Origin of the sequence: Litorilinea aerophila, from assembly GCF_006569185.2 — a bacterium.
In the GTDB taxonomy this organism is placed as follows: Bacteria; Chloroflexota; Anaerolineae; order Caldilineales; family Caldilineaceae; genus Litorilinea; species Litorilinea aerophila.
In genome coordinates, this window is record NZ_VIGC02000014.1 from 1 (window position 1) to 57671 (window position 57671).

Below are 57671 nucleotides of genomic sequence, written 5' to 3' on the forward strand. Positions count from 1 at the left end.
ACGACAGAAACCCTCTACCTTTGCGTTTTATTTTCAGCGACAACGGGCGGGTCACGGACCCCACTATCTTTGCACTGTATTTTCAGCCACAGATCTCACGGATTACACCGCATCTGAGGATGCTCACTCCGCCACTGGCCAACCATTGCGACGCGGGGTCGGCATCCTCAGATGCCGACCCCGTCGCTGTGCAGCCGTTGCCGTCCCTGCACCTGTCCGGATTGGGTGCAACACGTGCGTAGGGCGGATCTCTGGCCCGCCGTGGGTGGCTGGTTCGACAGCGGGCGGGCACGGGGGCCCGCCCCTACGGAAACGGGCACCAGGTCGTAGGCGGTAGGGCGAATCATGATTCGCCCCTACATATGGCGCAGCCGTCGTTATCCTTTCATCCGCCTGGGTTGTGTGGATCGGATCTGCAAAGATAGTGCCATTGATGACTCCCCTGCAAAAAGGGCATTTTTGAACGCAAAGGCGCATCTTCAGATGCGGTGTAATCCGTGGAACCTGTGGCGGAAAACTAAAGTGCCAAGATAGTGACAATTGAGACCGCAATGAAAATAAAGAAGAGGGGGGGACGCTCCAGAGCGTCCCCCCCTCCTGCTTGAACCTTTGGATTGACCGTCGGTTACAGGCTGGTCAGGTCCGAGGAAGTCTCAGGCTGGTAGTTGCTGCCCTCCGGGCTGGGCGTGCCCTGTTGCGGGGCAGAGCCCGGGGCAGACCAGCCCCGCCGGCCATCCCGCTGGAAGCCCCGGGGGCCGAAGTCCCCCCGGCCGCCCCGGCCGAAGCCATAGGGTCCGAAGCCATCCTGCCCGAAGCCGTCACGGGCGCCTCGGCCAAAGCCGAAGCCCGGCCCGGGCTGGCTCAAGATCTGGTCGGCCTGCTCCTGGGTGATGACCCCTTCTTCCACCGCCTGCTGGATGGTCTCCTCGTAGACGGCCCGCAGGCGTTCCTGCAGGTTGCTCTCATCCAGGTAGCGGCGCAGCGCATGGCGGGCCTGGATCTGGTCGGCCTGCTCCTGAGTCAGGAGGCCGTCCTCCACCGCCTGGGCCAGCAGGCTGGCGAAGGCCTCATCCTGGGCCGTCTGCAGCTCGTCCACGGTGATGCCCAGTTGCTCCGCCAGCAGGGCCTGGAAGTCGATGGTGCTCACGTCTACCCCCAGCCGGGCCAGGGCAGCGCCCACACCCCGGAAATCCCGCAGGCCTGGCGAATCCCCGGTGATCTGGGCCAGGATGCGGTCGGCCTGGGCCTGGGTGATGAGCCCGTCATCCACTGCCTGCTGGACGGCTGCCTCCTGGGCCTGGGTGACCGCGGCCTGGAGCTCCTCCAGGGTGACGCCCAGGGCGTCGGCCAGGGCCTGGGCGTGGTCCGCACGCTGGATGCCGAAGGGGACTCCGGCGCCCTGCTGGCCCATGGGCCCCATGCCCCTGTGGCCGCGACCGGAGCGGCCAAAGTCGAGCTGCTGGACCGACTGGGCGGTGGCGGTGTCCTGGGCCTGGGCGAAGGCCACGCCCTCGCTGGCGCTGATGCCTGCCAGGGCACCGGCTGTCAGGGTGAGGGCGGCGGCTCCGCCCATCAGCAGTTGCTTCCATCGTTTGTGGGTCATTGTGACGCTCCTTTGCTACAGTACCGTTACAGTACCAATTGTAAGTGACTTCATTTTGAGAAACTGGCGGGTCTCCAGGACCGGCCTGGGCCCGTTTCTCCGCTCCCCGATTGGGAACACTTCCAGTATAGCCAGGGAATTTTTAGAACTTGTGAAGAGGATCTTCGAAAAAAATGAGGGATTGACAGGGGTGGGGAAATGGCCTATAATGGCGGCAACGAAAACGTTTCCGATAACGTTCCCAGCTACCCATCATGCATAAATCCACCATTACCATTCGTGATGTCGCCAAAGCGGCTGGCGTCTCTGTCTCTACGGTTTCGCGCGTCCTCAACGACCGGGACGGCGTCTCTCCGACCACCTACCAGCGGGTTCGCCAGGTGATCGAGGAGCTCAACTACGCCTCCAACCTGGCCGCCCGCAGCATGCGTCTCCAGCAGACGGGGGTGATCGGCGTGGTGGCGCCGGATCTGCGCAGCGCGTTCACCCTCCAGGTCATTCGGAGTGTCAGCGCCGCGGTGGAGGAGCGGGGCTATGAGCTGCTGGTCTTCACCAGCAGCCGGGTCGATGGGGAGGAAGATCAGGCCCTGCGGGAGCAGCGCCACGTTCACCTGCTCAACAGCGGCCTGACCGACGGCACCATCGTGCTCACGCCCCACGCCACCACCTTTCCTTCAGAGCGGCCGGTGGTGGTCATCGACCCCAACCGTCACGGCGTGGAGGTGCCGGCGGTCCTCTCCACCAACTACGCCGGCGCCCGGGCTGCCATGGCCTATCTGTTCGAGCTGGGCCACCGGCGCATCGGCTTTGTGGGAGGGCGGCCGGATCTCCAGAGCGCCGTGCGCCGTTGGGAGGGGTACCGGGACAGCCTGATGGAACAGGGAATATCCCTGGATCCGACCCTGGTCTGTCGGGGAGATTTTACTCGGGAGGGGGGCTATGCCTGTGGCCAGCGGCTGTTGAGCCTGGCGCAGCCGCCGACCGCCATCTTCGCCGCCAACGATGAGTCGGCCATCGGCGTCCTGAAGGCGGCTCGGGATCTGGGCGTCCCGGTGCCCCAGGCCCTGTCGGTGGTGGGTTTCGACAACATCACCGAGTCGGCCTGGACCACGCCGCCGTTGACCACGGTGGATCAGGCGTTGGAGGGCATGGGGCAGGCCGCGGTGGATCTGCTCTTTGAGTCCATGGCCGGAAAGCCGGTGGCGGCGGTGCACAAGGTGGCCACCGAACTGGTGATCCGGGAATCGTGCGGGCCGCCCGCTCGGTGAGGGGGACCCGGTCTGTGGATGGCCGGCCACCTCCCTGTTGGCTCCCCGTCTGCCCTGCCCGGCCGGCTTCGCGTGGCCGTTTGTTCACCTGGGTAAATCCCGGCAGCCCTTCGTCGACGCTCTCCTGTCTTCCTGGGTCGTCCTGGGCTGTCGTGTATTTACATCGTGGCGTGCAGTTTGGTGTTGACTCTGCTGTTCCACGTTCCCTCAATCGTTCTCGTAGGATATTGAAAAGGAGGTTTCCATGTCTACCCCAAATGCCAAGTTGAGCCGGCGTCGCTTCATGCAGATGGCCGGCATGGTGGCCGGTGGCACCGTATTGGCCGCCTGTGCGCCTTCCGCCCCTGCTCCTGCGGCGGGCGGTGAGGAAGGCGGCGCTCCGGCAGCCGAGGCCATCAACCTGACCTTCTGGGGCTTTGCCACCAACCGCAACAAGTGGTATCAGGCCCTGGCCGAACGTTACAAGGAGGAACACCCAGAGGTCTCCATCGATATTCAGGAGATCGCCTACGAGGAAATGCACAACAAGGTGGCCACCACCCTGGTCGCCGGCACCGGCGCCCCCGACATCGCCGACATCGAGATTTCCCGCTTCGGCCAGTATGTGAAGGGTGAGCGGGTCGGCTTCGTGGCCCTGAACGACCAGATCGCGGAGATCGAGGACAATCTCTACCTGCGCTCGGCCCTGAGCCCGTGGAGCTGGCAGGGCAAGTACTACGGCATCGGCAATGAGCTCAACGCCTGCCTGCTCTTCTATCGCCACGACTTGCTGGAGGCCGCCGGGATCGAATATCCCTTTGACACCTGGGAAGGGCTGACCCAGGCCGGCCAGCAATATGTGGAGGCCACGGGCAAGAAGTTTGTCTCCCTGGCCATCGATTCCTGGGACTACTGGTGGATCATTGCCCAGGCGTTCAACGGATTCTTCGACTCCGACGGCAACCCCTCCTTCGACAACGAGGGCGGCGTCCGGGTCATGCAGATGCTGGCCAACTGGCGCTGGGAGGATGAGATCGCGGTCCAGCGGGCCCAGGATCAGGCCTTCTACGGCCAGATGATGGCCGACGAATTTGCCATCCACATGGGCGCTCCCTGGATGCAGGGCTTCATGAAGGACAATGCAGCCGAGTTGGAGGGCAAGTGGGAGATGCAGCTCCTGCCCCTCTTCGAAGATGGCAGCGGCGCCCGTAGCGGTACCCACGGCGGCACCGGCACCTGCATCACCGAGCAGAGCCAGCACCCAGACGTGGCCTGGGACTTCATCCGCTTCTGCAACCTGACCAATGACGGCGTGTTGCTGGGCTTCGAGATGCAGAACCTCTTCCCCACCTGGAAGCCGGCGTGGGAAGATGAACGTCTGCAGTTCCAGGATCCCTACTTCAACAACCAGCGGCCAGCCGATTTCATCACCGAAGCTGCCCCCCACATGCCGCCCCTGAACAATTCCCCCTGGTGGCCGGAAGTGACCGATGCTTTCGAGCGCCTGGTCATCACGCCAGTCCTGTCGGAAGAAACCAAGATGCCCGTGGAAGAGGCCATGGCCAACTGCCGGGCCGAGGTCGACAAGTTGATCGGCGCATAGCAGGCTGCAATAGCTTATAGATCGCGGGGTACCAGCAGGAAGGGCCCTGGCCTACTGGTGCCCCGCCCCCCTCGGCTCGAATGCCATCTCAACCCACAGGGTGGAAGGGTGCCCGATTCTCAGAGCTGGAGATGCAACCTGATGGCCAGGGGAGGCAGCCCGGTGGAACGGGGCCCGTTTGGGGGGAGGTAAATTTTTAGACGATGAGGAGGTATTGCGAATGGCGGTCCAGGCACAGGTGAAACCGGTCCGCTGGGGCGAGTGGTGGTACCGGCGCCAGCGACAGATTGCCCCGTACGTTTTTGTGGCGCCCTTCTTCATACTCTTCGCCGCGTTCTTTCTGTATCCCGTGATCTATTCCTTTCTGCTCAGTTTCCAGGAGCAGACGGGCCTGAGTTCGCCCAAGTGGGTAGGGCTCCAGAACTATCAAACCCTGTTGCAGGATGAACGTTTCCTGCGTTCCATCTGGAACACCACCTACTTTGCGCTGGGTAGCGTCTTCATCCAGTTGCCGCTGGCCTATTTGCTGGCCCTGGCATTCAACTCCCGCTACGCCCGGCACCTGACCCACCTCTATCGGGTGGGGTTCTTCTTCCCGGTCTTGACTTCCGCGGTGGTGATTTCCCTGATCTTCGTGCTGGTGCTGGACAAGGACTACGGGATGCTCAACGCTGCGCTCCAGAGTATCGGCCTGCCTGCCATTCCCTGGCTCTCCTCCACCCGCTGGGCCATGCCGGCTGTGATCATCCTGGGCGTGTGGACGTGGACAGGCTTCAATGCCTTCTACTTTTTGGCCGGGCTTCAGGGCATCTCCGACGAGGTGATCGAGGCGGCTATGATGGATGGCGCCAATGCCGTCCAGATTCAGACCCGCATTGTGATCCCCTTGATGCGACCCATCATCATGTTCGTGGTGATCCAGTCCATCATTGGCTCCTACAGCCTCTTCACCCAGCCCTTCCTCCTCACCAACGGCGGCCCGTCGGATGCCACCCTGACCATGGTGATGTACCTCTATTTCACGGGCTTTCGCTTTTTCAAGCTAGGCTATGCCTCGGCCATCGGCTACAGCCTGGTGGTCATCATCCTGGCCCTGTCGTTGATCAACCTCTATTTCTTCCGCGGCTTTCGGGAGGACTGACCCATGGAGACTATTGACGTAACACCCATGGTGGAGACGCCAGCCCGCCGCCGGTTTCAGATGGGGATGCGGACATCCAACCTGTTGGGGATGATCGTGGTCAACGCCATCCTGCTCTTTGGCATCTTCCTGACCGCCGCACCCTATTTCTACATGATCGTCTCTACCTTCAAGCCCAACACGGAGATCTGGAGCTGGCCCCTGACCTTCTACCCCAAGAGCCTGGTGGATCCAACCCTCTACCCGGACAAGGTGACCAACGTCCTGGGGCTCAACCTCTACCTGGAAAATTATCGCTACCTCTTTGCCGAACTGCCCTACGTCCGCTGGATGATCAACTCCCTGGTGCTGGCCACCGGCCGGTCGGTGCTGGCCATCTTTCTGTCCTCCCTGGCGGGCTTTGCCTTTGCCAAATATGATTTCCGTTTTAAGCATGTGGGCTTTCTGCTGGTGTTGGTCAGCATCATGTTGCCCCTGGAAGTGTTGCTGGTGCCCCTGTTCATCGAGATGGCCACGTTAAAGTGGCTGAACACCTACTGGGCCATCATTGTGCCCTTTGCGGTGGTTCCCTTCTACATCTTCCTCATGCGCCAGTTCATGATCCAGGTGCCCAACGAGTTGATGGACGCGGCCCGCATCGACGGCTGCACCGAGTTTGGCATCTTCTGGCGGGTAGTGGCACCCGTCTCCAAGCCGGCTTTTGGCGTGCTGGCCATCCTGGCCTTCAACGCCGCCTGGAACGACTACCTGTGGCCCCTCATTGTGCTGCAGGACAAGATGCTCTACACGGTCAACCTGGGCATCGCCGTGCTCTATGGCCCCTATCAGACGCCCTTCGGCTCCATCCTGGCCGGTTCCTTTTTGGGGACCTTGCCCATCGTGGCCGTCTTCCTGCTCATGCAACGCCAGTTCATCGCCGGCCTGACCGCGGGCGCCTTGAAGGGCTTGTAATCCACAGGATATCGGACAACCATGACCGACCACACCACTGCCACACCCATCTATCGGAACCCTGCCCGCTCTCCCCAGGAACGGGCCCGGGATCTTCTCTCCCACATGACCCTGGAGGAGAAGGTCGCCCAACTGACCAGCGTCTGGGTCTACGAAGTCCTGGATGACCTGGCCTTCTCCCCCCAGAAGGCGGCGGCCAAACTGGGCGACGGCATCGGCCAGATCACCCGGGTGGCCGGCGCCAGCAACGCCGCACCACGGCAAACTGCCGAACTGGCCAATACCATCCAGCGCTACCTGGTGGAGCAGACCCGGCTGGGTATCCCCGCCCTGATCCACGAGGAATGCTGCAGCGGCTTCATGGGCCGGGGCGCCACCTGCTTTCCCCAGATCATCGGCGTGGCCAGCACCTGGGAACCGGAGCTGGTGGCCCAGATGGCCGCGGTGATCCGCACCCAGATGCGGGCCGTGGGCGCCCACCAGGGCCTGTCGCCTGTGCTGGACATCGCCCGGGATCCCCGTTGGGGACGGCTGGAGGAGACCTTCGGCGAGGATCCCTACCTCACGGCCCGCATGGGCGTGGCCTATGTCCAGGCCCTGCAGACCGACGACCTGCGCCAGGGGATCGTGGCCACAGGCAAGCACTTCCTGGGCTACAGCTTCACCCTGGGCGGCCTCAACTGGGCCCCGGCCTTCATCCCGCCCCGGGAGCTGTGGGAAGTCTTCATGTTCCCCTTCGAGGCCGCCATCCAGGAGGCGGGCCTGGCTTCCATGATGAACGCCTACCACGAGCTGGACGGCATTCCCTGCGGCGCTTCCCGGGAGCTGTTGACCGAGATCCTGCGGAATCAGCTGGGCTTTGACGGGCTCGTCGTCTCCGACTACATGGCCATCAACCAGTTGGTGGACTACCACCATTACGCCCGGGACAAGACCCACGCCGCCCACCTGGCCCTGCAGGCCGGCATCGATGTGGAGCTGCCCAGCCGGGACTGCTACAGCGACGCGCTGGTGGAGGGCGTCCGCACCGGCGCGGTGGATCCGGCCCTGGTGGACCAGTCGGTGATCCGGGTGCTGGAGATGAAGTTTGCCCTGGGCCTCTTCGAACATCCCTACGTGGACGAGGAAGCGGCCCCCCAGGTCTTTGAAACGCCGGAACAGCGCCAGCTGGCCCGCACCATTGCCCAGAAGTCCATCATCCTGCTCAAGAACGAGGGGGATCTGCTCCCCCTGGACCGGCAGCCGGGCACCATCGCGGTCATCGGCCCCAACGGGGACAGCATCCGCAACATGCTGGGCGACTATAGCTACCCGGCCCACATCGAGTTGCTGGCCCACCTGCAGGAGCGGGGCGGCATGGACACGCCTATCCCCGAGTCGTTGACCCTGGAGGACATCTACCCGGCCATGAAGAGCGTGCTCCAGGCCATCCGGGAGAAGGTGGGCGAGGGCAGCGAGGTGCTCTACGCGCCCGGCTGCGGGGTGAACGATTCCGACACCTCCGGCTTCGACGAGGCAGTGGCGGTAGCTCGCCGGGCCGACGTGGCCATCGTGGTGGTGGGCGACAAATCCGGCCTGACGCCCGACTGCACCTGCGGCGAGTTTCGGGATCGGGCCACCCTGCACCTGCCCGGCGTGCAGGAAGAGCTGGTGCGGGCGGTGGTGGAGACGGGCACACCCACGGTGGTGGTGTTCATCAACGGCCGCCCGGTCTCCAGCCCCTGGATCGCAGCGCACGTGCCGGCCATCGTAGAGGCCTGGTTCCCCGGCGAAGAGGGCGGCCCCGCGGTCGCCGATGTGCTCTTCGGGGATGTCAACCCGGGGGGCAAACTGCCGGTGACAGTGGCTCGCTCCGTGGGCCAGGTGCCTATCTTCTATGCCCACCGGCCTTCGGGCAGCCATTCGTTCCTCTATGGCGACTACGTGGACGAGACGGTGGCGCCCCTGTTCCCCTTCGGCCATGGGCTCAGCTACACCCGATTTGAATACAGCGACCTGGAGATCACCCCCGAGCCGGTCTCGACCGACGGCACTCTGCAGGTGCGCTTTACCCTGGCCAACGTGGGCGAGCGTCTGGGCGACGAGGTGGTCCAGCTCTACATCCGCCTGCGGGGGGCCAGCGTCACCCGGCCGGTGAAGGAGCTGAAGGGCTTCCGGCGGGTGACCCTGGAGCCGGGCCGGCGGGTGGCCGTCACCTTCGACCTGCCCATCCCCGCGCTTTCGTACCTGGATCCGGCCATGGAGCGGGTGGTGGAGCCGGGCGAGCTGGAGGTGATGGTGGGCAGTTCGTCGGCGGACATCCGCCTGACGGGCCGGGTCCAGATGGTGGGCGAGAAGATCTGCCTGGGCCGGAAGCGTCCCTTCTTCAGCACGGCCAGGGTGTCATCGCTGGACGCGTAGCGCGCAACGGCGCAAATAGGCCCATGTGGTGTGGTACGTAGCCGTGCACAGGTCACGCATCCTTGCGGGACAGGGGTGCAGAAAATGTGCTTGCACCCCTGTCCGGCCGGGAGGCCGAACCTGCGGTGGGGCGCGTGAACCCGCCTGCTGTGCCCCTCGGATGGTGGGACCCCATTCAACCGTGGGACATCCATTCGCCCGAGGACGAGGCATGGAAATGCCTCGCTGGGGCAGGAAATCCCTTGAAAACGGATTCAAGCCGGGGGGCATTCGCCCCGTTGAGTGCGTTTCAACGCACTGGGGGTGTGCCGGCCGATGATTTCAATCATCGGCCCAAGGCTGCACCGGTTAAGGGAGGCAGGATGAAGATCGTCGATCTGAAGACCTTTGTGGTGGGTAATCCCTGGAAGAACTGGGTCTTCGTCAAGCTCTACACCGATGAGGGGCTCACCGGCCTGGGGGAAGCCACCGGCGGCCTGGCCACCAAACCGTCCCTGGGGGATGTGGAAGAGCTGCGCCGACACGTCATCGGCGAGGATCCCCGCCATCCGGAGCGCGTCTGGTACAAGCTGCACAAAGCCCGTTTCCTGGGCACCTCCAAGGGGATGAGCGCTATCGAGCAGGCCTGTTGGGATATCCTGGGCAAGAGCCTGGGGGTGCCCTGCTGGCAGCTCTTTGGCGGCAAGCACCACCAGCGGCTGCGGGTGTATGCCAACGGCTGGTACCGGGGCCCACGCACGCCGGAATCCTTCGCGGAGCGGGCAGCCCAGATGGTGGAGAAGGGCTACACAGCCCTGAAGTTCGATCCTTTCGGCGGCGCCTACCAGCAGATCGACCCGGAGAGCGAGGACCTGGCCATCGCCATCGTGGCGGCCGTGCGGGAGGCGGTGGGGCCCCGAGTGGACATCCTCATCGAGGGGCACGACCGCTTTACCGTGGGCACGGCCATTCGGGTGGGACGCCGGCTGGAGGAGTTTCGCCCCATGTGGTTTGAGACGCCGGTACGCTCCTACGACCTGGCCGGCCATGTGGAGGTGGCCCGCTCCATCCGGGTGCCGGTGGTGCTGGGCGAGGCCTTCCACGAGCTGCGTCAGTTCGCGGACCTGCTGGCCTACCGGGTGATCGACATCATCCAGCCGGAGCCCTAGACCCTGGGGCCGTCCCGGGCCCGCAAGGCCTTCGCCATCGCCCAGGCCTACGACGCGCTGGTGGCCTGTCACCAGGCCCAGAGTCCCTTCTGCACCGCCATGAACGCCCACCTCCATGCCTCCATCCCCAATTTTCTCATCCAGGAAAACTTCGACGATTCCCTGGAGCCATGGACCTGGGAGTTGCTCAGCGGCGTGCCCCGGGTGCAGGATGGCTACCTGACCGTGCCCGACACCCCAGGCTGGGGCGTGGAGCTGAACGAGGAGGAGGCCCAGAAGCACCCGTACAGCGACACCTATTTCCTGCGCCTTTTTGAGGAGGGATGGGAGACCCGGCGCCCGCCGGGTGAGTAGGGCGTATGGGTGGGGCGGGCTGGTGCAGTGGCCTGTTTGCATCCGAGGCAGGCGATGGACGCGAAACGGCGGGAGGGGTCAACACCTCCCGCCGCTTTTATCGTGCGTGCTGCAAACCCGGGTGGGCGGCCGGTTATTCGGCCACCGGGCGCAGGCCCAGGTAGACCTGGCTGCCGCCCAGGGTGCGCAGGATCCGTTCCGGCGGTAGCCAGGGCAGCAACTGATGCAGCTCGTTGGGCGAAAGGGGCGTGTTGTTGTTGGCCAGGAAGACCCGGAAGCAGGCCGAGGCCAGGGGCAGCCGTTCGTTGATATAGTCCGGGTCGTTGGCGCAGCGGGTGCGCAGACATTCCCGCAGGGCGTCCGTTTGATGGACCTCGCCCGTGTCCGGATCTACCCAGTCCACATTTTCGGTGTTGTGGTGATCGGCGAAGCGCTCCCGGCATTCGTCACAGAGCTGATCCCGCAGATACAGCCGGAAGTCGCGGCCGCTCTCTTCCCACCATTCGTAATCGATGTGGAACTTGGTGTCCACCGTGGGCCGAAACCGTGTGAGCGATCGCAGGGCTAATTTTTGACTCATGCTTCTCTCCCGTAGGTTGGCTCAGGCCAGGCTAAAGAAACCGCCGCCCATGTCCTGGAACTTGCGATTGGCGATCAACTGGTAGAAGATGGGGCCGGGGGGACAACGGCGCAGGATGTTGACCGCGCTGTAGACGGTTTTGGCGTGCACCGTCCCTTGGGGGCTGAGCTTGGTCAGTTCCGGCACAATCTGATCCACGATGGTGGCCAGGTCCACATTGGCCTGGTGAAGTTGTTGCCGCAGCGCGTCGATGGCTTCGGGATCCTGTTCTGCCACGATCAGGTACTCGTCGTACTCGCAGGCCACCGGCACCTTGTTCATCTCGAAGACCAGCCGTTGGGTCTCGGGGTCCACGCTGGCGATGCGGGCCCACTCCCGCTTGGAGCGACGGGTGCGGTAGTCCACCACGATTTCGTCGGGATTGCTGGTGCGTTCCAGCGTGATGAAGGCGCCCACTGGCAGCGCGTGGTCGTCCATCCACTTGGCCAGGCCGGCCACATAGCGCCCGTTGTGGACCACCCAGCCCGTGTAGTGGGTGCCCCAGCGGCCGTCGATGAGGGTGACCAGCGAGCGCCCCTCGTTGCCGGCCGGGAAGAAGCTGCGGGTGCGCCCGTTGAGGGGCAGGGTGCCGCAGCGCCGGTGGGGGTAGGTCAGGGTCAGGGTGGTGTTGGGGACGATGCTGGGCAGCTCGCTGCTCAGGCTGCTCTCGCCCCATTCGTCGTCCAGCTCCCATTCCAGCTGCAGCAGCTCCACGCTGAGCAGGGCCCGGTTGTAACGGACGGACGTGGGCTGCAGCACCAGGGGGATCTGCACCACCTCCGGCGGTTCCAGGCGCTTGAGGAACCAGAGGCGCTGATCTCCCCGGCGCACCGGGTCGAAGCGTTCGTCCTTGGACAGCGCGTGTTCCAGGCTGATGATCTGCATGGCGTGGCTGACGTTGTCGTCCAGCTCGATCTCCGCCAGCAGCTGCTCCGCAGAGAGGGGCTCTCCCTGGACCTCGATCATGGCTTCGGCGATGTTGAGGTGGCCGATGTGGACTTCGGCCAGCATGTCGGCCAGCAGCCAGTTGCCGTCCACCTCCACAAACTCGTCGCTCCGTTCCCCCTCCTCCAGCGCGTAGAGGATGCTGTCCTCGATGTCCTCCTGGTAGAGGGCGTAGATCTCCTCGGGCGAGAGCAGCGTCTCCTGGCTGAGGAGCTGGTCGCCGTTGGATTGGTTGAGGCGATGGGGGGTCTTGAGGCTGGCCGCAAACTCCCGGGTGGTGCCGTTATCGGGGAAGCGTACCTTGATGACCTCGAACTCCCCGTGTTCCGGGTTCTGGCCGGTGCGGATGTCTACCACCTCGCCCAGGGCAAAGTCCAGGGCCGGGAAGACCAGACGCTGGCCGACTTCGTAGTGTTCACGCGGCAGGTAAACCGTACCTTTGGACAGCTCCGACTCGATCCTGGCATTTTCTCGACGGAGATATTCCTGGATGAGGGCAATGGCCAGCTCTTTGAGCGTTTTGGGCGATTGGGCATCCAGGAGTAAATTGTAGAGAAAGTCCAAATCGTCTGAGGTGACCTCAAACTGGTCGCGCCAGAAAGCTGCTGTTTGGGTTTGGCGTTGCAGCACGCTTTCCTCCTATATGGTCGATGGATATCTGAATCCGATTGTCTGGATCAACTGAATTAAACGCCTGTATGTGAGCGCTCCTGCCTGTGTGTCGTCCCAGGATTGTATCACAGCCATCTGGCTTTGCATGCCACGGCAGGGCGTCCGAAACCGTCTAAAACCGCAACCTGCAATTATAGCAGTGCCCAGAGGGTAATTCAAAAAACAATGTTGCCAGGCTGAATCAATTTGAACACATCCCCTATTAAGTTTAGAATTAGGAGGCGGTGTCATTTTGACAACACAAAGCCTGACGTCCGTTCTCATCGTCGGGCCAGCAACTCCCCCCACGGGCTGGCCTGGTCAAGGATCCCACCAAGGAGGGGAACTATGCAATCCAGATGGACCCTTGTCGTAACCGTCCTGCTCCTGCTGGCCATGATCGGCACAGGATGCGCTGCGCCGGTGCAGCCTGCCGGCGCCCCGGCCGCACCCCAGGAGGCCGCTGCCGAACCCGCAGGCCCCCGAGCCGGCGGCACCCTCACCCTGTCCCTGGGTGAAGACTTCGTCACGTTCCATCCCTACTTCGACGTCACCAACCACAACATCAAGCCCACCTTCTTCGAGGCGCCCATCCGCATCAGCGATGAGGGTACCTTTGAGCCCTGGCTGGCCGAATCCTGGGAGGAAAGTGAAGACGGCCTCTCCATCACCCTGCACCTGCGCCAGGGCATCAAGTTCCACAACGGCCGGGAAATGACCGCCGACGATGTGGTCTGGTCGGTGGAGTATGCCATGAACGAGGAGCTGGGCCACCACCTGAGCGACCGCTTCCAGACGGCTTCGGGCGCGGAGAAAATCGACGACTACACCGTCAGGATCAACTACAGCGAGGTGACCCAGTCCAAGCTGGACGGCATCGCCCGCCTCTACATCTTCCCCCAGGAAGCGGCCGAAACCATCGAGACCGTGCCGGTGGGTACCGGTCCCTTCAAGTTCGTGGAGTGGGTGCCCGGGGACCAGATGGTGGCCGAGCGCTTTGAGGATTACTGGCGGGAAGGCCTGCCCTATCTGGATCGGGTGGTAGTCAAGCCCATTCCCGACGAGCAGGCCCGCCTGGTGAACCTGAAAGCCGGCAGCATCGAGGCCCTCATGGGCGTCCCCCTGATCGACAAGGCCGCCCTGGAGCAGGAGCCGGGCATCGTGGTGGGCCAGACGCCGCCGGGCTTCGGCTTCTATGCCTTTATCATGAATGTGCGCACCCCGCCCTTTGACAATGTGCTGGTGCGCCAGGCCATGAACTACGCCATCGACCGGGACAAGATCATCCAGACCGCGTTCCACGGTGAGGCCATCCCGGTCAAGGTGCCCTACCCGCCCACCTCCTGGGCCTACGCGCCGGACCTGGAGGATTACTACACCTACGATCCGGAACGGGCCAGGGAGCTGCTGGCCGAGGCAGGCTATCCCGACGGCTTCTCCACGGAGATGATGATCCGGGGGACCGGCGGTCCGCATCTGGACATCGCCCAGGTCTACCAGCAGGACCTGGCGGCCATTGGGGTTCAGGTGGAGCTGCTGCCCACGGAGCTGCCCCAGTACTGGCCCAAGCTCTTCGACGGTCAGTTCGCCATCGTCTCCCACGCCACGGGCGAGGCCACGGTGGATCCCAGCGGCCTCTTCGAAGGCGCGGCCTGCTGCCGGCCCTTCCGCAACTTCTTCGGCATCACCGAGGACGATACCTGGTTCCCCGAATACCGGGACGTGATCTTCCAGGCCCGGGCCGAGTCGGACCAGGCCAAGCGCAAGGAACTCTACCACCGGGCCCTGGAGATTCTGCTGGAGCAGGGCTGGACCATCCCCGTGGCCTGGCAGCAGGATGTTTACGCCCACCGGGATTACGTGAAGGACTTCCGCACCGACATGGATGGGCTCATCTGGCTGGGCGAGACCTGGCTGGACAGGTAGCCATACCGAGAGGTGTAAATGCGCCCAGCGGGGTGTGGTGCGCCGGCCGTTCACGTGCCACATCGTGGGGCCGGCCTCCCGGCCGGGCATGGGCGTCAGGTAGAGGCCTACGGCCGTGGGCCTCTACCTGACCTTCAGGGTTCCTGCCCCGCGGCGGTGTTTTGGCAGTGGACCTGTAGTAAATCCCGGCAGAAATTCGCCGACAGGTTCCACCAGAGGTAGAGCTGCCGAATTTCTGCCGTGGTATTTACGCCAGACTGTAGTCGTAAATCCCGGCAGAAATTCGCCGATAGGTTCCACCAGAGGTAGAGCCGCTAAATTTCTGCCGTGGTATTTACGCCAGACTGTAGTCGTAAATCCCGGCAGAAATTCGCCGACAATATCCACCAGAGGTAGAGCCGCCGAATTTCTGCCGTGGTATTTACGCCAGACTGTAGTATCGTTGATACAGCACAGGGGAGGCACAGAATTTGGGTCAATATGCCCTGAGACGGCTGTGGCAGATGGTGCCGGTACTGTTCATCGTCTCCATGGCCGTCTTCTCCATCATCCACCTCATCCCGGGGAACCCGGCTGAGATCATTGCCGGCCCCAACGCGACGCCGGAACAGGTCCAGGCGCTGGAACAGCGGCTGGGGCTGGCTCGCCCCATCTGGACCCAGTATCTCATCTGGCTGCGCAATGTGTTGACGGGGGATTTGGGCACTTCCTACATCAACAAATACCCGGTTCGCGCCCTGATCGCCCAGCGGATCCCGGCCACGGTGGAGCTGGCCCTGGCGTCGGCCCTCATCGGCGTGCTGATCGCCTTTCCCCTGGGCATCCTGGCCGCCCTGCGCCCCGGCAGCATCTTCGACCTGATTACCACGGCCTTCTCGGCCCTCTCTTTCGCCATCCCAAGTTTTTATCTGTTGGTCCTCCTGATCCTCCTCTTCAGCCTGCAGCTCCAGCTTCTGCCGCCGTCCGGCCGGCCGGACTTCAGCGAAAACCCGACCCTCTACCTCAAGTCCATCCTGATGCCCGCCCTGACCCTGGGCATCAGCGTGGCAGCCAAACTGATGCGCTATCTGCGCTCCTCCCTGCTGGAGGTGCTGGACCAGGAATACGTGCGGACGGCCCGGGCCAAGGGGCTGCACCAGCGGGTGGTGATGTGGCGCCACGTGTTGCCCAATGCCCTGATCCCGGTGGTGACCATCCTGGGCCTGCAGGTGGGGGACCTCCTGAGCGGAGCCATCATCGTGGAATCCATCTACGCCTGGCCGGGCATCGGCCGGCTGACCATTCAGGCCATCGGCTGGCGGGACTATGCCCTCCTGCAGGCCAACGTCCTGTTTATCGTTTGCGCGTTTCTCCTGGTCAACCTCCTGACCGACCTGACCTACGGCCTTCTCGACCCACGCATTCGGCTGGATCGACAATGAAACAGCGTCCAACGCCCTCTGTCTCGCCAGGATCCGCCCCCCGGGGATCCATGCCCTCCGTGGCTGGACCCACCCCAGATCGCCCTGTCGGGGCAGCGGCCATGCCGGCCCAGGCGCTTTTGCGCCCTTCGGAAACCCTCTTTTCCGCCGCGTGGCGGGCTCTGCTGCGCCACCGCTCGGGCATGGTCGGCCTGCTCATCACCTTGACGCTGCTGATCCTGGCCCTCAGCGCGCCCCTCCTCGCGCCCTACGACCCCCTGGAGATGCACGCCGCGGACAAGCTCTCGCCGCCCTCCCGCACCTACCTCCTGGGCACCGATGAGTTTGGCCGGGACCTCTTCAGCCGGGTGCTCTACGGGGGGCGGGTGGCCTTTAGCGTGGGCACCATTGCCGTGGTCATGGCCTCCATCCTCGGTGTGAGCATCGGCCTGGTGACGGGCTACACCGGGGGGTGGCTGGACGCGGTCAGCATGCGCTTTTTCGATGCCCTGCTGGCTTTCCCGGCCATCCTGCTGGCCATTGTCATCCTGGCCGTCCTGGGGCCGGGCATTTTCAACGCCATGCTGGCGGTGGCCATCGTCAACATCCCCGTCTTTGGCCGCCTGACCCGGGCCAATGTCTTGAGCGAAAAGCATCGGGAGTATGTGGAAGCGGCCCGGGCCGTGGGGGCACCGCCAGGGCGCATCCTGTTTCGCACCCTCTTGCCCAATATCCTGGCCACCCTGCTGGTCCAGGCCACCGTCTCCTTTGCCGAGGCGGTCCTGCTGGAGTCCTCCCTGAGCTTCCTGGGCCTGGGCGTCCCCCTGCCGGCGCCCTCCTGGGGCTCCATGCTCAGCATCGGCCGGGGCTACATGCTCTACTCCCCCTGGTACGCCATCGCACCGGGCACCGCCATCATGCTCCTGGTGCTGGGCGTCTACCTGCTGGGGGACGGCCTGCGGGATGTCCTGGATCCCCGCCGGCAGAAAACCTTGTGATGTTCCAGCCAGTAGATAAGTACCGTCGACAAGCAAAGCCAAAAAGGAGTTTCTGACATGACCTCACCCATGACCCACTGGGAACGGCTGCGGGCCGCCGCCCAGGGCGCGCCCGTGGACCACGTGCCCATCAGCCTGTGGCGCCACTGGCCCCACGAAGACGCCACGGCCGAAGGCCTGGCCAACGCCATGGTGCGCTGGCAGCGGGAGTGGGATTTCGACCTGGTCAAATTCATGCCCACCGGCACCTACGGCGTCCACGACTGGGGCGCGGCCACCGAGTACGCGCCCGGCAACGTGGGCACCCGGGTCGTCACTCGCTTCGGCGTCACCGCCCCGGACCAGTGGCCCGAGCTGGAACAACTGGACGTGGGCCGGGGGCAGTACGGCCAGGAGCTGGAGGCCCTGCGTCTGGCTGCCCAGGCCCTGGACAACAGCGTCCCCATCCTCCAGACCCTCTTCAGCCCCCTGACCACGGCCCGCAAGCTGGCCGGGGACCGCATCTTCGCCGACCTGCGCCAGCATCCGGACGAATTCAAGGCCGGGCTGCAGATCATCGCCGAGACCACGGCCCGCTTCGCCCAGGCCTGTGTGGAGGCCGGCGCCCACGGCTTCTTCCTGGCCACCCAGTGCAGCACCTACCGTCTCCTCAGCGAGGCCGAATACCGGGAGTTCGGCCAACCCTACGACCTCCTGGTCCTGGAGGCGGTGAAAGACCGGACGGAGTTCAACATGTTGCACGTCCACGGTGAGGACATCATGTTCGACCTGATGGCCAGCTATCCGGTTCAGCTCCTCAACTGGCACGACCGCCTGACCTGGCCCACCCTCCAGGAGGCCCAGGCCCGCTTTGCCGGCATCGTGGTGGGCGGCATCAACGACCGCCAGACCCTGCTCCACGGCACGCCCGAACAGGTGCGCGCCGAAGTGCAGGACGCGCTGGCCCAGACCCAGGGGCGCCGGCTGGTGGTGGGGCCGGGCTGTGTCATCCCCACCGACACCCCCGTGGCCAACATCCGGGCTGCGGTGGAGGCCGTGCGCAGCGCCCATGGCTAGTGTAGCCCTGTCCGACCGTTGGCCAGGAGGCGTTTCGTGCTGTATCCACTGACCGAAAGGCAAGAGCGTCTGGTGAAGGTGGCCCGGGAGCTGGCTGCCCGCTTTCACGAGCGGGCGGCCGACCACGACCGGGACGGCTCTTTTCCCTTCGAAAATTTCGAGGACATCCGGGCCAGTGGCTTACCGGCCCTGGTGGTGCCTGAGGAGTACGGCGGCTGGGGCGCATCGCTGCTGGAGACGGTCATGGTCATGGAAGCCCTGGCCATGGGCGACGGCAGCACAGCCCTGAGCCTCACCATGCACATGCAGACCCTGGGCGGTGCGCTGGAAAGTGGGGCCTGGCCCCAGCCCATCCTGGACGAGTTCTGCCGGGCTGCAGTCCAGCGCGGGGCGCTGATCAACGCCATCGCCACCGAGCCAGAGCTGGGCAGCCCCAGCCGGGGCGGCCGGCCCAAGACCACGGCCCGCCCCATCGTCGGGGCGGATGGGCAGCCCACGGCCTGGATCCTCAACGGCCGCAAGAACTTCGCCAGTATGAGCCCCACCCTGGACTACATGGTGATCATGGCCGCCCTGGAGGATGGCAGCGGCGGCGTCGGTCACTTTGTGGTCACGCCCGGCCCCGGCGTGGAGATTGTGGAGACATGGGATGCCCTGGGCATGCGGGCCACCGGCAGCCACGATGTCTGCCTGACCGATGTGCGGGTGCCCCACGAACATTTCATCCCGCCCCAGCGCAAGGACGAGATGGCCCCCAAGTTCAACGCCTGGTTCCCCCTGACGGTGAGCGCCGTCTACGTGGGTGTGGCGGCCGCCGCGCTCCAGGCTGCCGGCCGCTTTGCCCTGGAGCGGGTGCCCACCGGCCTGGGCAGACCCATCGCCGAGGTGGAAAGCATCCAGCGGCGGCTGGGCCAGGCGGAGCTGCTCCTGCACCAGGCCCGGGTGCATCTCTACCACACGGCGGAGCTTTGGGCGCGCTACCCGCGACGGCGTGGCGAGCTGGGGGAATCCATCATCGTGGCCAAGTACACGGCCACCAACAACGCGGTGGCCGTGGTGGATCACTGCATGCGGGTGGTGGGCGGTGCCAGCATGAGCCGACGGCTGCCCCTGGAGCGGTACTACCGGGATGTGCGGGGCGGGCTCTACCACCCCATGAACGACGACCTGGCGTTGGTGACGTTGGGGCGACAGGTGTTGGCCCAGTTGCGGAAAACTGAATCGTAGATCCCAACTGCAATTGTCGGCGGTTTCCCAGCAGAGGTAATAACATCGTTATGTAACACCAACAGTGGAAATCAAGAGGAGAAATCAGGCCATGCAATCCCCCGAGCAACAGGTGGCGGCCCGGGCCGTCACCGGAGAATTTCACCTTTTTTCCTATCTGTTGGGTCTTCTGACCGCGTTGACCCTCCTGGGGGGTGGGCTCTGGCTGATGCGACGTCCCGAGCCGCCCCCCGTGGTCCTTCAGCCTCCGCCCACGCCCCTGCCCACCGCCACAGCTACCGCCACGCCCACCCCCGCGCCCATCGTCGTCTTTGTAAGCGGCGCGGTGGCCCGGCCTGGCCTCTATGCCCTGGCGCCCGAGGCCCGGGTGGGGGATGCCATCGCCGCGGCCGGCGGCCTGCTGCCTTCAGCCAGCAGCGCTGTCATCAACCAGGCGGAAAAGTTGTGGGATGGCGCCCAGGTTCACGTACCCGATGGCAGCCAGATGGTCGTGGATGGACCGCCGGCGGGCGTTTCCGGCCTGTTGCCCACACCTACGGCCGCTGCCATGGCCCTGGGCGGGGTCCCTGGCGGTCGGATCAATCTCAATACCGCCAGCGTTGAGGAGCTGGAACGCCTGCCCGGCATCGGCCCCAGCAAGGCCCAGGCCATCATCGCCAACCGCCCCTACGCCACCGTGGACGACCTGGAGCGGGTACCCGGCATCGGCGCCAAGACTCTCGACCAGCTTCGGGACTACGTGACAGCCCCGTAAGGAGGCAAATTATACCGAATTGTCCTGCGAAGTGGCTCCCATCATTTCGTAGGTCCGGGATGGAAACCGGACCTACGAGGCCTCTTGGTTAGGCAATCAATATTATTCACCCGCGTAGTAGACCTGGTAGATCACGCCCGTGGCATAATCGCCCACGATCAGGTCCCCAGAGGGAGCCACGGCCAGGGGGAGAGGCCGGTTCAGGCCCACGATGAAATCGCTGGGCTCACCCCGGTAGGTGGTTCCACCGGCCGTCGTCTCGGGGTGCAGGGTCACCCGCTCCACGATGTGGCCCACCGGCTCCGGGCTGAAGACTTCGCCGAAAAGGGAGACGTACAGGGTGCGGTAGGCGGGTGGCCACGCCGGGTTGGTGATGTAGGCCAGGCCGTCGGCGCTGGCGTGGGCCGTGACCGGGTAGACGGGCCCGCTGTAGGGATCGCCGTCCACCCCGTCTTCCACCGGGCCAAACTGCTCCGGGAAGCCGTAGTGGTGGCCCCAGCGGATGTGGTTCACCTCGTCGGGCGCGTCGTTGAAGTCTGGGCCGTTTTCACTGGCGAAGAGCTGCCAGCGAGTTTCGCCGTCCGGGTTGTCCAGGTCCACTGGCACCGGCGCCCAGACCACGTCGTAGGCGTTGCGGACGCCCCGGCTGACCACCTCCAGGTCGGCCTGGCCCTGGCCATCCCGGGGGAAGCGGAGGATGGTGGCGTTGAGCTCGCCGCCCACCACCAGGTCATCGGTGGAGCCCAGGCCGAAGTAGATCCAGTGGTGGCCAGGTTCGCCGCTGAAGGGATCCGGATCCGGGTTCCAGGTCAGGCCGTTGTTCTGGTGGCGTCCCCAGGGCAGCCCATCGATGCGGAGGCTTCGTTCGTCGGCCACGCCGTTGCCGTCACTGTCTGCGGTGCGGTAGAGCTGCCCTCGCCCGCCGATCCAGACGGCGCCGTCCTCCGGGTCGTAGAGCAGCCCCACGATCTCGGTGAAGCCCGCCGCGTAGAGGCGTCGCCGGTCATACTGGCCGTCGCCGTCGTCATCCACGTACCACCAGACCCGGCCGCCCTGCAGACTGACCAGCATCTCCCCCTCGGGGGTGAATTCGATCTGGGTCATCTGCAGCAGGTTGTCGGCCACGGGCGCGACGGCGAAGCCCTCCGGCATCTGCAGGCCCTCGGCCAATTCCTGGGCCTGGGCCGAAGGGGCGACCGGCTCCTCCCAGACCGAATCAAAACGGAGACTTTCCAGGGTCAGCTCGCCGGCCATGTCGGCCCACTCGAAGACGATCTGGACGCCGGTGATCTGGTCAAAGGCCAGGGTCTTACCCTGGTCGTCCTTGAACTCTCGCAGGGGGATGCGGACTTCGCTGCGTCCCTCCTTCAGGCCGTAGCGGGCCAGGTTGACCGGAACCCGCCGGCCTTCCCGTTCCACCAGATAGAGGTTGGGCGTGAGGGTGCCGGTCCGTTCGGCCCGCAGGTAGAGGGTCTCGTCGCCCGTCAGGGGCCGGTCTGCATCGGCCCACTGGAGCGTCCAGCGGGCGTAGGTGGACGCGTCCACCGCCACCGTCAGGTGGGGCCGGCCGGCGCTTTCCTGGCAGGTCATCTGCGCTCCCTCGGGGTGGTCGCAACCCATCTCCAGGCCAGCCGCGCCCAGGAGTTCGGTGTCGTGGAGCGTAGCCGTTGCTGGCTCAGTGGCCGTTGAGGTTGTGGTTGATGTTGTGGTTGGGGTTGGGGTGGCGGTGGGCGTGGGGGATGGGGTGGGGGAAGGTCCCCGCCCACAGGACGCCATCAGGGTCAAGACAAAGAAGTATGGTATCAGCCGTGATAGACGCAATGGAACCTCCTGTGCGAAAAGTGTCCCTGTCAGTTTGGCACAGGAGGCAGCCGGGCGCAAGTTGGCGGCCAAGCAGAAACCACAGATTGCACAAAGGACGCGTGGCCTACCTCACTGGCTTCCTTGCGTCCCGGGGGTGTGGCCTCGTGGCGCTGGACCCGGCATGGAGGGCCGGCCGTCGGCGGCGCCGGTTGGCCAGTACGCGCCGTATCCCCGGCACCCGGACCGCCAGGAGCAGCAGGAGGAGGACGGCGTAGAGGGCCGGCCGCCCCAGGTCGATCTTGGCGACCCAAAGGTAGTGGACCACGGCCAGGCCGGCCGCCAGGTAGATCCACCGGTGGAGCTGCTTCCAGCGCCGGCCCAGGCGCTTCATCCAGCCCCGGGTGGAGGTGAGGGCCAGGGGCACCAGGATCAGGAAGGCGGCCAGGCCGGCCACGATGTAGGGCTTCTGGGGCAGGCCATCCCGCAGGATGAAATCCAGGTTGAAGCCGTAGTCCAGCCCTACGAAGATCAGCAGATGCACGCTGGCGTAGAAAAAGGCCCACAACCCCAGGGACTTGCGCACAACGGTCACCTGGCGCCAGCCCAGGATCTGGAGGGGGGTGACGGCCAGGGTCAGCAGGAGCAGGATGATGGCCGCCTGCCCCGTGCGGGTCGTCAGGTCGGCGATGGGGTTGACGCTGAGCCGACCGGCCCAAACATCCCAAAGGAGCTGGGCCAGGGGCCACAGCGCCCCCAGGTTGACGGCCAGCCAGAGCCAGTGGCGGAGCAGGGTCCGTCGCAGGGTTTCCATGGGGTTAGCTCGATGCCTCAGAAGTTGGCCCGCAGGTCCATGCCGTCGTAGAGATGGGCCACCTCCTCCTCGTAGCCATTGAACATCAGCGTCTCCCGACGCCCCAGCTCGCCCACCCGGCGCTCCGTGGCCTGGGACCAGCGGGAATGGTCCACGTTGGGGTTGACGTTGGCGTAGAAGCCGTACTCGTTGGGCGCGGCGGCCATCCAGGTAGAGACGGGCATCTTTTCCACCAGATCGATCTCGACGATGGCCTTGATACTCTTGAAGCCATACTTCCACGGCACCACCAGCCGCAGGGGCGCTCCATTGGCGTTGACCAGGAGCTTGCCATACATCCCGGTGGCCAGGATGGTCAGAGGGTGCATGGCTTCATCCAGGCGCAGGCCTTCCGTGTAGGGCCATTCCAGCCACCGGGCCTGCTGGCCGGGCATTTCATCCGGCCGGAAGATGGAGCGAAAACGGACAAAGCGGGCCTCAGACTTGGGCTCCACTTCCTTGAGCAGCTCGGCCAGGGGGAAGCCCACCCAGGGGATGACCATGGACCAGGCCTCCACGCAGCGCAGCCGGTAGATGCGCTCTTCCTGGGGAAATTTGCGCAGCAGGTCGTCGACGTCGTAGGTCTTGGGGTTGTTGACCAGGCCACCCACCTTCACCGTCCAGGGCCGGCTGTGGAACTTTTCGGCCAACCGGGCCACCCCCTGTTTGTCGGTGGTGAATTCATAGTAGTTGTTGTAGTGGGTGATCTCGTCGTAAGCGTTCAGGGGATCGCCCAATTCGTCCGTCTGTTGGCTGGCAAAGGGCTCGGCGTGGGCCAGGGCCGGGGGCAGATCCTCCAGGGGAACCGCTGAGGCGGCTGCAGCGGCCTCAGGTGCTGCCTCTGCCGCGGTTGCTCCCTCCCCAGTGGTGGGCAGGGATGGCCCGCAGGCGGCCAGGGCCACCGCACCGGCCAGCGCGCCGGCGCCCGCCATGAACTTGCGGCGGTTGAGATAGACATGTTCTGGTGTGATTTCCGAAGGTCGAATGGGAACCATGGTGATACTCTCCCTTAACTTCTCCAATGCCGATGGCCGGCAGGTACACGGCCGGGGATGGCTCCGCGGGAGCCACCCGGCGCACTCATCCTCTGCGAACAGGATGCCACATCTCTGTGAAGGGGCGCTGAAGACAGGCTTACAAATTTATTACAAGCGCTCACCTCATGTGAGATAACGACACAACCGGCGTCGCCAGATGGATCAAAAGATCCCGCTGCCGTACGAAACCAGGTTGACTTCTGCATGCAGTGTAGCCGAGGACAGGGACGGCGTCTGTGGTATGATATCCTTGTTTGGAGCCATATCAACCCACACCCACCTGACGACCAGCTGTGAACCCGATGCCCGATCTCATCACCCGTCTTCACCCCGCCGTGGTCCATTTCCCCATCGCCTTCCTGTTACTGTCCAGCGGGGCAGGGCTACTCTACCTCTACTGGCGGCCCCGACCAGAGCTTCGTATCCTCACCTGGTGGCCCATGGCCCTGGGCTGGATCGGCGGCGGGCTGGCAGTGCTCAGTGGGCTCCTGGCCCAGAGCAACCTGCCCCCCCAGCCCCCCTACGGCGCCATCCTCAACTGGCACATCGGCACAGGACTGGCCATGTTGGTCGTCTACGGCGACCTGCTCTATCGTCGCTGGCTGTGGCAGATGCGCCGGACCCGGCGCATGGAAAAGTCCCCAGGTGTCGGCTCCCACGGAACTCCTCCCCAGGACTGGCTGGATGAGCCCGGCGCGCGGCTCTGGGTGACCGGGCTGCTTCTGTTGGGCGCGGCACTGGTGGTGGCCAGCGGCTGGAACGGCGGCCGGCTGGTCTACGAATGGGGCGTCAACGTGGCCCGCCCCTGATGGAGGACGGGCCACCGGTTCGGGAGGTTATTCCGCCAGCATCCAGGTGGCCATGTTCTGGATCAGCTGGGCACCGTACTCGTCGGGGAACCAGGTCAGAGACATGCCCAGGATCAGCAGCCGGGCGCCCGTCGCATTCTCTTCCCCCTCATCGGTGAGGGCCAGGAGCAGGGGTGCGCCCGCGTTGTTGCTATCCGGCCCACGGCGCAGGACCACCGCGGGGCCATTGCTGCCCGAGTCCGGGTCTTCCGCCAGGGGGACCACCGGCGGCAGGCCGTTGGGCAACTGGATGGGTTCGCTGGGCAACCCCTGCACCAGCTCCGGGATCTCGCCGGTGGCCACCACATCCACGATGACCGAGGGCTCCTGATTGCTCATGCCCAGGAAGGGCCGGCGGCTGCTGATGGTCAGGCGTCCCCCATTGCTGATATAGGCCAGGAGCCCGTCCAGGTCCGGCACCCCTGGACCGCCGTTGGCGTAGCCCCCGCTGCTCCAGATGACCCAGGTGTAGCCGAGCAGATCCGCCGGCTCCAGCAAACCCTGGCTGGCCGTGCTCCACAGGTCGGGCTGGTATCCCAACTGGGTCAACGCCTGCAGGTAGAGGTCCGCCTCACTCACTTCGTCGGCCGCGGCCTGGTCGTTGTCGTCCACCAGCAGAATGGTGATGCCTTCCTCGCCGTCGGGGACGGGTGTGGCCGCTGCTGGGGCCGGCGGCGTGGGCGTCTTGGTCACTGCTTTCTCCCGGGTGATCGTGCCATCCGGCGTGACGGCGAGCTTCGGCCGGAAAGAGCAGATGGCCTGATCCGGCCCGGTCACGCAGTCACTGTAATCCCCCGAGAGCAGCCGATCCACGCCGGCCCGGATGCCTGCCGTATCCTGGCCGAAGACAGCCACCAGGCGGTTCCCCCCGGACAGCTCTCGCTGGAAGATCAGCACCGTCTCCGCGGCCAGCAGCCGCAGGCCGTCCCCCTCCTGCTCCAGGTAGACCTGAAGCTGGGGCTGGGGCGTGGGCGTGACGGCAGGCGTGGCCGGCGCCGTGGGTGTTACGGTTCCGTTGGCCGTCGGGGTAGGCGTAGCCGTCAAAGTAAGCCCCTGGGTTGCGGTCACCGTCGCCGCCTCGTTGACCGGCGTGGCCACTGGCGTCGAGATGGGGGTGGTCGCCGTGACGGTGAAGGGGATCGTATCGACCACAGGCGTGGCGGGCGCGGGAGCTGCGACTGTCGGGGTCACCATTTCTTCTACCAGGTGGAAGCCGGCCAGGGCCAGCAGATCCATCTCTTCCTCGGCCACCCCATAATCGGCCAACACGATTAGATCGGTCTCTGGCAGGTCGGCTTTCGATTTTTCAGCATCCGGCCCCTGGTCAGCGCCGCTGAGCTCCTCAGCCGTCAGGCCGGACAGCAGGGAGCGGCTGCCCAGGGTGAGGGTGCGGCCCTCCTGGTCCAGGTGGTGCTGGAGCCGGGCCCCCTCTTGCAGGCGCTCCGCATCCACGGCGCTGCCGCCGAAGATCAGGGTGACCTCCTGGCCCAGGTAGGCGGGGAAGTCCACGATGGTGTTTTCCCGGCTGGCGCCGGCCAGGAACCCGGCCACGAAGTCCACCAGGCGTCGGTTGTCGTGGCGCTCCACGTAGGGCTGGGTCATGACGTCGAAGTCGGTCATGGCCAGCACCCGGCCGTCCGTGCCTCGGGTGGGGTCGCCGGCCAGGGCTATGGTGGCGAAGCGGTTCACGCCCAGGCGGACGCTGCTGAGGGTGGTCTCGGCGCTGACCGACTGGGGAACGATAGCGCCGCCCAGGCTGCGGGCGCCGTAGAAGGCGATGGTGCTGTCGGCCAGTTCCGCGGCCTGATCCAGAAACTCGTCCAGGAAGATGTGAATGTAATTGCCGTCGTTGTGGATTGTGTCATACAGGTAGTCGTCGTGGAAGACCACGCCGAAGGGCTCGGCCAGGTTGTTGATGTCCTGGGCCAGGTCGCCCACCACATCCGGGTCGCTGATCAGGAGGAGCCGTCCTCCGTCGGCCACGAAACGTTCGGCCAGGGCAATCTCCTGGGGAGACCAGAGGAAAAAGGGGCTCACCACAATCAGGGCGCTGGCATCGGCCAGCAGGGGGGCCAGCTTGTCCGACTGATCGGGGAAGTCGTAGAAGTTGGTGATCTCCAGCAGGTTGATGTCGGTGAGCCAGAAGCGCAGGCCCACGCCGTGCCTGGCCAGGGCGGCGGCCAGGGGTTCAAACTGGCTGCGGGCCAGCCGGTTGCCGTGGGCCAGGTCCACTACCACCGGCCCCTGGCGCAGGTCCCGCCCCACCGGTTCCGTTGCCTGGGACAGGGCGATGGGCGTGGGGGTGGGGATGGGCGTGGCCGCCACCTGGAGGGCAGCCACGTCGCCGGGCGAATAGGGACGACGGTGGTATCCCCACACCCATGTGCGGACCACCAGGGGCAGGAGCAGGAGCACTACGCCCGCAATCAGGACCAGGAGACGACGAATGTGCAGTGGCATGGGCATCAATCTCCCGCTGGGAATGGGGCCACGCCGGAAGACTCCGGTGGCCGGGGCAGGGTGTGGGAAGTGGGCAGGGGGGCCATGGACCGAAGGCGCAGGAGATGTTGATCGACTTCGGTGCCTTCCAGAACCCCAGGCAGGGGGATGCGGGTATCCAGCAGGAAAACTGCATCGGGCGGGGCGGTCTCTACCAGCGTTTGGACCGCTTCATCCAGGGGCTGGGGCGTGGGGACGGCTGTGCCGCCCAGGTAGCTTTCCAGCTCCACCACCTGGTAGCGGCGTATGCCGGCCAGCTCCGCGGCCCCTGTGATGGCGTCGGAGCGGCTTCCCTCCACATCCACCAGGCCGATGGCCACGGCCTCACTGCCCAGGTAGATGCGGGCTTCGGCCAGCACCTCTGGTGCTACCTGTAGGGGATTGAGCTCCGCGTTCTGGCGCATATGTACCACATGGCCCAGGAACGATTCCTTGACCAGCTCCAACTGCCGGATGCGGTCGAAACGGCTGCCGCCGGTGAGCTTGTAGGGGCCACTGCTCAGCTCCTCCGGCGCCAGGCTGGGGTCCGGGGGGCGCGGCCCTCGGGTGCCGATGTTGCCCACGTAGGCGCTGGCCGGCGCGTAGATGCGGTTGGCCGCCGCGGCCACGTAGTAGCCGCCGCTCACGGCGATGCCGTCGATGACCGCTACCACCGGTTTTTCCTGCCGCATTTTCAGCAGGGTGTAGAAGATGTTCTCGCTGCTGGTGGCCAGGCCGCCCGGGCTGGCCAGCTCCAGGACCACGGCCGCAACGCGGCGATCTTTTCGGGCCGCTTCCAACAGGTCAATCAGCGGCCCGGCGCTCTCCAGGTCGATGGTGCCTTCAAAGCGGACCAACCCGATGACCGGCTGGGGCGCGGCCCATTGGCCCAGCCCAAGGCCCAACACGAGACATACCAGCAGAAAGCCAGCCCAGATCAGATATTCCCAGGACGTGCGTTGCATCTCTGTGCCTCTCTTGGGGCGTTAAGGCCCGGGTGTGTCGATACCCGGGACGAGACGGACAGTCGGTACGGCGCTGCCATTCCAGAGCCGAAACGGTGCACCGCGGCGTGGGCCAGAGGAGCGACGGTGATAACGGGGACAGCCAGATTGTCGTCGCCATGGGATTATAACATCATATGGGCGGCTGCTCCATTTGCCACCAGGCTCAGTTGCTGCCAGAATGGTCACTGGCGTGTTGAAGTCGATCCCCGGATTTCACAGATGAACACAGATTTTTATCCAACCCTATGATATCGATTCAGTTGTTCGGCACTCCCCAGATCTTGTGGCATGGCAGGCCCCTTGTGCTGCGCAGGCGCAAGAGCCGCGCCCTCCTCTATTACGTGGCGGCCCAGGTGGAACCGGTGCCCCGCGACCGGTTGCTGGCCCTCCTCTGGCCAGATCACCCGGCCGCCACCGCCCGCCACAATCTGCGCAGTACCATCCACAGCGTTCGCCGGGCCACCCACCAGGCCCTGGTGGTGGACGGCGATACCCTGGCCCTGGCCGAGGAGTGCCAGGTGGACATCCGCACCTTCGTGCAGGTCCTGACCGCGGCCGACGCTTCCCTGGACACCCTCACGGCCGCCCTGGCGCGCTACCGGGGCGACTTCCTGAGTGACTTTCACCTGCCGGATGCCCCCGACTTCGACGACTGGGCCGCGCTGGAGCGGGAACGCCTGCGCCGCCTGGCCATCCGCGGCTACAGCCGGGTCAGCCAGTTGCACGAGGCGCAGGGGGACTACTGTGCCGCGCTGTCAGCCCTGGAGCGGGCCCTCCGGCTGGATCCCTTCCAGGAAGATCTCCAGCGTTCTTGCCTGCGCCTTCTCTACCTGGCCGGCGACCGGGCCGGCGCCATTCGCCGCTTCGAGGAATTTTCACGACTGCTGGCCGAAGAGATGGGTGTCCCCCCCATGGCGGAGACCCAGGCCCTCTACGACGCCATCATTACCGACCAGGCGCTCCCGGAAGAAAGCGGACGCAGCGCTCCCCCTACTCCCGGGCAAACAACGGCCGCTGCGAAGGCGGCGACCGTAGCCGCACCCCCGCCCCCGCCACCCTCGAACGAACCGGCGGACCCTCCCTTCGTGGGCCGCCGTACCCATCTGGAGGCGCTCCACCAACTCTACCACAGCCGCAAACTTGTTCTCGTCGAGGGCGAGGCGGGCATCGGCAAGACACGCCTGGTGGATACGTTCCTGGCGAGCCTGGCTGCCGTGGGCCAGGCAGACCATGCCTGCCTGGCCATGCGGGGCAGCGCCCGAGAGCTGGAGAGCCGGCTGCCCTACCAGCCCATGATCGAGGCCTTGCGCAGCCTGCTGGCCTGGTCCGGCTGGCCGGCGCTCTACCGGCGCCTGAATGTGCCGTCCCTCTGGCTGGCAGAACTGACCCGCCTGATTCCAGAGCTGGCCGTAGAGCAGCCGACGCTCGGCCCTGGGGAACGGTCGCCGGACGAATCTCGCCTGTGGGAAGGCGTATCCCAGTTCCTGATCGCCGTGGCCCGGCAGCAGCCACTCCTGTTGGTTCTGGATGACCTGCACTGGGGCGACGCCTCAACCCTGGGGCTGCTGGGCTATGTGATCCGACAGGCCGGCCATGCCCACGTCCCCCTGTACTTCCTGGCCACCGCCCGTCCGGTATCCCAACGCTCCCAACTGGCCCTCTTGTTCCATTCGTTGCTGCGGGAAGGGCGCCTGGAACGGATTTCCCTGGGCCCCCTGCAACCCGATGAGGTGATTGCACTGGCCCGGCAGCTCAGCCCCCAGTACGGCTACCCTCTGGGCAACTGGCTCAACCGGAGCTCGGAAGGGCACCCCTTCGTCCTGGTGGAGCTGATCCGCCACGCCCGGGAGCATAGGCTCCTCCTGCCCGATGGTACAGTCAACCTGAATCGCCTGCCAGGCGCGCCGGTGGTCCCCCAGACGGTCTATGAGCTGCTCCAGGCCCGGCTGGAAACCCTGTCCGACGCCGCGCGGCGGGTCCTGGACGCGGCGGCCATCGTGGGGCGGGAGTTCGACTTTGAGGTAGTGGCCCGGGTGGCTGCGCTCTCCGACAGCGCCGCCCTGGATGCCCTGGACGAGCTGCAGCGGGCCCGCCTGATCTCCCCCGTGGGCGCCCACCTGTTTGCCTTCGATCATACCCTGACCCGGGAAGTGGTCCATCGGGAGGTCAGCGGAGTCCGGGAGGGCTTCTTGCATCGGCGGGTGGCTGCCGCCCTGGAGAGCATCCATCACCACCGGCTGGATGAGGTGGCCGGGCTGATCGCCCACCATTACGCCGAAGGAGGCCTCCCGGAGCTGGCCAGCAAGTTCGCCCGGCGGGCCGCCGACCGGGCTGTCCACCTGGCGGCCTGGACCGAGGCGATCCAGTTCTATCGTCAGGCGCTGTCAGGCGCGCCCCCCTCCCACCGGGCTGGGATTCTGGCTTCCCTCGGCGTGGCCCAGCTCCAGGCCGGGACTTCCGCCCAGGCTGGTGAAACGGCCCGTCAGGCGGTGGAGCTGGCCCTCCAGCAGAAGGACAGGTCGGCCCTGATACGCGGCCTCTATGTCCTGGCCGAAGCCCTGTTCCTGCAGGGGCGCTACCGGGAGCTGATCGAGATGGCCCAGCAGATGGCCCACCAGGATGAGCTGGAGGTGGGCTATTGGGTGGAGTTTGTCTGGGGCGCTGCCCTGGCCCAGGAAGGGCTGGAACTACAGGAGGCGGCCCGGCACCTCCGCCAGGCCGAAGCCCTACTCCAGGCTGCCCCCGGGCCTGTCCAGCAGGTGCGCCTGGCCCAGATCCAGTTTGAGTTGGGCAACATCGCCGCCCAGATGGGCGACCTGGCCCAGGCCATCGCCCACTATCAAAAAACCCGGCAACTCACCGCCGAAGCAGACAGCGAAGAGCTCCAGCGCTGGCACATCTTGAGCCACAACAACCTGGCCTATCACCTTCACCTGTTGGGCGATCCTGCCGCGGCCGATCACGTGCAACAGGGATTGGCCCTGGCCCGGGAGACGGGGGCCCTCAGCCTGCTGCCTTACCTCCTCTCCACCGCCGGCGAGATTGCCCTGGCCCAGGAGGAATGGAGCGTGGCCGAAGGCTACTTCACCCAGGGGCTGGCCCTGGCGGAACGGCTCACCCACCCGGAGCGCATCGCCGGCCTCACGGCCAACCTGGGGCGGGTGGCCCTGGCCAAAGGCCAGCACAACCTGGCGATCCACCGTTTCTCCACGGCCCTGGCCCATGCGGATCGGTTGCACCACAACCACCTGGCCGCGCGGGTACGCCTCTGGCTGGCGCCCCTGCTGCCGCCGGAAGAACGGCGCCAGCGCCTCCAGGAAGCGCGCACCCTCATCGAGCTGGGCGGCTACCGGCACCTCCAGGATCGGCTGGACGCGCTGACCTGGGAAGACCAGGCGGGCGACGATCCCGGCGGGGTGCCCTGACGACGGTGTGTGTTGATGGTTCTGTTGACGGTTTTGCTGCTGCCCCTGTTGACAGGCTGTTGACGGCTGACCGGTATGCTGGTCATGTCATCAACAAGTGAACCAGTCACTATGTCAACAGGAGCAAACTACCATGAGCTGGACCATTGACTACGCCCATTCCCAGATCGAGTTTTCCGTGCGACACCTGATGGTGAGCCGGGTGCGGGGTCGTTTTGAGAAGTTCCAGGGGAATATCCATGTGGATGAGGAGCATCCAGAGAACTCCACCGTCTACGTGGAGATCGACGCTGCCAGCATCAACACCGGCCAGCCGGATCGAGACGCCCATCTGCGCTCTCCCGATTTTCTGGATGTGGAGAACCACCCCCACCTGATCTTCCGCAGCAAGCGGGTGGAGGTGCTGGATGACAGCCACGGGAAGCTGATCGGCGACCTGACCATCCGGGGCGTGACCCGGGAAGTGGTCCTGGATGTCACCTACCATGGCCAGGTGAAGAGCCCCTTCGGCCCCTTCGTCAGCGCCGGCTTCAGTGCCCAGACCAAGATCAACCGCAAGGACTGGGGCCTGACCTGGAACGCGGTGCTGGAGACCGGCGGCGTGGTCGTGGGCGACGAGGTGGAAATTTCCATCGAACTGGAGCTGATGAAGTCCCTGGAGGAAGCGCCCGCAGCCGCCACTGCCTGATGGGCGGCCGGCCGCTCTGCATCGTCAACACGCTATCTGGATTCCCCACAACAAGGAGGCCGCCTCTACCAGGCGGCCTCCCTTTTTACCAGTCGCACAGGGACTCCACAAACGCGGCCGAACCGTCCCGCAGCCAGCCGTCCAACTGGGCCACTTCCTTGAGCTGCTGCCCCCGGACCCGAGGGACGGCCACGAACTGGCAGTCCACCTCGGGCAGGGCGGTCATGTCTCCCCATAGCTTTTCCCACTGGGCCACCGGGTAGATGTCCTCCTGGCCCTTGCCCCAGCGCTTTTTTACATCCTTCAGGGTGATGTAGGTGGGGACCCGGGCCGCCACCCGGCGGACCGCCCTGGCCACCTTCTCCTCATGTTCCAGGTCATTCCGAGTCAGGCCAAAGAGGGCCAGCAACCGGTCCAGGTGAAGCCAGGTGGTGGCGGAGTTGTAGTAGGTCAGGCCGAACTCGATCTCTTCTCGGGGCAGGGCCAGCCCCTCCACCAGCCGCAGGTGGCCATCCACCCGGGCCAGGCCGCCGCCCCGATCCTCCAGGCGCCGGCCGATCACCTCGCCGGTCCAGAGGCGGCCCGACTGGATGTGGTAGCCCAACACGGCCGTCCCCAGGGGGCTGCCCACGTCTGCACCCAGGGTGTCGATGTTATGGACCATCAGGTACTGGAGGGTGGGCCGTTCGGCCAGCAGCCGGGCCAGTACGCCGTTCCGCAGCAGGTTGGGCACCTCGTACCAGTGGCCCACCGGGTGCAGGCATTGGACCGGCACGTTGTCGGTGTAGTCGCTGCCTTCGCCCATCTGCTGCGCCCAGTGGATGAGAGCCGCCCGCAGGCTGTCCTGCACCTTTTGGGCCTGCTCGTCCAGCAGCTGTTGGGGCATCTCCTCCCAGGCAAAGCGGAGATCCCGGGCCATGGGCACCATGCGCAGGCCGATGCTGCGCCCCGGCGAGAGGTAGAGGGGGCCCGGGTAGCCGTAGTGTTGTTCCGCCTCCAGGTAGGCTTCGATGGCGCCGTGGGTCAGGTAGCTGGTGGTGATGATGTGGGGCAGGGGGGTGCCGTAGAGCCGGCCCGCCCGCCGGCTTTTGGCCAGATGCACCTCGATGAAGGAGCGATGGCGACCCCGCAGCCGGCAGAACGGGTGGAGGGCCTTGACCACGCCGGCCCCATGGGTCCAGCGGCTGCCCGCGCCGCCCGCCAGGGAGACCACCGCCACCTGCCCGGCGGCCAGGGCTTCGGCGCCAATCTGCTGGAGCTCCTGCAGCCGGGCCGTATCCTGTTCCGGGCCGATGATGAAGACGTCCTCCGGCTTCACATCCTCGATGGTGGTGCTGACGGGCAGACGATTCTGGGCCAGGCCGATCCGTCCGCTGCGCAGGTCGGCCTGGATCTGCTCGTGCTGGGTCCGGTCGAAGCCGTAGCGGGCCAGCAAGGACTCCAGGCTCTGGCCGTCCCCATCCCCATCGTCCCGGCCCGGCAGCAGGCGGTCGAAGAGGGTCTGGACCATGCCTGCCAGCGCCGGGTTGCGGCGGCAGGCCGCGCCGAAGTGGTCCAGTTCAGCCCGCTGGAAGGCGGAAAGCCGGCGGGTATCCATCCGGAGTAGGGCGGGCACTCGCTGGGCGTAGTAACCTGGCGGCATGAGCGCGGCGTCTCCCTGGAGAAGTTCGGCCCAGGTGCCCCGCTCGTTGATGGCGAAATCGTAGACCACCGGATCCATGGCGAAGGGCACCGCGGCCTCCAGGCGGCGTTTGGTTTCCACCATGATCTCCTGGAGCCGTTCCTGGGCCGCGGCACGCACTGCTGGATCGAAGATGAAGCCCATGCCACCGCCCGCCATGCCGCCCATCATCCAGAAGCCCCAGAAGCCGCCGCCAAACTCTCGTTGCACCCGCTCGATGAGGGTCTCGGTGTAGAGGTTCGTGGCCCAGGGGATGATGGTCTGGATGGGGCCGTGGAAATTGCGGTGGGTGGCCGCGCCGATGCCCCGCACATCCCCGGCCCGGAGCAGGGCCAGGATCTCGTCGATGATCTGGATGGCCTCCTGCCGGGCCTGCCATTCGGCTTCGGAGCGCAGGAGGTACTTCTCGGTCACCATCTCCAGGATGGGGCCCACATCCTGGGCCATGCCCCCATGGACCAGCACCAGGCTCTCCTGGAGACGCCGCCGCGTCTCGGCGGAGGCATCCTCCAGGGTGAGGATGCGGTGATCCGGCAGCAGGCGCCCACGACTGATGCCGTACTCGGGATCGCCGGGCCGGGCCTCCACCCCCTGGATCACCTTCATCCCCGGCCAGATGCCCCCCGAGTCCTGCCAGCCGCCGCCGGAACCACCCAGCCATTCCCCCAGGATGGCCCGGGCCGCCACCACCCGGCGTTCCCCTTCCTGCAGCGGCCCGGTCAGGCTCTGGGCCTGGCCCGTGGCCCGCATGCAGACGGCGATCAGGGAGGCCAGCAGGTTGGTGGAGACGGCCAGGCGGGAGCCCTTGGGGATGCCGTTGACCTGGCTGACCAGCTCGATGCCATGGCCTGGGCCCACCAGCCGGGCCAGCAGGTCGGCCAGGGGCTGCGCGGCCCCCTCCATGCCGGGCGGCACCAGGCCGGCCGCGATGACCGCAGCCTTGAGCAGGCCCAGGTAGTCCCGGGCAAAGTCGAAGACTTCCTCCAGGGAGGTGATCTCCGCCGTGGCGCCCAGGTCCACGCTCACCAGGCGCAGGACCGGCTGGTCGATCACCCGGAAGTAGGTCTCGATGGGGGGGCGGGGCCGACCCGGGCTATCGCCCCGCACGCTCAGGTCGATGGAGACGTTCAGCACCCGGGCGCCCTCGGGGAAGTCCATGCCCAGGAAGAAGATGTCGCTCCAGCCGCTGTGGGTCAGGTCCATGCGGACGGGGGTGGCCTCGTGGAGGATGGGGAAAAGGCCATCGGGCTCCTGGCGCTGGAGCAGCTCCGGGCGTACCCGCAGGGGATGGTCGGCCGGGTGGCCGATGCGGAACATCCACTGGTTGCCCCGCACCGAGCGGACGCTGCGCCGGACCTGGTTGGCCAGGGTCTGGAAGCCCAGCTGGTGGTAGGCCGCGGCCAGGGCGCTGGCCAGGCCGTCACTGAGGCCCCCGTCCCGCTCCTGGGCGGCCAGGAAGAGATCGATGGCCTCCTCGAAACGGCGGCGTAGTAGATTCGCATAGCCCTCGAAGGGGATAAAGCCCCGGGGCCGGATCCCGGGTTTGGTGGGCAGGTGAAAGCGGTAGATGGCGTAGAGGAAGAAGAGGGCACGTACCCGCTCGTAGAGGTTCTCCGCCTCGCGGCGGAAGCGGTCCAGCTCGGCGCACTCCCGGAGCAACTGGGGAAGGGAGGCCCGGCGGCAGAAGGCATCCAGGGAGCGGTTACGCACTTCCGGATCGGACGCGGTGATGATCTGGATCAGCTCACCCATGGGCCTGGAACCTCCCGCCGGCGCTCAGTTCTCGCTGGACCAATAGCTCCACCAGCTTGCTCAGCACCTCATCCCGCTCCCGGCCGCTCAGGGCCAGGGCCAGCTGAGCCATGAGCAGGCCGTACTTCACGCCCAGGTCATAGCGGGCGCTTTCCTGTTGCTCCAGGGCCAGCACCTGCTCCTGTCGGGCCAGCTGGGCCAGGGCGCTGGAGAGGGTCACCTGGCTGCTTTCCTGGGCCTGGGCCAGCTGTTGCGCCAGGATCTCCATCACCGTGGGGGTGAGGACGTGCATGCCGAAGAAGCAAAGGTAGTGGCCTGCCCGCAGCCCAGAGACGATGAGCTCCTGCTCGGCCTGGGTCGGGGTGGGTTTTTCCACCACGGTGTCTACCTGGTACAGGTCTACCCGGCCGGGCAGGCGGCGGCCGCCGATGGTGCCGTAGTAGGGGAGGAGGCTTTCCCGGGTGGCCTGGACGGCGCAGACGGTACAGGCTTCCGCCCGGGCCAGCTCCACCAGCCGGGTGGCACAGCCCTGTCCGTCCCGGCTGATGTAGAGGTGGTCGCCTACCAGGTGCAGAAAGGCATCCTGCTCGACGAAGTCTCGGGCACAGTGGATGGCATGGCCGTAGCCCAGGGGCTCCGCCTGCTGGATGAAGTGGAGACGCCCGGCGTGATCGCCCGCCACCTCGGCGTAGGCGGCTTCATCGCCCGGCCGCACCACCAGGCCGATGGCCTCGATGCCGGCCTGGACCACTTCGCCCAGCAGGATGGACAAGACCGATTTTTCCACACCATCCCGGTCGATGAGCATCTGCAGGGGCAGCGCGCGCTGGCGTCGCCCTGCCACGGTGATCACAGCCTTGGCAATTTTCATGGGCTCTTCCTCTCCTCTGCGGGGCTGCTACAGGGCCGCGGCGGCCACCAGGTTGGAACAGCGGCCCAGCCAGCCACTGCGGATGGCTGTGGGCTCGGTGGTGAAGAGAATGCAGATCTGGGCCCGCACGGGATCCACCCAGACCACGGTGCCGGTGGCGCCGCCGTGGCCGTAGGTGCCCGGCGAGGTCAGGTCGCCGAAGTAGGACCAGCCTGAAGCCGGCTGGCGGCGCCAGGCCAGCCCCCAGCCCAGTCCCCACGCCTGGCGATAGCGCGCGGTGGCCGGGATCACGGGGTTGCCGCTGGTCTGGTCCCGGGTCATGGCAGCCACGGTGGCCGGGCTCAGGATCCGGATCCCGTTCAACATGCCGCCGTTGAGGAACATCTGGCAGAACTTGAACATGTCGCCCACCGTGGTGAACATCCCTCCCCAGGGCGCGGCAAAGTTCCACCAGTAGGGCGTATTCCAACCCCAGTCGGTCCCTTCCATCTCCGGCTCCAGGTGGACGTGGGCGATGCGTTCCGGGGGGAGGTGGCCCAGGCCCAGGGAGGTATCGTTCATGCCCAGGGGCTCGAAGATTTCCCGGCGCAGGAATTCGGGCAGGGGGGTGTCGGTGATACGTTCGACGATGGCGCCCAGCATGGCGATGCCGCAGCTCTGGTACTGGATGTCGGTGCCCGAGGGAAAGTCCAGCTCCAGCTCACAGATCCGCCGGACGAATTCGGAAAGGGGCGCATGCCGCCGGCGCAGCTCCAGGTTGTCCGGCAACATGTCGGGTAGGCCTGAGGTGTGGGTCAACAGGTGACGGACCCGGACCCGTTCCTTGCCGTGGGCGCCGAATTCCGGGATGATGGCACAGACCGGATCGTCCAGCAGAAGCTGGCCCCGTTCCACCAGCAGCATGGCCGCGGTGGCGGTCACCGGCTTGGTGACGGAAGCGACCAGAAAGATGGTGTCCGGGCGGATGGCGGGGTTGGGATCTTGGGGACGCAGACGGCCCACGGCGAAGGCAGGCAGGGGGATGCCGTGGCGTGCGACGAGCAGGGCGGCGCCAGGGATCTGGCCTGAAGCCACGCTTGCTTCCACAAACTGGTAGGTACGGGCCAACTGGGCAGGTGAGAGGCCGCATTCCGCAGCCCGTTCGACGGCTTCCATGGGGCAGCTCCTGGGCGTGTTGAGGGGCGAAAATTGTGAAACTATACGAAAATCGTGGATAAATTGGTTGTGTTTCTGGTAAGTGCGGGATTTCGTGGCGCTCCTATCCAGGAGGGCTTACAAAACCGAAATTGAGCTATACGAAAATTAGGCGAATTCGGCATGCCGAAACGTCATGATGGCCCGGACATCAAAAGTCCCGGCCGCCCAACGGGACAGCCGGGACTTTGAGCCGGGCCTGGTGTGGCCCATTAAGCGTCCGTGATGCAGCCCTGGGAGGCCGACGCCACGGTCTTCATGTACTTGTAGAGGACGCCCTTGGTGAACTTGGGCGGCGGCGGGCTCCAGCGGGCCCGGCGTCGCTCCAGCTCCTCTTCCGACAGATCTACATCCAGGGTGTTCTTCTCCGCGTCGATGGTGATGATATCGCCATCCTGCACCAGGGCGATGTTGCCGCCCACCTGGGCTTCCGGGGTGATGTGGCCCACCACGAAGCCGTGGGTGCCGCCGGAGAAGCGGCCGTCGGTGATGAGGGCCACGCTCTTGCCCAGGCCCGCGCCCATGATGGCCGAGGTGATGGAGAGCATCTCCCGCATGCCGGGGCCGCCCTTGGGCCCTTCGTAGCGGATGACCACCACGTCGCCGTGGGTCACCTTGCCCGCCTGGATGGCCTCCAGGCACTCCTCCTCCGAGTCAAAGACCCGGGCCGGGCCGGAGAAGCGGGTACCTTCCTTGCCGGTGATCTTGGCCACCGCGCCTTCTGTGGCCAGGTTGCCGTAGAGGATCTGGAGATGGCCGGTCTGCTTGATGGGGTTGGAGAGGGGGCAGACGATGGTCTGGCCCTCCTTCAGGTCGGGCAGCTCGGCCAGGTTCTCTTCCAGGGTCTTGCCGGTGACGGTCAGGCAGTCGCCGTGGAGCAGCCCTTCCTTGAGCAGGAGGCGCTGGACGGCCGGCACGCCGCCCACTTCGTAGAGATCCTCCATCACGTAACGGCCGCTGGGCTTGAGGTCGGCCAGCAGGGGAGTGCGGTCGGAGATGGCCTGGAAGTCGTCGATGGTCAGGGGTACATCCGCCGCGTGGGCCATGGCCAGGAGGTGCAGCACCGCGTTGGTGGAGCCGCCCAGGGCGATCACCACGGTGATGGCGTTCTCAAAGGCCTTGCGGGTCAGGATGTCCTTGGGCTTGATGTCTTCTTCCAGCAGGTGGAGCAGGGCCGGCCCCACCCGGTGGCATTCCTCGATCTTCTCCCGGGCGGTGGCGGGGATGGAGGAGCTGTAGGGCAGACTCAGGCCCAGGGTTTCGATGGCCGAAGCCATGGTGTTGGCGGTGTACATGCCGCCGCAGGCGCCCGCGCCGGGGCAGGCGTGGCGAAGCACTTCCCGCAGCTCTTCTTCGCTGATCTCCTTGGCCAGCCACTGGCCATAGGCCTCGAAGGCTGACACAATGTCCAGCTTCCGGTCCCCCAGCTTCCCGGGGCGGATGGTGCCGCCGTAGACGATGATGGTGGGCCGATTGACCCGGGCAGCCGCCATGACGGTCCCCGGCATGTTCTTGTCGCAGCCGGGGATGGAGACGTTGGCGTCGTACCACTGGGCCCGCATCACCGTCTCGATGGAGTCGGCGATGATGTCCCGGGAGAGGAGGGAACACTTCATCCCCTCGGTACCCATGGAGATGCCGTCGCTGACGCCGATGGTGTGGAAGATCAGGCCCACCATGCCGGCTGCCTGGACGCCCGCCTTGACCTCTTTCGCCAGGTCGTTGAGGTGCATGTTGCAGGTGTTGCCTTCCCAGCCCATGCTGGCGATGCCCACCTGGGGTTTCTGCATGTCTTCGTCGGTGAGGCCGATGCCGTAGAGCATGGCCTGGGAGCCCACCTGGGACCGCACCTGGGTGAGGTGGCGGCTGTACTTGTTCAACTTGCCGTTGACCGTTGTCACAGCCATGAGCAATTTTCTCCTCGTTCGTGTTGTTTAATTCGTGTGATTTGTGGCTCTTCTTACGCCTTCTCAGGCGGTGACGGCGCCTTCCTGTTGCCGGGCCTGCCGTTCGGCGTCGGTCAGCAGGAAGTACTCCACCGAGTCGGCCAGGGCGATCCAGCTGGCTTCGATGATGTTGGTGCTGGCGCCCACGGTGCTCCAGCTCCGCTCGCCGTCGGTGCTGTCGATGAGGACCCGCACCTTGGCCGCGGTGCCGCTTTCGCTGTCCAGGATGCGCACCTTGTAATCCTTGAGATGGTGGTGCTGGAGGCGCGGGTAGAGCTGCTGGATGGCCTTGCGCAGCGCCCGATTCATGGCGTTGACCGGGCCGTTGCCTTCGGCCACTTCGTGGAAGATCTTGTCGCCCACCCGCACTTTGACCGTGGCTTCGGAGAACATGCCCCGGCCGGCCCGATGTTCCACCGTGGCCGTGTAGTCGATCAGCTCGAAGGGGGGCGTGTAGTCTGTCCGGGTGCGACGCAGGAGCAGCTCCACGCTGGCCTCGGCGCTCTCGAAGGCGAAGCCCGCGTTCTCCAGTTCCTTGATCTGCCGCAGGACCTGGCGCTCCTCCTCCCGGCTCAGGCCGTCCAGGCCGAACTCCCGCCGTTTGACCGCGATGTTGTCCTTGCCGCTCAGCTCGCTCACCAGCACCCGGGTCTCGTTGCCCACCAGGGCCGGATCGATGTGTTGGTAGCTCATGGCGTGTTTGACCACCGCGTTGACGTGGGTGCCGCCCTTGTGGGCAAAGGCACTGGCCCCCACAAAGGGCTGGTGGGTGTCCGGGCTCAGGTTGGCCAGCTCGCTGACGAAGCGGCTGAGCTCGGTGAGCTGGGCCAGTTGCTCTGGAGAGACCAGTTCGTAGCCCATCTTGAGCTGTAAGTTGGGGATCACGCTCATCAGGTTGGCGTTGCCACAGCGTTCACCGTAGCCGTTGACGGTGCCTTGCACGTGGGTGCAGCCCCGGCGCACGGCCTCCAGGGTGTTGGCCACCGCGGTCTCGCTGTCGTTGTGGGCGTGGATCCCCAGGACCACGTCGGCGGCCGGTGGCTGGTGGCCGTTGCTTGGTTCGTCGCCATCCAGGGAATGTCCTAGGAGATCCCGCCGCACCGCGTCCACGATCTGGCCGATCTCCCAGGGCAGGCAGCCGCCGTTGGTGTCGCACAGCACCACCACGTCGGCGCCGCCCAGGATGGCGGCCTGGAGGGTGGCCAGGGCATACTCGGGGTTGGCCTTGTAGCCGTCGAAGAAGTGTTCGGCGTCGTAGATCACTTCTCGCCCCTGGCTTTTGATGTAGCGGACCGATTCCCGGATCATGCGCAGGTTTTCCTCCATGCTGGTGCGCAACACTTCCCGTACATGGAGGTCCCAGCTTTTGCCGAAGATGGTCACCACCGGTGTATTGGCACTGATCAGGAGCTGGATCTGGGGATCGTCGGCCGGGTCCAGGCCGGCCCGGCAGGTGGAGCCGAAGGCTGCGATGCGGGCGTGGCGTAGCTTCAGCTCTCGCTGGGCCCGGTCGAAGAATTCCATGTCCTTGGGGTTGGAGCCCGGCCAGCCGCCTTCGATGTAGTCCACGCCGAATTCGTCCAGGCGGCGGGCGATGCGCAGTTTGTCATCGCAGCTGAAGGATACCCCTTCGCCCTGGGTACCGTCCCGCAGGGTGGTGTCAAAGATTTGGATCTGCCGTTTATTCATGGTTGTTGACCCTCAGGTAAATGAGCGGCGGTGTCTGCCCGGCTGGTATGCCGGCGGGGCCGCCGTTTCCGACTTTCTGACTGGGGAGGCGTGATCGGTCACGCCTCCGAAAAAATGTCGCTGATGCTGTTGAGCACCCGCTCGGGCCAGATGCCCCGGCCCAGATCCTCCCTGCGGAAGCGGCCTGTCTTCACCAGCCAGCCCTGCATGCCCATCAGCTGGGCGCCCCGCACGTCGATCTCGATGTCGTCGCCGATCATGGCGACCCGGGCGGGGGGAAGCTGTAGCTCATCCAGGGCCATGTGGAAGTAGGAGGAGCTGGGTTTGCCGATGACCAGCGCGCTGACTTCGGTGGCATATTCCAGGGCGACCACGAAGGGGCCGGCATCCAGGAAGAGGCCCTCTTCGGTGCGCCAGATGCGCTTCTTGTGCAGTGCCACCAGTTGGGCGCCGTTCAAGATGGCGCGCATGGCCCGGTTCAGTCGGGGGAAGGTGAAGCTGGCCCCCATGTCGCCCACCACCACGAATTCCGGCGCCTCCTCGTCCACCTCGATCCCCTCGAATTCCAGTTGGGCATCGGGGAGGAGGAGCGGGTAGTAGCTGCGCGCGTTCTGGCTGCGCAGGTACTGGGCTGCCGCGTAGGTGGCGGTGAGCAACTCGTCGGCCTCCATCTCAAACCCCATGGCCGACAGGCGCTCCAGCAGGCTCTGACGACAATAAATCGTCGTGTTGGTCAGAAAGCGGTGGGGAATGCCCCGGGCGCGCAAGGCACGAATCGCCTCTGGCGCGCCCGGTATCACCTCGCTGCCGCGGGTCAACACCCCGTCGATATCGATTAAGAGACCGTCTACAGTGGACAGTAGATCAGCCACGGCCCGAATCCTTTATCCAAAAGGCGCTGTACCTCAACCTGTGTTTTGCAGGCCGGCGGCGACCCCGTTGACCGAGAGAACCACCGCGTCCCGCAGCCGGTTGGCATTGGGGGCATCCGGTTCCTGGCGCAGCTTGCGCATCAGGGCCACCTGCATGTAGTTCAGGGGATCCACATACGGGTTGCGCAGGGTGATGCTCCGCTGCAGCCAGGACTCGTTGTCCAGGAGCTGCTGATAGCCGGTGATGGCCAGCACCATCTTCCGGGTCCGCTCATATTCGTCCAGGATCTGGCTGAAGATCTCCTGGCGGATCTCCTCGTCCGTCAGGCTGGCATAGAGGGAGGCGATGGCCATATCGCCGATGCACAGGCCCATCTGCACGTTGTCGATGACGGTGCGGAAGAAGGGCCAGTTCTGGTACATGTCCCGTAGTTCGGCCAGCCGCGCTTCCTGCCCTTCGCCAGCCGCCTCTTCCCCAGAAGCGGGCTCGGCCGGGCCGTCACCGTGTACCCAGGCGTCCAGCGCGGTGCCCACCCCATACCAGCTCGGGAGGTTGACCCGGGACTGGGTCCAGGCGAAGACCCAGGGGATGGCCCGCAGGTCGGCGATGGACTCGGTCTGGCGGCGGCGGGAGGGCCGGGAACCGATGTTGAGCAGGTCAATCTGGTCGATGGGCGTGGCCTCGTGGAAGTAGCGCAGGAAGCCGGGCTTTTCCACCAACGAGCGATATTTGGCAAAGGCCCGCTCGCTGAGGGCGTCCATGATGGTGGCCCAGTGGGGCTCCTGCTGGTAGTGGGGGCGCTTGCCGCTGGTCAGGAGCACCGCGTTCACCAGTTGCTCCAGGTGGCGGTGGGCGATGTCCGGGTTGGCGTAGCGGCTGCTGATGACCTCGCCCTGCTCGGTGATTTTGATGCGCCCCCGCACCGATTCCGGCGGCTGGGCCAGGATGGCCCGGTTGGCCGGCCCGCCGCCCCGCCCGAGGGTGCCGCCCCGGCCGTGGAAGAGGGTGAGCTGGATGCCGTATTTTTCGCAGGTCTGGGCCAGGGCCCGCTGGGCTTTGAAGAGCATCCAATTGGCCATGAGATAGCCGCCGTCTTTGTTGGAGTCGCTATAGCCGATCATGATCTGCTGGCGGTTGCCCCGGGCCTGGAGATGCCGGTGATAGGCGCCGTTCTGGAAGAGCCGGGCCATGATCTCCGGCGCCCGCCGCAGGTCCTCGATGGTCTCGAAGAGGGGCACCACATCGATCTGGCCGAAGAGGCCGGCGTCCCGCGCGAAGAGGAGGACCTCCAACACGTTGCTGACCGTGGCGGTCATGCTGATGATGTAGGTGGTGATGGCCTCTTCGCCCATGATCTCCCGCGCCCGCCGCATCAGCCGGAAGAGCCGAATGGTTTCGTTGGTCTCCGGGCTGAAGTCCAGCAGCGCGGTCAGGGGCCGGGGACTCAGGATCTCCCGGCTGAGGAGTGCGACCTTGTCGGCCTCGGGCATGGCAGCATAGTCGCCGGCCAGGTTCATGCGGGCCAGCACCTCGGCCATGGCGACGCGATGGCGTTCCGAGTGCTGGCGGATGTCCAGGGTGGCCAGGTGGAAGCCGAAGACATCCACCGCCCGGATGAGCCGGGCCAGCCGTCCCCGGGCCAGCCGTTCGCCCTTGTTCTGGCACAGGCTGTCGTAGATCAGCTGGAGATCCCGGCGGAACTGGTCTACGCTGGCATAGGCCCGGGGGTTGGGGACCCGCCGCGTCCAGGGTTGGCGATTCTCCGCCCGGGTGGCCTCCAGGCGGCGGAACATCAGGATCAGCTTTTGCCGGTACGGCTCCAGTGCGAAGCGGTCCAGCACTTCCCGCTCGTCGTCGGAGATGAGCTTGAAATCCTCCTGCAGGCTGGCCAGAAATTCGTCGCTGAAGCGTACCCGGGTCACGGCCGGGCTGAGCTCGTTGTAGAGCTCCTCCACCTTGTGGCTGTACAGCTCCAGGATCAGGTCCTTCTGGGCGCGCAGGGCCTCTTCGGTGACCTCCACGGTCACGTAGGGATTGCCGTCCCGGTCCCCGCCCACCCAGGAGCCGTAGCGGAGGAAGGCCGGGATCTGGAAGGTTTCGCCCGGGTACGTTTCGGCCAGGGCCCGTTCCAGCTCCTGGTAGATCTCCGGCACCAGCTCGAACAGGGTCTCCTCGAAGTAGTAGAGGCCGTTGCGCACTTCGTCCATCACCGTGGGGCGCCGGTCCCGGGTTTCGTCGCTCTGCCAGAGGAGCACGATGTTTTCCCGGATTTCCTCCAGCTTCTTCTCCCGCTCCTGGGGCAGGAGATCCACCAGGTCCATCTCCCGCAGGATACCGGCGGTACGCTTCAGGTTGAGCAGGATGGTCCGCCGTTTGGCCTCGGTGGGGTGGGCGGTGAAGACGGGCATGATGAAGAGCTGGCGGAGCAGGTTTTGCACGTCGGCTGCACTCAGCCCTTCCGCGTCGAGGCGTCGCACCGCGTTGGCGATGGTCTCACTCATGGGGACGCCCCGGCGGTAGGCTTTCAGGGCCCGCTGGCGCAGGATGTGGACCCGCTGCCGTTCTTCGGCCAGGTTGACTAGCTGGAAGTAGGTGGTGAAGGCCTTGAGCACGGCCAGGGCCCGGGGGAGATCGTCCACCAGCCGGGAGACCAGCTCGGTGATTTTCTCCTGGGCGTGCGAGTCCCCGCTGCGCCAGGCCTTGGCCAGCGCCCGGATCTCTTCCTCCAGGTCGAAGGTCTCTTTGCCTTCCTGCTCGATGATGGTTTCACCCAGCAGGTTCCCCAGGGTCCGGATCCAGTAGCGGACCCGGTCGTCCTGGCGTTCTTCTTGGGTTTCTTCCTGTGGTTGAATGGTCATGATTGGTTGGCTATGCTCTTCTGGTCTGTTTCAGGCCAGCAGTTTTTCCACCACCAGATCGCCCATGACCTGGGTGCCCACCACCTCGGTGCCGGTGTGGGCGATATCCGGTGTGCGGACACCCTCCTGGAGGACGGCTTCCACGGCTGCCTCCACGGCGTCCGCTTCGGCCGTCAGGCCCAGGCTGTGGCGCAGCAGCATGGCTGCGCTGAGGATGGTGGCCAGGGGATTGGCGATGTTCTTTCCGGCGATGTCCGGCGCGCTGCCGTGGATGGGCTCGTAGAGGCCCAGGGGCAGCTCCTGGGCATTCAGGATATCGCCCAGGCTGGCCGAGGGCAGCATGCCCATGGAGCCGGCCAGCATGGAGGCCTCGTCGGTGAGGATGTCCCCGAAGAGGTTGCCGGCGACGATGACGTCGAAGCTGGCGGGCCGGCGGATCAGGTGCATGGCCATGGCGTCCACCAGCACATGCTCCACCTCCAGCTCGGGGTAGTCGGCCAATACCTGGGTGGCCACCCGCCGCCACAGCCGGCTGGAGGCCAGGACGTTGGCCTTGTCCACGCTGGCCAGCTTCTTGCGCCGGCCCATGGCCGTCTCCGCGGCCAGGCGCACCACCCGTTCGATCTCCGGGCGGGTGTAGAGCATGGTGTCGTAGGCTTCATAGCCCTCCTCGCCGGCTTCTTTGCGGGGGCCAAAGTAGGCATCGCCGGTGAGCTCCCGGATGACCACCATATCCACGCCCTGGAGCACCTCTTCCTTCAGGGTACTGGCGCCGATGAGTTGGGGCGTCACCTTGACGGGCCGCACGTTGGCGAAGAGGTTCAGGGCCTTGCGCAGGGCCAGGAGGCCCCGTTCTGGTCGGTCGGGCGCGTGGGGGTTGTCCCACTTGGGGCCACCCACCGCGCCCAGCAGGATGGCGTCGGCTGTGCGGCAGGCCTCCAGGGTGGCGTCGGGCAGGCTGGTGCCCAGTTCATCGATGGCACGGCCGCCCATGAGCTGGTGGTCGAATTCGAAATGGTGGTCGAACTTCTCGGCCACGGCGCCCAGCACCTTTTGGGCCTCCTGGGTCACCTCTGGGCCGATCCCGTCACCGGCCAATACCACAATCCTGGCGTTCATGAATCTCGCTTTCTTTCTGTGTTTTCTGGCGCTGTTTTCTGGGGTGCACCCCCATTGGGGGCGCACCCGCATTCTGCTTCAGTCGGGCCTGGGTTAGTAGGGCTGCCGCGCTTCGTGGGCTTCGATGGCCTCCATTTTGGAGAGCAGATAGCCCAGGTCGTCCACACCCTGGAGCAGGCACATCTTCCGGAAGGGATCGATCTGGAAGGGGAGGGCCTGGCCGTCGGGCAGGATCACCTGCTGATTCTCCAGGTCCACGGTGATCTGGGTTTGGGGCTCCTCTTCCGTGAGATCCAGCAGCATGTTGACGGTCTCTTCCGGCAGGGTGACCGGCAGCAGGCCATTCTTCAGGCTGTTGTTGTAGAAGATGTCGGCGAAGCCGGGGGTGATCACGCAGCGGAAGCCGTAGTCGGTCAAGGCCCAGACGGCATGCTCCCGGCTGGAGCCGCTGCCGAAGTTGCGGCCGGCGATCAGGATCTGGGCACCCCGGTATTCGGGCTTGTTCAGGACAAAGTCGGCTTTGGGCGTGCCGTCCGGGTGATAGCGCCAGCTATAGAAGAGCCCGTCGCCCATGCCTTCTTTGGTGACAGCCGTCAGAAAGCGCGCCGGGATGATCTGGTCGGTGTCCACATTTTCCGCCCGCAGGGGGACGGCGGTTGTCTTGAGGGTGGTAAAGGGTTCCATTTGTGAGAAGTACCTCCAGGGTTTGATTGATTACAACATCTCACGCACGTCCACCACGCGGCCGTGGACGGCGGCGGCGGCGGCCATGATGGGGCTCATGAGCAGGCTTCGGGCGCCCGGTCCCTGGCGTCCCTGGAAGTTGCGGTTGCTGGTGCTGGCCACATATTTGCCGGCCCCTGCCTTGTCGTCGTTCATGGCCAGGCACATGCTGCAGCCGGCCCCTCGCCATTCGAACCCGGCCTCCTGGAAGATGCGGTCCAAGCCTTCGGCCTCGGCCTGGGCTTTGACGGCCTTGGAGCCGGGCACCACCAGGGCCTGGACGTGATCGGCGACCTTGCGCCCCTTGACGATCTGGGCCGCTTCCCGCAGGTCTTCGATGCGGCTGTTGGTGCAGGAGCCGATGAAGACGATGTCCACCGGCTGGCCTTCCATGGGCTGGCCGGGCTTCAGGCCCATGTACTCCAGGGCGCTGAGCAGGCTGCGGCGTTCGGCGGGATCTTCCAGCTCTTCAGGCAAGGGGATGCGACCGGTGACGGGAATGCCCTGGCCGGGGTTGGTGCCATAGGTGACCATGGGCTCCAGCTGGCTGGCATCCAGGGTCAGCTCCCGGTCGAAGACGGCATCTTCGTCGGTGACCAGGGTGCGCCAGTAGGCCACGGCCCGATCCCAGTCCGCGCCCTTGGGGGCATAGGGGCGCCCTTTGATGTATTCGAAGGTGGTCTCATCGGGGGCGATCATGCCGGCCCGGGCGCCGCCTTCGATGCTCATGTTGCAGATGGTCATGCGGTTGGCCATGCTCAGTTTGCGGATGGCGCTGCCCCGGTATTCGAAGACGTACCCCGTGCCGCCGGCTGCGCCATTTTTGGCGATGATGGCCAGGATGATGTCTTTGGCCGTCACGCCGAGGCCCAGCTCCCCTTCCACATTGATGGCGAAGGTCTTGGGCTTGACCTGGAGGAGGCATTGGGTGGCCAGCACGTGGGCCACTTCGCTGGTGCCAATGCCGAAGGCCAGGGCGCCAAAGGCGCCGTGGGTGCTGGTGTGGCTGTCGCCACAGACAATGGTCATGCCAGGCTGGGTGACGCCCATCTCTGGCCCCACCACGTGGACAATCCCCTGGACATCCCCCTCGATGTCCCACAGGGTGATGCCGAAGTCCTGGCAGTTTTGGCGCAGGGTGCGTACCTGGGTGGCCGCATCGCTGGGCCATAGCTCGATTTCCAGCTCCCGGGTAGGGATGGCATGGTCCATGGTGGCAAAGGTTCGATCCGGGCGGCGTACCTTCAGGCCCCGTTCCCGCAGAAGGGCGAAGGCCTGGGGCGAGGTAACCTCATGGATCAGGTGGGCATCGATGTAGAGCACGGCCGGCGCGCCCGGATCTTGGGCGACCACATGGGCATCCCATACTTTTTCGAAGAGCGTTTTTCCCATTGGATTCTCCGTTAATCTTTCACTACACGTTGTGGTACTGCTACAGTCTGGCGTAAATACCACAGCAGAAATTCGGCGGCACTACCTCTGGTGGAGACTATCGGCGAATTTCTGCCGGGATTTACTACTCTCCGGTCAAATTTTGTGAGCGAATCAATGTCTCAACTTCTGCAATGACGACGGGCAGATTCGGTCGTTGAAAACTCATTTGCGGCGCAGGAACTCGATTGTGCTTCATGTTGGGCGGTACATGTTTATGGTGCGGATGGGTACTTTGAAGCGACGGTTCGTTCGGATGTGGCTGAGGATCATACCAGTAGAGCTTGGTATCCCCATGCCAGACTTCATATCCGTACCAGTCAATTTCTGCCGGCAATCGGTCAAATACGATACGTTCACGCACCACAATTCGATAGCCACCGGCAAAATAAAGTTCGCCGGCGACCCTGGCGAATGTATGCCCTCGTCGTACAAAAGTGAGGGTTGAGCGCTCTATCGAAGCATATCGATCAGCTAAGGAGTAGATGAAAAGTTCGTAGTCAGCGTCTGTGCGTAATGGGTTCTCCATCATGTCGAGGCCACATGTATGAGGCCCGTCAGGCTGTTCTCCGCCTGCTGTCTGCGTTGCACTTCATTGCGATATTCAGCCTGACGTTGCAGCCAAAGTTTATAGATGCTTGCCCATTCGCCGAAATCTAATACCCAGGCTTCATCTTCTGGTTCTTCGCCTGCGACATAGGCTGCGTACATCGTCTCTGAACGGATACCATAGCGCCGTTCAAAGTCCAATAGCTCCTGTTCAAGGGCATGAATATCGGCTAAAAGGCTTCTAAGTGACATGTTCACCTCGATTATGGATTCCACCACTGCCTTTATCTTCGGATCCCTGTTAGAACCTTCAGGTCATGTGGCGGAGCAGGGGCACCCCGCGGGGCGCCCCATACTACTTTGCCAAATTCACTCCCGAACCTTGTCGCCTTCTTCCTCCTCCACCTGGCCGGAGCCCTCGGTGGCCGCCTCGATGGCCACCACGTTCTCCCGCGGGGCCACGTACCAGAAGTAATGGCGATGGGTCTCCCAGTCCTCCAGGATGCTCTGGGCCCGCAGGGAGCCGGTCTTTTCCCAGTGCTGCTGGATCAGGGCCTTCAGTTCGGCCACATCTTCCTCCTGCAGCCGGCGGATGGCGATCAGCTCCGGGTTGTAGCGGCGCTCGAAGTTCTCGGCAATGTCGTAGACGTAGGCGTGGCCGCCTGTCATGCCGGCGCCGAAGTTGCGGCCCGTCTCGCCGAGCACCACCACCACGCCGCCGGTCATGTACTCGCAGCAGTGTTCGCCGGCCCCTTCCACCACCGCGATGGCGCCGCTGTTGCGCACGGCAAAACGCTCGCCGGCCAGGCCAGCCGCGAAGAGGCGTCCGCCGGTGGCGCCGTACAGGGCCGTGTTGCCCAGGATCACGTTCTGGTGGGGCACGAAGCGCACCCGTTCCGGCGGCCGGATTACGATCTCACCGCCGCTCAGCCCTTTGCCCACGTAGTCCTGGGCCTCGCCGATCAGCTCCAGGTTCAGCCCCTGGATGCCGAAGGCGCCGAAGCTCTGGCCGGCAGAGCCGGTGAAGGTGATACGGATGTGACCTTCGGGCAGGCCCTTGTCGCCGTAGCGCAAGGCCAGCTGGCCGGACAGCTTGGCGCCCACCGTCCGCTGGGTGTTGCGGATCTTGTGGCTCAAGGCCACCGGCGCATCTGGGTTGGCCTGCAGGCTGGCCAGCACCTGCTCCACAATGCGGTTGCCCAGGGTGTTCTCTTCCAGGGTCGGCAGGTCGTTGCGGGGCAGCACATTGCGCCGCGCGCTGCCCGTGTCTGGCGTGTAGAGCAGGGGCGACAGATCCATGAATCCTGCATCCCGGCCGTGGATCACCTGGACCAACATCTCCGGGTGGCCGATGACCTCGTCCAGGCTGCGGAAGCCCAGGTCGGCCAGGATTTGCCGCACATCCTGGGCCAGGTGGGTCATGAAGTGCATCACCATTTCCGGCGTGCCGTCGAACTTGGCCCGCAGCTCTGGATTCTGGGTCGCCACCCCCACCGGACAGGTGTTCTTGTGGCAGACCCGGGCCATGATACAGCCTTCAGCGATCATGGCGCTGGTGCCAAAGCTGAACTCGTCGGCGCCCAACATAGCCGCAATCACCACATCCCGGCCAGTGGCCAGGCCGCCATCGGTGCGCAGGCGCACCCGGGTGCGCAGGCCGTTGACCAGCAGCGTCTGCTGGGTCTCGGCCAGGCCGATCTCCCAGGGCAGGCCTGCGTTTTTGACGCTGCTCAGGGGGCTGGCGCCGGTGCCGCCGCTGTGGCCGCTGATGTGGATCACGTCGGCGAAGCCCTTGGCCACGCCCGCCGCGATGGTCCCGACGCCGATTTCGGATACCAGCTTCACGCTCACCCGCGCGTTGGGGTTGACGGTCTTCAGGTCGTAGATGAGCTGGGCCAGATCCTCGATGCTGTAGATGTCGTGGTGGGGCGGCGGGCTGATGAGGGCCACGCCCGGCGTGCTGTGGCGCAGCACCGCGATTTCGGCTGTGACCTTGTGCCCCGGCAGCTGCCCCCCTTCACCCGGCTTGGAGCCCTGGGCCATTTTGATCTGGAGCTCCTCCGCGCTCATGAGGTACTCCGGCGTGACACCGAAGCGGCCGGAGGCCACCTGCTTGATCTTGCTGGCCCGCTCGGTGAAGTAGCGCTCTTTCGCCTCGCCACCTTCGCCGCTGTTGCTCATGCCGCCCAGCCGGTTCATGGCGATGGCCAGGGTCTCGTGGGCCTCGGAGCTGAGCGCGCCGTGGCTCATGGCCGCGGTGCTGAAGCGCTGCAGGATGCGCTCGATGGGCTCCACCTGCTCCAGGGGCACCGGCGGCCGGGTACGGCGGAAGTCCAGCAGGTGGCGGGGCGCGATCTTCATGCCGTTGACCAGGTCCCGATACTTCTGGTAGAAGGCCAGGCGCTCCCGTTCGTCGGTGGCGCGTACAGCTTTGTGCAGGAACTGCACCGACTGGGGATTCCAGGTGTGCAGTTCGCCGCCCCGCCGGGGTTTGTAGAGGCCCCAGGTGGAGAGGCGCACGGTTTTCTCCTCGTTGCCGTCGGGGTAGCCGGCCCGGTGCCAGGCCAGCACATCCTCGGCCACAGTGTCGAAGCCGATGCCGCCCACCAGGCTGGGCGTCTCCACAAAGGCCAGGTCGATCAGCTCCTGGCCGACGCCGATGGCCTCGAAGATCTGGGCGCCGCAGTAGCTGTCGATGGTGCTGATGCCCATCTTGCTCATGACCTTGAGCAGGCCCTTGTCCACTGCCTTGACGAAGTTGTTTTGGGCCTGGGCCAGGGTCATGTTCCCGGTGTGGCGCCCCTCGGCCACCATCTCGGCGATGGTCTCGTAGACCAGGTAGGGGTAGACGGCGTTGGCGCCGTAGCCGATCAGGGCCGCGAAGTGATGCACCTCCCGGGGTTCGCCGCTTTCACAGATCAGGCTGGCATTCATGCGCAGCCCCTGACGGATCAGGTGATGGTGGACGGCGCCCACAGCCAGCAGCGAGGGAATGGGCAATGTGTGGCGATCGGCTTTGACATCGCTGATGATCAGGATGTGCGCTCCTCCACGGACGGCCTCCTCCGCCTCCCGGCAGAGGCGCTCCACGGCCGCACGGAGGGCCGCACCGGCCCTGGATGGGTTCTGTTCATCGGCGGCAGGCAGCTGCCAGACCGCGTCCACCGTCGCCGCCCGGAACTCGGGTTCGGACAGGGTACGCAGGGTCGCCATCTGGTCGGGCTTCAGGATGGGCGACTTCAACTCCACCAGGCGGGTGGCCTCTGGCAGCTCGCTGAGCAGGTTGGCCCGCTGGCCCAACAACATGCGCAGGCTCATGACCATCTCTTCCCGCAGGGGGTCGATGGGCGGGTTGGTCACCTCGGCAAAGCGCTGTTTGAAGTAGTGGAAGAGGGGCCGGGGCAGCTGGCTGAAGGCAGCCACCGGGGTGTCATCCCCCATGGAGCCCACCGGTTCCTTCCCTTCGGTCACCATGGGGCGCAGCACCACCACCATCTCTTCGCTGGTGTAGCCGAAGGAGGCCTGCCGATTGCTCAGGGGCGCCCGATGCCGGGCGCCGGCATCAGCGCCGTTGGTGGCCGGAGCAGCGCCGTTGCTGCCGTCCACGGGGTGCGACAGGACGTCGGCCTGTCCGGCGGTGTAGCCCTGCTCGGCCCGCTGGGCCACCACCCGATCCAGGGGCAGCAGGTTCTCCTCCACCCAACTGCCGTAGGGGCGTCGGGTGGCAAAGATACGGGTGATCTCGTCATCGTTGAGGAGCTGGCCGGTGGCCGTGTCCACACAGAGGATCTGGCCGGGCCCCAGCCGCCCCTTTTTCACCACGTCTCGCTCGTCGTAGTCCACCGCGCCGGCTTCGCTGCTGCTGATCACGTAGCCGTTGTCCAGCACCACGTAGCGGGCTGGTCGCAGGCCGTTGCGATCCAGGATGGTGCCTACCAGGCGGCCGTCGGTGAAGGTGACCGCAGCGGGGCCATCCCACGGCTCCAGCAGGGCGCTGTGGTATTGGTAGAAGGCACGGCGCTCGGGAGAAACCTCCCCCTCAGGCAACCGCTCCCAGGCTTCTGGCACCATCATCATCAGGGCATGGCGGATGTCCCGGCCGCTGCGAACCAACAGCTCCAGCGCGTTGTCGAATTTGCTGCTGTCACTGCCATCCCGGCCGATGATGGGCAGCAGGTCATGGATGGCGTCGCCCCACAGGGGGTGGGCCAGATCCTGCTCCCGGGCCCGCATCCAGTTGACATTTCCCTGGAGGGTGTTGATTTCGCCGTTGTGGCAGATGAGCCGGAAGGGCTGGGCCCGCTCCCAGGTGGGCATGGTGTTGGTGCTGTAGCGCTGATGGAAGACGGCGATGGCCGTCTTGAAGTCCGAGTCGCTCAGGTCCGGATAGAAGTGCTGCAACTCTTCAGCCAGCACCAGCCCCTTGTAGACGATGGTACGGCTGCTGAAGCTGGCGATGTAGAGGCGCTGGACGCCGGCGGTCCGGGCCCGGTGGATGATGCGCTTGCGGGCCAGGTAGAGCAACCGTTCGAATTCGTCGCCGGCGGCACAGGCTTCGGGCGTGCGGGCCACGATCACCTGCTCCATCCAGGGCCGGCTGGCCTCGGCTCGGCGGCCCAGGGCCGCGTCGATGACCGGCACGCTGCGGAAGGTTAGCACATTCAGCTTCAGCTCGGCACAGACGGCCCGGATGATCTCCATGGCCCGGGCCCGGTCCTCCGGGTCCTGGCGGAAGAGAAAGAGCTGACCCACGGCCAGATCGCCGGGCGGCGGTGGGGTGATCCCCATGCGTTTGAGCTCCCGGCTGAAGAACTCGTACGGTATCTGGGTCAGGACGCCGGCGCCATCACCCGTCTTGCGGTCGTCGGCGACGGCACCCCGGTGGGCGTGGTTGCACAGGGCCTCGAGGGCCATCTCCAGCACCTCGTGGCTGCGGCGTCCTTCGATGTGGGCGACAAAGCCAATGCCACAGGCGTCGTGTTCAAAGCGCGGGTCGTACAAACCCTGCTTGGGCGGCAGTCCGTAGACAGGCGTTGGGCAAGGTGTTGATACACCCCCCTCCTGTTCCCCGCTACGTTGCCAGTCCTTTTGATCAGTCCGTGACATGTTCACTCCCTTCCTCTTTCCTCATTGCGCAGATGCGCACCGTCAGACACAACTGGTCGGCGGTGACCAAGGGCCTTCGACATTGAAGGGATTGAAGCAATTCTTGTGATCAAATTCATGTGGCTTCCCGCGCCTGCGACGGCGCCTTTCTCCATGCTCCCATTTCAGGGACGATTCGGCAAGCGACGTAGCCAGCCGACGAGGGCCAACGCCCCCAAGATCCCTAATAGTATAACCGACGCCACCAAAACTCCGTTGTCGTAAAAATCAATAAAAAAGTCGCTGTAAAATGCAGAACCATTCCGCGTCGAGGATTGGCTCTCTGTGGCCGGCGTTTCAGGCTGGGGTTGGTCCGCCTTGACCTCCCCCGCATCGGGCGCTACGCCCGGGGCTAATCCAGCCAGGGCATCGGCGCCTTCCTCCATGCGCTCCGCCAGGCGCACCAGCGTTCGTTGCCGTTCTTCCGGCGGCAACAGGGCCACCTGGGCTGCGGCTTGCTTCAGCGCTTCGACGGTGCTTGCCTGGGCCAGCTGCACCAGGTGAGTGGCCGGAAGCCCTGCAAACAGCGCCAACTCCTGGGCGTCCAGCGCCAGCAGCCGCATCAGCGCAGCCGTGTCCTCCATGGACAGGAGCGCCTGCCACAGGGTTGGTTCCAGGGCGTCGGGTGACCATTGCTTATATAACCCAAAATCCACCACTCGATCAAGTTGTGATCCGGCCAGCCTGGCCCAGGCCAGGGAAACAGCCGGCGAGCGGGTCTCCCGCAGAATGGTCTCCACCGCCTCCGGCAGGGTCAGCAACTTCTCCAGGCTGCCATCGGCCAGAGCCTGGCTCAGCGCTTCGGGGCCCAGATCGGCCAAAAACAGCGCCGTCAGCCGATCCAGGCGGGGCACCTGGGCCAGGGCGGTTCGGCTGAGCAGCTCCCGATAGGCGGGGTCCGACGCGGCCAGGGCACACAGGGCGGCGTGACGCTGGCAAAAGCCTTCCCACTCCCCCACCAGGGTCCCGGCGATCTGGGCGGCGATGGCGTCCACTTCTTCCTCCAGGCCGGCGCGGATGGCCGTAGCCATCTCCAGGCGAAGGTGGACCTTGGACTCCTGGCTTTGCAGGGCCTCTTGAATGTGGGGGAGAGCTCCCTGGCTTCCTTCGTAGAGATCCCAGGCAATCAGGCCTGCACCCACGATCCAGCCGGCCACCGGCACCAGGGTAGAACCCAGGCGCCCTACAATGCGGGCCACCGCCTTGCCCGCAATCCGCCCGGCCAGCTTCTGGCCCAGGCTCCGGGCCAGGCTGCGCACCACCTGGCCGGCCACAATGGCGCCGACGCCGCCCAACGCTTTGATGTGGACTGAGGCCGGCGAGAGCTGGCTTTCCTCCACAACCGGCGGCCCGATCTTTGCCACGTCCCGGGCGATTTCGTCCGTGAACAATTGGGCCAGGGTCCCCGTGTATTGCTCTCCCACATAGGCCTGCAAGCACAAAAGCGCCGCCGACGCCGACCGGGCCGACGCGGCCTCCATCTCTGCCGCGATTTCGCTGGCCACAGCCCCGGCCAGGAGATCCAGTCGGGCCTGGAAAGTCGGGTCGGCAAAGGCCTGCTCTGCCACCTGTCGAGCCAGCGCCTCTGCCTGTTGGGTCGACCAGCCAGAGAGCAGGCGATCCCAATAGGGCAGCTCAGCCTGAACCTGCTCCACGGCCCTGGCCACCGCCTGATCCAGGGCCATGTCCAGCTCCAGCGCCCGCCAGTGCCGATCCACCATCCCCTGGATGTCCAGGCTGCCACTGGTCTCAGTTAATGCGGCCCGGGCCAGCCCGGTCAACTCTGACCGGACGGCCGTCTCGTCCAGTCGACCACATTCCGCGACGGTATATTCGGCGACAGGAGATTCGGCATCTCCGGTGATTCCGTCGCCCTGGCCGGCCGCGGTGGGCACCCAGGCCAACATCAACCCCAGGACAGCCAACAGGATGGGGAGCCGGCGCATCCCGGCGTGGGCCCGGCTAGCGATAGCGGAAACCATTGCCGTAGACAATCACCTCAACGCCGCCATCCACCACCTGGGGATGGGCGATCTTCACGCCGACGACGCCATCGTAGCCCCGCTCCCGGGCCTTCTGGGCCAGGTCCGCCAGGGCAGCCTCCACCGCCTGCTCGATGAGCTTTTCGTAGTGGCGCATGCGGCCCCCCACCAGGTTGCGGAGGTTCTCCCGCAGATCGTTGACCACGTTGGCCGCCATCACCGACACGGCCACCAACAGCTCGCCCAGCTCCACCGGCCCCTCTGCCGGGCCGGGCAGGCCGTCCATCTGATCCAGGCTGACCAGCAGCAGGGGATCTCGGCTCATCGTTCCCCCCGGGACAGGTGCTGCCGCCCCCGCTGGAGCAGGCGATAAAAGCCGACCAGAGGAGCCAACAGAAAGAGCACCAGGCGATAGGCCAGGGCCAGGAGCAGCAAAATCGGCAGCCCCACCGCCAGGGCCGTGACCACAGGGCCGTACTTGTGGGCGAACAACCCCAGGCTGACCGAGCGTGCAGCCAGCCGCAGAAGATCGTCGGCCAGGGTCCAGATGGTGACGTCTCCGTCCAGGAAGGCCAGGGCGCTCCCCAGGTCCGGAGATTGGCGCAAGATCTCCTGGAGCCGACTGTCCTGGAGCCGCTCCATGAGGGCCGGCTGGGTGGCCAGTTGCGCCACCAGCTGATTGGTCTGATGCGAATCCAGGCGTTGCACGTAGTCCGCCAGCCAGGCCAGCTCCTCCGGCGAGAGCTGCCGGGCCAGGGTTCGCAGATGTGGCCGGGCGATGGTGAGCAGCGTGGCCAGATGGGCCGGCTCCAGCAGGGCCAGGTTGGCGATGGCGTCGGGATCTTCCAGGGCCAGCAAAGCCAGCAGCGTGGCACGGTCCAAGTCGCTGGGCGCCTTGTGCTTGTAGATTTCATAGGCAACCACCGCGTCCAGCTGGCCGCCGGCCAGGTCGGCCCAGGCCAGGATGGCTGCCACCGACGGCTGCACCTGCCAGATCTGGTAGGCGGATTCCGGCAGGGCCAACAGACGTGGCAACTGGCCGTCGGCAATGGCCTGGTTCAGGCTATCGGCTCCCAGGTAGCGAGTCATAGCATCCACCAGGCTGGCCAGCTGCCCCAGATCTTCCGTCTCGGCCAGCACCTGGCGAAAGGCCGGGTTTTCATCGGCCAGGGTCAGGGCCAGGCGATACTTGCGCTGAAACTCCAGCCACTGGGCGTAGAGCTCGTTGGCCAGGTTGCGGGCAACCTGGGGCAGTTCTCGCTGAACCTGGGGCTCCAGCTCTGCCACCACCGCATGCTGGATGGCTGTTTTGACCGCGGGCGCCTGAAGCCCCTCCTGGATCTGGGGCAGCGCACCTTCCCGGCTTTCCATCACGTCGTAGAGGATCAGGGCGGCGCCCACGGCCCAACCCACAGCCGGGATCACGGTGGAGCCGGCCTTGCCCAGGATCCGCCCCACCACGCGGCCAGCCACCCGCCGCGCCAACACTTCACCCACCTCCTGGACCACCCGCCGGGCCAGTTGGGAGGCCACAATCACGCCCACCCCGCCCAGCGCGGTGCGGTGCCGGTCCAACACGGCCAGGATGCCCGTGTCCACCTCCTGGGCCATCACCTGGCCCACAGTAGCCGCATCGGCGTGAAGCTCGGCGCTGAAGGCCGCCACCACCGCCTCGGTATAGCGGTGGCCGATGTAGCGT

Annotated in this window: 38 protein-coding genes and 1 pseudogene (1 of these 39 running past the window's edge); 15 read left to right on the top strand and 24 right to left on the bottom strand. The window is 65.4% G+C overall.

Going from position 1 to position 57671, the window contains the following annotated elements; all coding sequences use genetic code 11:
- Window positions 1–625: 625 nt before the first annotated feature.
- Complete coding sequence (locus FKZ61_RS23980) at window positions 626–1603, bottom strand: hypothetical protein (protein ID WP_141610394.1); 978 nt, start codon at window positions 1601–1603, stop codon at window positions 626–628.
- Between the two features lie 254 nt (window positions 1604–1857).
- Between FKZ61_RS23980 and FKZ61_RS12160 the strand changes: the two genes are divergently transcribed.
- The 6 genes and pseudogenes from FKZ61_RS12160 to FKZ61_RS12185 all read left to right on the top strand — a co-directional run bounded on the left by FKZ61_RS12160 (window position 1858) and on the right by FKZ61_RS12185 (window position 10447).
- Complete coding sequence (locus FKZ61_RS12160; RefSeq protein WP_141610395.1) at window positions 1858–2871, top strand: LacI family DNA-binding transcriptional regulator; 1014 nt, start codon at window positions 1858–1860, stop codon at window positions 2869–2871.
- Window positions 2872–3115: 244 nt separating this feature from the next.
- Complete coding sequence (locus tag FKZ61_RS12165) at window positions 3116–4453, top strand: ABC transporter substrate-binding protein (protein ID WP_141610396.1); 1338 nt, start codon at window positions 3116–3118, stop codon at window positions 4451–4453.
- A 220-nt stretch (window positions 4454–4673) separates the two neighbouring features.
- Complete coding sequence (locus tag FKZ61_RS12170) at window positions 4674–5594, top strand: carbohydrate ABC transporter permease (RefSeq protein WP_141610397.1); 921 nt, start codon at window positions 4674–4676, stop codon at window positions 5592–5594.
- Between the two features lie 3 nt (window positions 5595–5597).
- On the top strand, window positions 5598–6545 hold the full coding sequence (locus FKZ61_RS12175; protein ID WP_141610398.1) for a carbohydrate ABC transporter permease: 948 nt from the start codon (window positions 5598–5600) through the stop codon (window positions 6543–6545).
- A gap of 21 nt (window positions 6546–6566) precedes the next feature.
- Window positions 6567–8945: a glycoside hydrolase family 3 N-terminal domain-containing protein gene (locus FKZ61_RS12180; protein ID WP_141610399.1), complete on the top strand. Its 2379-nt coding sequence runs from the start codon at window positions 6567–6569 to the stop codon at window positions 8943–8945.
- Window positions 8946–9307: 362 nt separating this feature from the next.
- A pseudogene (locus FKZ61_RS12185) lies at window positions 9308–10447 on the top strand (mandelate racemase/muconate lactonizing enzyme family protein).
- A gap of 133 nt (window positions 10448–10580) precedes the next feature.
- On the opposite strand, the gene FKZ61_RS12190 reads toward FKZ61_RS12185, so the two are convergent.
- Together FKZ61_RS12190 and FKZ61_RS12195 are read right to left on the bottom strand one after the other, a co-directional pair.
- Window positions 10581–11027: a hypothetical protein gene (locus tag FKZ61_RS12190; protein WP_141610402.1), complete on the bottom strand. Its 447-nt coding sequence runs from the start codon at window positions 11025–11027 to the stop codon at window positions 10581–10583.
- Between the two features lie 21 nt (window positions 11028–11048).
- Window positions 11049–12641 (bottom strand): hypothetical protein, encoded by a 1593-nt coding sequence (locus tag FKZ61_RS12195; RefSeq protein ID WP_141610403.1) that lies wholly within the window; start codon window positions 12639–12641, stop codon window positions 11049–11051.
- A gap of 369 nt (window positions 12642–13010) precedes the next feature.
- On the opposite strand from FKZ61_RS12195, the gene FKZ61_RS12200 reads away from it, so the two are divergent.
- The 6 genes from FKZ61_RS12200 to FKZ61_RS12225 all read left to right on the top strand — a co-directional run bounded on the left by FKZ61_RS12200 (window position 13011) and on the right by FKZ61_RS12225 (window position 20023).
- A complete protein-coding gene (locus FKZ61_RS12200; protein WP_141610404.1) occupies window positions 13011–14588 on the top strand; it encodes an ABC transporter substrate-binding protein in 1578 nt (525 codons plus the stop codon).
- Window positions 14589–15058: 470 nt separating this feature from the next.
- Entirely contained in the window at window positions 15059–16009 is a 951-nt protein-coding gene (locus FKZ61_RS12205; RefSeq protein WP_211358532.1) for an ABC transporter permease, read from the top strand.
- Between the two features lie 59 nt (window positions 16010–16068).
- Entirely contained in the window at window positions 16069–16986 is a 918-nt protein-coding gene (locus FKZ61_RS12210; protein ID WP_211358533.1) for an ABC transporter permease, read from the top strand.
- Window positions 16987–17043: 57 nt separating this feature from the next.
- Window positions 17044–18042 (top strand): uroporphyrinogen decarboxylase family protein, encoded by a 999-nt coding sequence (locus FKZ61_RS12215; protein ID WP_141610405.1) that lies wholly within the window; start codon window positions 17044–17046, stop codon window positions 18040–18042.
- Window positions 18043–18078: 36 nt separating this feature from the next.
- On the top strand, window positions 18079–19269 hold the full coding sequence (locus FKZ61_RS12220) for an acyl-CoA dehydrogenase family protein (protein ID WP_170199627.1): 1191 nt from the start codon (window positions 18079–18081) through the stop codon (window positions 19267–19269).
- A gap of 91 nt (window positions 19270–19360) precedes the next feature.
- A complete protein-coding gene (locus FKZ61_RS12225) occupies window positions 19361–20023 on the top strand; it encodes a ComEA family DNA-binding protein (protein WP_141610407.1) in 663 nt (220 codons plus the stop codon).
- 102 nt (window positions 20024–20125) lie between these two features.
- On the opposite strand, the gene FKZ61_RS12230 is transcribed toward FKZ61_RS12225, so the two are convergent.
- The 3 genes from FKZ61_RS12230 to msrP all read right to left on the bottom strand — a co-directional run bounded on the left by FKZ61_RS12230 (window position 20126) and on the right by msrP (window position 23671).
- Window positions 20126–21613, bottom strand: coding sequence for a PQQ-dependent sugar dehydrogenase (locus FKZ61_RS12230; RefSeq protein WP_141610408.1), 1488 nt, complete (start codon window positions 21611–21613; stop codon window positions 20126–20128).
- Window positions 21614–21950: 337 nt separating this feature from the next.
- Window positions 21951–22637 carry a protein-methionine-sulfoxide reductase heme-binding subunit MsrQ gene (locus FKZ61_RS12235; protein ID WP_141610409.1) on the bottom strand — a complete coding sequence of 229 codons (687 nt, stop codon included), beginning with the start codon at window positions 22635–22637 and terminating at the stop codon, window positions 21951–21953.
- A 17-nt stretch (window positions 22638–22654) separates the two neighbouring features.
- Window positions 22655–23671: a protein-methionine-sulfoxide reductase catalytic subunit MsrP gene (gene msrP, locus FKZ61_RS12240; protein WP_141610410.1), complete on the bottom strand. Its 1017-nt coding sequence runs from the start codon at window positions 23669–23671 to the stop codon at window positions 22655–22657.
- Between the two features lie 344 nt (window positions 23672–24015).
- Here msrP and FKZ61_RS12245 point away from each other — a divergent pair, with 344 nt between their 5' ends.
- Window positions 24016–24522, top strand: a complete 507-nt coding sequence (locus tag FKZ61_RS12245) for a DUF2231 domain-containing protein (RefSeq protein ID WP_141610411.1) — start codon at window positions 24016–24018, stop codon at window positions 24520–24522.
- A 27-nt stretch (window positions 24523–24549) separates the two neighbouring features.
- Here the strand turns inward: FKZ61_RS12245 and FKZ61_RS12250 are convergent, their stop codons facing one another.
- A complete protein-coding gene (locus FKZ61_RS12250) occupies window positions 24550–27021 on the bottom strand; it encodes a hypothetical protein (RefSeq protein WP_141610412.1) in 2472 nt (823 codons plus the stop codon).
- 5 nt (window positions 27022–27026) lie between these two features.
- A complete protein-coding gene (locus FKZ61_RS12255; RefSeq protein ID WP_141610413.1) occupies window positions 27027–28004 on the bottom strand; it encodes a S49 family peptidase in 978 nt (325 codons plus the stop codon).
- A 344-nt stretch (window positions 28005–28348) separates the two neighbouring features.
- On the opposite strand from FKZ61_RS12255, the gene FKZ61_RS23985 reads away from it, so the two are divergent.
- Both FKZ61_RS23985 and FKZ61_RS12265 read left to right on the top strand, forming a co-directional pair.
- Window positions 28349–31471 (top strand): ATP-binding protein, encoded by a 3123-nt coding sequence (locus FKZ61_RS23985; protein WP_211358534.1) that lies wholly within the window; start codon window positions 28349–28351, stop codon window positions 31469–31471.
- Between the two features lie 133 nt (window positions 31472–31604).
- A complete protein-coding gene (locus FKZ61_RS12265; RefSeq protein WP_141610415.1) occupies window positions 31605–32159 on the top strand; it encodes a YceI family protein in 555 nt (184 codons plus the stop codon).
- An 85-nt stretch (window positions 32160–32244) separates the two neighbouring features.
- On the opposite strand, the gene FKZ61_RS23990 is transcribed toward FKZ61_RS12265, so the two are convergent.
- The 16 genes from FKZ61_RS23990 to FKZ61_RS12345 all read right to left on the bottom strand — a co-directional run.
- On the bottom strand, window positions 32245–35592 hold the full coding sequence (locus FKZ61_RS23990; protein WP_141610416.1) for a UTP--glucose-1-phosphate uridylyltransferase: 3348 nt from the start codon (window positions 35590–35592) through the stop codon (window positions 32245–32247).
- Window positions 35585–36463 (bottom strand): sugar phosphate nucleotidyltransferase, encoded by an 879-nt coding sequence (locus FKZ61_RS12275; protein WP_141610417.1) that lies wholly within the window; start codon window positions 36461–36463, stop codon window positions 35585–35587. Before FKZ61_RS12275 ends, FKZ61_RS23990 begins: the two co-directional genes overlap by 8 nt.
- Before the next feature lie 27 nt (window positions 36464–36490).
- On the bottom strand, window positions 36491–37618 hold the full coding sequence (locus FKZ61_RS12280) for a serine hydrolase domain-containing protein (RefSeq protein ID WP_141610418.1): 1128 nt from the start codon (window positions 37616–37618) through the stop codon (window positions 36491–36493).
- Between the two features lie 251 nt (window positions 37619–37869).
- Window positions 37870–39564: a dihydroxy-acid dehydratase gene (gene ilvD / locus FKZ61_RS12285; protein ID WP_141610419.1), complete on the bottom strand. Its 1695-nt coding sequence runs from the start codon at window positions 39562–39564 to the stop codon at window positions 37870–37872.
- A gap of 63 nt (window positions 39565–39627) precedes the next feature.
- Window positions 39628–41292, bottom strand: coding sequence for a citramalate synthase (gene cimA, locus FKZ61_RS12290; protein ID WP_141610420.1), 1665 nt, complete (start codon window positions 41290–41292; stop codon window positions 39628–39630).
- A 98-nt stretch (window positions 41293–41390) separates the two neighbouring features.
- Window positions 41391–42164 carry a TIGR01458 family HAD-type hydrolase gene (locus FKZ61_RS12295; RefSeq protein WP_170199629.1) on the bottom strand — a complete coding sequence of 258 codons (774 nt, stop codon included), beginning with the start codon at window positions 42162–42164 and terminating at the stop codon, window positions 41391–41393.
- Window positions 42165–42197: 33 nt separating this feature from the next.
- Window positions 42198–45023, bottom strand: coding sequence for a phosphoenolpyruvate carboxylase (gene ppc / locus FKZ61_RS12300; RefSeq protein WP_141610422.1), 2826 nt, complete (start codon window positions 45021–45023; stop codon window positions 42198–42200).
- A gap of 30 nt (window positions 45024–45053) precedes the next feature.
- Window positions 45054–46142 (bottom strand): 3-isopropylmalate dehydrogenase, encoded by a 1089-nt coding sequence (leuB, locus tag FKZ61_RS12305; protein ID WP_141610423.1) that lies wholly within the window; start codon window positions 46140–46142, stop codon window positions 45054–45056.
- A gap of 93 nt (window positions 46143–46235) precedes the next feature.
- A complete protein-coding gene (leuD, locus tag FKZ61_RS12310; RefSeq protein WP_141610424.1) occupies window positions 46236–46826 on the bottom strand; it encodes a 3-isopropylmalate dehydratase small subunit in 591 nt (196 codons plus the stop codon).
- Window positions 46827–46856: 30 nt separating this feature from the next.
- Window positions 46857–48257 (bottom strand): 3-isopropylmalate dehydratase large subunit, encoded by a 1401-nt coding sequence (leuC, locus tag FKZ61_RS12315; protein WP_141610425.1) that lies wholly within the window; start codon window positions 48255–48257, stop codon window positions 46857–46859.
- 124 nt (window positions 48258–48381) lie between these two features.
- Window positions 48382–48828, bottom strand: a complete 447-nt coding sequence (locus FKZ61_RS12320; protein WP_141610426.1) for a toxin-antitoxin system TumE family protein — start codon at window positions 48826–48828, stop codon at window positions 48382–48384.
- Complete coding sequence (locus FKZ61_RS12325; RefSeq protein ID WP_141610427.1) at window positions 48825–49097, bottom strand: hypothetical protein; 273 nt, start codon at window positions 49095–49097, stop codon at window positions 48825–48827. Before FKZ61_RS12325 ends, FKZ61_RS12320 begins: the two co-directional genes overlap by 4 nt.
- A gap of 117 nt (window positions 49098–49214) precedes the next feature.
- Entirely contained in the window at window positions 49215–53951 is a 4737-nt protein-coding gene (gene gltB / locus FKZ61_RS12330) for a glutamate synthase large subunit (protein WP_141610428.1), read from the bottom strand.
- 164 nt (window positions 53952–54115) lie between these two features.
- Entirely contained in the window at window positions 54116–55972 is a 1857-nt protein-coding gene (locus FKZ61_RS12335) for a hypothetical protein (RefSeq protein ID WP_141610429.1), read from the bottom strand.
- Window positions 55953–56297 (bottom strand): YbjQ family protein, encoded by a 345-nt coding sequence (locus FKZ61_RS12340; RefSeq protein WP_229964227.1) that lies wholly within the window; start codon window positions 56295–56297, stop codon window positions 55953–55955. Before FKZ61_RS12340 ends, FKZ61_RS12335 begins: the two co-directional genes overlap by 20 nt.
- Window positions 56294–57671, bottom strand: partial view of a hypothetical protein gene (locus tag FKZ61_RS12345; RefSeq protein WP_141610430.1) — the 3' portion only. The gene runs 530 nt beyond the window's last position; the window shows 1378 of its 1908 coding nt (coding positions 531–1908); the start codon falls outside the window, past its right edge; it ends in the stop codon at window positions 56294–56296. Before FKZ61_RS12345 ends, FKZ61_RS12340 begins: the two co-directional genes overlap by 4 nt.

Bases quoted from the DNA above. Each gene is read 5' to 3' on its own strand.
- FKZ61_RS23980 (WP_141610394.1), bottom strand. From the start codon at position 1,603: ATGACCCACAAACGATGGAAGCAACTGCTGATGGGCGGAGCCGCCGCC.
- FKZ61_RS12160 (WP_141610395.1), top strand. From the start codon at position 1,858: ATGCATAAATCCACCATTACCATTCGTGATGTCGCCAAAGCGGCTGGC.
- FKZ61_RS12165 (WP_141610396.1), top strand. From the start codon at position 3,116: ATGTCTACCCCAAATGCCAAGTTGAGCCGGCGTCGCTTCATGCAGATG.
- FKZ61_RS12170 (WP_141610397.1), top strand. From the start codon at position 4,674: ATGGCGGTCCAGGCACAGGTGAAACCGGTCCGCTGGGGCGAGTGGTGG.
- FKZ61_RS12175 (WP_141610398.1), top strand. From the start codon at position 5,598: ATGGAGACTATTGACGTAACACCCATGGTGGAGACGCCAGCCCGCCGC.
- FKZ61_RS12180 (WP_141610399.1), top strand. From the start codon at position 6,567: ATGACCGACCACACCACTGCCACACCCATCTATCGGAACCCTGCCCGC.
- FKZ61_RS12190 (WP_141610402.1), bottom strand. From the start codon at position 11,027: ATGAGTCAAAAATTAGCCCTGCGATCGCTCACACGGTTTCGGCCCACG.
- FKZ61_RS12200 (WP_141610404.1), top strand. From the start codon at position 13,011: ATGCAATCCAGATGGACCCTTGTCGTAACCGTCCTGCTCCTGCTGGCC.
- FKZ61_RS12215 (WP_141610405.1), top strand. From the start codon at position 17,044: ATGACCTCACCCATGACCCACTGGGAACGGCTGCGGGCCGCCGCCCAG.
- FKZ61_RS12225 (WP_141610407.1), top strand. From the start codon at position 19,361: ATGCAATCCCCCGAGCAACAGGTGGCGGCCCGGGCCGTCACCGGAGAA.
- FKZ61_RS12230 (WP_141610408.1), bottom strand. From the start codon at position 21,613: ATGACCTGCCAGGAAAGCGCCGGCCGGCCCCACCTGACGGTGGCGGTG.
- FKZ61_RS12235 (WP_141610409.1), bottom strand. From the start codon at position 22,637: ATGGAAACCCTGCGACGGACCCTGCTCCGCCACTGGCTCTGGCTGGCC.
- msrP (WP_141610410.1), bottom strand. From the start codon at position 23,671: ATGGTTCCCATTCGACCTTCGGAAATCACACCAGAACATGTCTATCTC.
- FKZ61_RS12245 (WP_141610411.1), top strand. From the start codon at position 24,016: ATGCCCGATCTCATCACCCGTCTTCACCCCGCCGTGGTCCATTTCCCC.
- FKZ61_RS12250 (WP_141610412.1), bottom strand. From the start codon at position 27,021: ATGCCACTGCACATTCGTCGTCTCCTGGTCCTGATTGCGGGCGTAGTG.
- FKZ61_RS12255 (WP_141610413.1), bottom strand. From the start codon at position 28,004: ATGCAACGCACGTCCTGGGAATATCTGATCTGGGCTGGCTTTCTGCTG.
- FKZ61_RS12265 (WP_141610415.1), top strand. From the start codon at position 31,605: ATGAGCTGGACCATTGACTACGCCCATTCCCAGATCGAGTTTTCCGTG.
- FKZ61_RS23990 (WP_141610416.1), bottom strand. From the start codon at position 35,592: ATGGGTGAGCTGATCCAGATCATCACCGCGTCCGATCCGGAAGTGCGT.
- FKZ61_RS12275 (WP_141610417.1), bottom strand. From the start codon at position 36,463: ATGAAAATTGCCAAGGCTGTGATCACCGTGGCAGGGCGACGCCAGCGC.
- FKZ61_RS12280 (WP_141610418.1), bottom strand. From the start codon at position 37,618: ATGGAAGCCGTCGAACGGGCTGCGGAATGCGGCCTCTCACCTGCCCAG.
- ilvD (WP_141610419.1), bottom strand. From the start codon at position 39,564: ATGGCTGTGACAACGGTCAACGGCAAGTTGAACAAGTACAGCCGCCAC.
- cimA (WP_141610420.1), bottom strand. From the start codon at position 41,292: ATGAATAAACGGCAGATCCAAATCTTTGACACCACCCTGCGGGACGGT.
- ppc (WP_141610422.1), bottom strand. From the start codon at position 45,023: ATGACCATTCAACCACAGGAAGAAACCCAAGAAGAACGCCAGGACGAC.
- leuB (WP_141610423.1), bottom strand. From the start codon at position 46,142: ATGAACGCCAGGATTGTGGTATTGGCCGGTGACGGGATCGGCCCAGAG.
- leuD (WP_141610424.1), bottom strand. From the start codon at position 46,826: ATGGAACCCTTTACCACCCTCAAGACAACCGCCGTCCCCCTGCGGGCG.
- leuC (WP_141610425.1), bottom strand. From the start codon at position 48,257: ATGGGAAAAACGCTCTTCGAAAAAGTATGGGATGCCCATGTGGTCGCC.
- FKZ61_RS12320 (WP_141610426.1), bottom strand. From the start codon at position 48,828: ATGATGGAGAACCCATTACGCACAGACGCTGACTACGAACTTTTCATC.
- FKZ61_RS12325 (WP_141610427.1), bottom strand. From the start codon at position 49,097: ATGTCACTTAGAAGCCTTTTAGCCGATATTCATGCCCTTGAACAGGAG.
- gltB (WP_141610428.1), bottom strand. From the start codon at position 53,951: ATGTCACGGACTGATCAAAAGGACTGGCAACGTAGCGGGGAACAGGAG.
- FKZ61_RS12335 (WP_141610429.1), bottom strand. From the start codon at position 55,972: ATGGTTTCCGCTATCGCTAGCCGGGCCCACGCCGGGATGCGCCGGCTC.
- FKZ61_RS12340 (WP_229964227.1), bottom strand. From the start codon at position 56,297: ATGAGCCGAGATCCCCTGCTGCTGGTCAGCCTGGATCAGATGGACGGC.